Origin of the sequence: Streptomyces sp. NPDC020801 (assembly GCF_044334385.1) — a bacterium.
GTDB lineage: Bacteria > Actinomycetota > Actinomycetes > Streptomycetales > Streptomycetaceae > Streptomyces.
In genome coordinates, this window is record NZ_JBIRST010000039.1 from 1 (window position 1) to 47,546 (window position 47,546).

The 47,546-nt window shown below is 67.7% G+C and carries 46 protein-coding genes and 13 pseudogenes; 34 read left to right on the forward strand and 25 right to left on the reverse strand.

Annotation, left to right across the window (positions count from 1 at the left end; all coding sequences use genetic code 11):
- Window positions 1-423: 423 nt before the first annotated feature.
- From ACH4UM_RS39600 to ACH4UM_RS39615, 4 genes and pseudogenes are all read left to right on the forward strand, one after another.
- A pseudogene (locus ACH4UM_RS39600) lies at window positions 424-966 on the forward strand (acyltransferase family protein); the annotation flags it as partial.
- Window positions 967-1,060: 94 nt separating this feature from the next.
- Window positions 1,061-1,507 (forward strand): acyltransferase family protein, encoded by a 447-nt coding sequence (locus ACH4UM_RS39605; RefSeq protein ID WP_398190866.1) that lies wholly within the window; start codon window positions 1,061-1,063, stop codon window positions 1,505-1,507.
- A gap of 103 nt (window positions 1,508-1,610) precedes the next feature.
- A pseudogene (locus ACH4UM_RS39610) lies at window positions 1,611-1,980 on the forward strand (LysR family transcriptional regulator); the annotation flags it as partial.
- A gap of 479 nt (window positions 1,981-2,459) precedes the next feature.
- Entirely contained in the window at window positions 2,460-2,909 is a 450-nt protein-coding gene (locus ACH4UM_RS39615) for a DoxX family protein (protein ID WP_398190869.1), read from the forward strand.
- Window positions 2,910-3,303: 394 nt separating this feature from the next.
- Here ACH4UM_RS39615 and ACH4UM_RS39620 read toward each other — a convergent pair whose 3' ends face one another.
- The 4 genes from ACH4UM_RS39620 to ACH4UM_RS39635 all read right to left on the reverse strand — a co-directional run bounded on the left by ACH4UM_RS39620 (window position 3,304) and on the right by ACH4UM_RS39635 (window position 5,953).
- Complete coding sequence (locus tag ACH4UM_RS39620; protein ID WP_398190872.1) at window positions 3,304-3,756, reverse strand: septal ring lytic transglycosylase RlpA family protein; 453 nt, start codon at window positions 3,754-3,756, stop codon at window positions 3,304-3,306.
- 13 nt (window positions 3,757-3,769) lie between these two features.
- Window positions 3,770-3,961 (reverse strand): hypothetical protein, encoded by a 192-nt coding sequence (locus tag ACH4UM_RS39625; RefSeq protein WP_398190875.1) that lies wholly within the window; start codon window positions 3,959-3,961, stop codon window positions 3,770-3,772.
- Between the two features lie 417 nt (window positions 3,962-4,378).
- Complete coding sequence (locus ACH4UM_RS39630; RefSeq protein ID WP_398190878.1) at window positions 4,379-5,065, reverse strand: snapalysin family zinc-dependent metalloprotease; 687 nt, start codon at window positions 5,063-5,065, stop codon at window positions 4,379-4,381.
- A 630-nt stretch (window positions 5,066-5,695) separates the two neighbouring features.
- Window positions 5,696-5,953, reverse strand: a complete 258-nt coding sequence (locus ACH4UM_RS39635) for a hypothetical protein (RefSeq protein WP_398190978.1) — start codon at window positions 5,951-5,953, stop codon at window positions 5,696-5,698.
- A gap of 303 nt (window positions 5,954-6,256) precedes the next feature.
- Here ACH4UM_RS39635 and ACH4UM_RS39640 point away from each other — a divergent pair, with 303 nt between their 5' ends.
- From ACH4UM_RS39640 to ACH4UM_RS39650, 3 genes and pseudogenes are all read left to right on the forward strand, one after another.
- Window positions 6,257-7,903, forward strand: a complete 1,647-nt coding sequence (locus tag ACH4UM_RS39640) for a M4 family metallopeptidase (RefSeq protein WP_398190881.1) — start codon at window positions 6,257-6,259, stop codon at window positions 7,901-7,903.
- A 70-nt stretch (window positions 7,904-7,973) separates the two neighbouring features.
- Window positions 7,974-8,377 (forward strand): annotated as a pseudogene (locus tag ACH4UM_RS39645) (DUF1990 family protein).
- Window positions 8,378-8,574: 197 nt separating this feature from the next.
- Window positions 8,575-8,910 (forward strand): annotated as a pseudogene (locus tag ACH4UM_RS39650) (ISL3 family transposase); the annotation flags it as partial.
- 6 nt (window positions 8,911-8,916) lie between these two features.
- Here ACH4UM_RS39650 and ACH4UM_RS39655 read toward each other — a convergent pair.
- Both ACH4UM_RS39655 and ACH4UM_RS39660 read right to left on the reverse strand, forming a co-directional pair.
- Entirely contained in the window at window positions 8,917-9,612 is a 696-nt protein-coding gene (locus ACH4UM_RS39655) for a basic secretory protein-like protein (RefSeq protein WP_398190884.1), read from the reverse strand.
- A gap of 723 nt (window positions 9,613-10,335) precedes the next feature.
- Window positions 10,336-10,647, reverse strand: coding sequence for a hypothetical protein (locus tag ACH4UM_RS39660; RefSeq protein ID WP_398190887.1), 312 nt, complete (start codon window positions 10,645-10,647; stop codon window positions 10,336-10,338).
- Window positions 10,648-11,342: 695 nt separating this feature from the next.
- Here ACH4UM_RS39660 and ACH4UM_RS39665 point away from each other — a divergent pair.
- Together ACH4UM_RS39665 and ACH4UM_RS39670 are read left to right on the forward strand one after the other, a co-directional pair.
- Window positions 11,343-14,012 (forward strand): glycosyl hydrolase, encoded by a 2,670-nt coding sequence (locus ACH4UM_RS39665; protein WP_398190890.1) that lies wholly within the window; start codon window positions 11,343-11,345, stop codon window positions 14,010-14,012.
- Between the two features lie 456 nt (window positions 14,013-14,468).
- A pseudogene (locus tag ACH4UM_RS39670) lies at window positions 14,469-15,322 on the forward strand (IS5 family transposase).
- A 13-nt stretch (window positions 15,323-15,335) separates the two neighbouring features.
- Here ACH4UM_RS39670 and ACH4UM_RS39675 read toward each other — a convergent pair.
- On the reverse strand, window positions 15,336-15,767 hold the full coding sequence (locus ACH4UM_RS39675; protein WP_398190892.1) for a hypothetical protein: 432 nt from the start codon (window positions 15,765-15,767) through the stop codon (window positions 15,336-15,338).
- Window positions 15,768-15,950: 183 nt separating this feature from the next.
- Between ACH4UM_RS39675 and ACH4UM_RS39680 the strand changes: the two genes are divergently transcribed.
- Window positions 15,951-17,408 carry an NF041680 family putative transposase gene (locus ACH4UM_RS39680; protein ID WP_398190970.1) on the forward strand — a complete coding sequence of 486 codons (1,458 nt, stop codon included), beginning with the start codon at window positions 15,951-15,953 and terminating at the stop codon, window positions 17,406-17,408.
- 9 nt (window positions 17,409-17,417) lie between these two features.
- Here the strand turns inward: ACH4UM_RS39680 and ACH4UM_RS39685 are convergent.
- Window positions 17,418-17,846, reverse strand: a pseudogene (locus tag ACH4UM_RS39685) (transposase family protein); the annotation flags it as partial.
- 40 nt (window positions 17,847-17,886) lie between these two features.
- The gene (locus tag ACH4UM_RS39690; RefSeq protein ID WP_398190895.1) at window positions 17,887-19,452 is read right to left on the reverse strand and encodes an alpha/beta hydrolase; all 1,566 of its coding nucleotides are present in this window, start codon (window positions 19,450-19,452) and stop codon (window positions 17,887-17,889) included.
- A gap of 265 nt (window positions 19,453-19,717) precedes the next feature.
- On the opposite strand from ACH4UM_RS39690, the gene ACH4UM_RS39695 reads away from it, so the two are divergent.
- Both ACH4UM_RS39695 and ACH4UM_RS39700 read left to right on the forward strand, forming a co-directional pair.
- Window positions 19,718-20,392 (forward strand): response regulator transcription factor, encoded by a 675-nt coding sequence (locus tag ACH4UM_RS39695; protein ID WP_398190973.1) that lies wholly within the window; start codon window positions 19,718-19,720, stop codon window positions 20,390-20,392.
- Window positions 20,389-21,693 (forward strand): sensor histidine kinase, encoded by a 1,305-nt coding sequence (locus ACH4UM_RS39700; RefSeq protein WP_398190897.1) that lies wholly within the window; start codon window positions 20,389-20,391, stop codon window positions 21,691-21,693. The genes ACH4UM_RS39695 and ACH4UM_RS39700 overlap by 4 nt, the downstream gene beginning before the upstream one ends.
- 48 nt (window positions 21,694-21,741) lie before the next feature.
- Here the strand turns inward: ACH4UM_RS39700 and ACH4UM_RS39705 are convergent, their stop codons facing one another.
- Together ACH4UM_RS39705 and ACH4UM_RS39710 are read right to left on the reverse strand one after the other, a co-directional pair.
- The gene (locus tag ACH4UM_RS39705) at window positions 21,742-21,915 is read right to left on the reverse strand and encodes a hypothetical protein (protein WP_398190981.1); all 174 of its coding nucleotides are present in this window, start codon (window positions 21,913-21,915) and stop codon (window positions 21,742-21,744) included.
- Window positions 21,916-22,037: 122 nt separating this feature from the next.
- Window positions 22,038-22,145, reverse strand: a pseudogene (locus ACH4UM_RS39710) (transposase); the annotation flags it as partial.
- Here ACH4UM_RS39710 and ACH4UM_RS39715 point away from each other — a divergent pair.
- Together ACH4UM_RS39715 and ACH4UM_RS39720 are read left to right on the forward strand one after the other, a co-directional pair.
- Complete coding sequence (locus ACH4UM_RS39715; protein WP_398190983.1) at window positions 22,122-22,265, forward strand: hypothetical protein; 144 nt, start codon at window positions 22,122-22,124, stop codon at window positions 22,263-22,265. The pseudogene ACH4UM_RS39710 and the gene ACH4UM_RS39715 sit on opposite strands and share 24 nt — an antisense overlap.
- Window positions 22,262-22,981, forward strand: a pseudogene (locus ACH4UM_RS39720) (IS5 family transposase); the annotation flags it as partial. The gene ACH4UM_RS39715 and the pseudogene ACH4UM_RS39720, both read left to right, overlap by 4 nt.
- Window positions 22,982-23,009: 28 nt before the next feature.
- On the opposite strand, the gene ACH4UM_RS39725 reads toward ACH4UM_RS39720, so the two are convergent.
- On the reverse strand, window positions 23,010-23,555 hold the full coding sequence (locus ACH4UM_RS39725; protein ID WP_398190900.1) for a hypothetical protein: 546 nt from the start codon (window positions 23,553-23,555) through the stop codon (window positions 23,010-23,012).
- A gap of 426 nt (window positions 23,556-23,981) precedes the next feature.
- Here ACH4UM_RS39725 and ACH4UM_RS39730 point away from each other — a divergent pair, with 426 nt between their 5' ends.
- On the forward strand, window positions 23,982-24,455 hold the full coding sequence (locus ACH4UM_RS39730; protein WP_361125075.1) for a hypothetical protein: 474 nt from the start codon (window positions 23,982-23,984) through the stop codon (window positions 24,453-24,455).
- A 164-nt stretch (window positions 24,456-24,619) separates the two neighbouring features.
- On the opposite strand, the gene ACH4UM_RS39735 is transcribed toward ACH4UM_RS39730, so the two are convergent.
- A protein-coding gene (locus ACH4UM_RS39735; RefSeq protein ID WP_398190903.1) for an IS5 family transposase occupies window positions 24,620-25,458 on the reverse strand; the annotation gives its coding sequence in 2 pieces (ribosomal slippage) (window positions 24,620-25,138 and window positions 25,141-25,458; 837 coding nt in all).
- Window positions 25,459-25,587: 129 nt separating this feature from the next.
- Here ACH4UM_RS39735 and ACH4UM_RS39740 point away from each other — a divergent pair.
- The 7 genes and pseudogenes from ACH4UM_RS39740 to ACH4UM_RS39770 all read left to right on the forward strand — a co-directional run bounded on the left by ACH4UM_RS39740 (window position 25,588) and on the right by ACH4UM_RS39770 (window position 28,236).
- Window positions 25,588-25,779, forward strand: coding sequence for a hypothetical protein (locus ACH4UM_RS39740; protein ID WP_398190906.1), 192 nt, complete (start codon window positions 25,588-25,590; stop codon window positions 25,777-25,779).
- A 21-nt stretch (window positions 25,780-25,800) separates the two neighbouring features.
- Window positions 25,801-26,099: pseudogene (locus tag ACH4UM_RS39745) on the forward strand (IS5/IS1182 family transposase); the annotation flags it as partial.
- A 290-nt stretch (window positions 26,100-26,389) separates the two neighbouring features.
- Complete coding sequence (locus ACH4UM_RS39750) at window positions 26,390-26,986, forward strand: HAD family acid phosphatase (protein WP_398190909.1); 597 nt, start codon at window positions 26,390-26,392, stop codon at window positions 26,984-26,986.
- Between the two features lie 101 nt (window positions 26,987-27,087).
- A complete protein-coding gene (locus ACH4UM_RS39755) occupies window positions 27,088-27,405 on the forward strand; it encodes a transposase (protein ID WP_398190912.1) in 318 nt (105 codons plus the stop codon).
- 39 nt (window positions 27,406-27,444) lie between these two features.
- The gene (locus ACH4UM_RS39760; RefSeq protein WP_398190915.1) at window positions 27,445-27,903 is read left to right on the forward strand and encodes an IS3 family transposase; all 459 of its coding nucleotides are present in this window, start codon (window positions 27,445-27,447) and stop codon (window positions 27,901-27,903) included.
- 37 nt (window positions 27,904-27,940) lie between these two features.
- Window positions 27,941-28,012, forward strand: a pseudogene (locus ACH4UM_RS39765) (hypothetical protein); the annotation flags it as partial.
- 101 nt (window positions 28,013-28,113) lie between these two features.
- Window positions 28,114-28,236: an IS3 family transposase gene (locus ACH4UM_RS39770; RefSeq protein ID WP_398190918.1), complete on the forward strand. Its 123-nt coding sequence runs from the start codon at window positions 28,114-28,116 to the stop codon at window positions 28,234-28,236.
- On the opposite strand, the gene ACH4UM_RS39775 is transcribed toward ACH4UM_RS39770, so the two are convergent.
- From ACH4UM_RS39775 to ACH4UM_RS39785, 3 genes and pseudogenes are all read right to left on the reverse strand, one after another.
- On the reverse strand, window positions 28,220-29,086 hold the full coding sequence (locus tag ACH4UM_RS39775) for an IS5 family transposase (protein WP_398190921.1): 867 nt from the start codon (window positions 29,084-29,086) through the stop codon (window positions 28,220-28,222). The two genes, ACH4UM_RS39770 and ACH4UM_RS39775, sit on opposite strands and share 17 nt — an antisense overlap.
- 302 nt (window positions 29,087-29,388) lie before the next feature.
- Window positions 29,389-29,829, reverse strand: a complete 441-nt coding sequence (locus ACH4UM_RS39780; RefSeq protein WP_398190923.1) for a DUF6086 family protein — start codon at window positions 29,827-29,829, stop codon at window positions 29,389-29,391.
- Window positions 29,830-29,891: 62 nt separating this feature from the next.
- Window positions 29,892-30,257 (reverse strand): annotated as a pseudogene (locus tag ACH4UM_RS39785) (transposase); the annotation flags it as partial.
- Between the two features lie 354 nt (window positions 30,258-30,611).
- Here ACH4UM_RS39785 and ACH4UM_RS39790 point away from each other — a divergent pair.
- The 3 genes from ACH4UM_RS39790 to ACH4UM_RS39800 all read left to right on the forward strand — a co-directional run bounded on the left by ACH4UM_RS39790 (window position 30,612) and on the right by ACH4UM_RS39800 (window position 31,950).
- A complete protein-coding gene (locus ACH4UM_RS39790; RefSeq protein ID WP_234519903.1) occupies window positions 30,612-30,833 on the forward strand; it encodes a hypothetical protein in 222 nt (73 codons plus the stop codon).
- Window positions 30,833-31,207 (forward strand): fic family toxin-antitoxin system, toxin component, encoded by a 375-nt coding sequence (locus ACH4UM_RS39795; RefSeq protein WP_398190926.1) that lies wholly within the window; start codon window positions 30,833-30,835, stop codon window positions 31,205-31,207. The genes ACH4UM_RS39790 and ACH4UM_RS39795 overlap by 1 nt, the downstream gene beginning before the upstream one ends.
- 287 nt (window positions 31,208-31,494) lie before the next feature.
- The gene (locus tag ACH4UM_RS39800) at window positions 31,495-31,950 is read left to right on the forward strand and encodes a prepilin peptidase (RefSeq protein WP_398190929.1); all 456 of its coding nucleotides are present in this window, start codon (window positions 31,495-31,497) and stop codon (window positions 31,948-31,950) included.
- A 26-nt stretch (window positions 31,951-31,976) separates the two neighbouring features.
- Here the strand turns inward: ACH4UM_RS39800 and ACH4UM_RS39805 are convergent.
- A pseudogene (locus ACH4UM_RS39805) lies at window positions 31,977-32,639 on the reverse strand (reverse transcriptase domain-containing protein); the annotation flags it as partial.
- 679 nt (window positions 32,640-33,318) lie between these two features.
- Window positions 33,319-33,576: a hypothetical protein gene (locus ACH4UM_RS39810; protein ID WP_398190932.1), complete on the reverse strand. Its 258-nt coding sequence runs from the start codon at window positions 33,574-33,576 to the stop codon at window positions 33,319-33,321.
- On the opposite strand from ACH4UM_RS39810, the gene ACH4UM_RS39815 reads away from it, so the two are divergent.
- The 4 genes from ACH4UM_RS39815 to ACH4UM_RS39830 all read left to right on the forward strand — a co-directional run bounded on the left by ACH4UM_RS39815 (window position 33,553) and on the right by ACH4UM_RS39830 (window position 37,684).
- Window positions 33,553-33,750, forward strand: a complete 198-nt coding sequence (locus tag ACH4UM_RS39815; protein ID WP_398190934.1) for a hypothetical protein — start codon at window positions 33,553-33,555, stop codon at window positions 33,748-33,750. The genes ACH4UM_RS39810 and ACH4UM_RS39815 overlap by 24 nt on opposite strands.
- Before the next feature lie 776 nt (window positions 33,751-34,526).
- The gene (locus tag ACH4UM_RS39820) at window positions 34,527-34,814 is read left to right on the forward strand and encodes a hypothetical protein (protein ID WP_398190936.1); all 288 of its coding nucleotides are present in this window, start codon (window positions 34,527-34,529) and stop codon (window positions 34,812-34,814) included.
- A gap of 414 nt (window positions 34,815-35,228) precedes the next feature.
- On the forward strand, window positions 35,229-36,710 hold the full coding sequence (locus tag ACH4UM_RS39825) for an APC family permease (RefSeq protein WP_398190939.1): 1,482 nt from the start codon (window positions 35,229-35,231) through the stop codon (window positions 36,708-36,710).
- 11 nt (window positions 36,711-36,721) lie between these two features.
- Complete coding sequence (locus tag ACH4UM_RS39830) at window positions 36,722-37,684, forward strand: hypothetical protein (protein ID WP_398190941.1); 963 nt, start codon at window positions 36,722-36,724, stop codon at window positions 37,682-37,684.
- 279 nt (window positions 37,685-37,963) lie between these two features.
- Here the strand turns inward: ACH4UM_RS39830 and ACH4UM_RS39835 are convergent, their stop codons facing one another.
- The 4 genes from ACH4UM_RS39835 to ACH4UM_RS39850 form a co-directional block, all read right to left on the reverse strand.
- Window positions 37,964-38,578 carry a diaminopimelate decarboxylase family protein gene (locus ACH4UM_RS39835; protein ID WP_398190943.1) on the reverse strand — a complete coding sequence of 205 codons (615 nt, stop codon included), beginning with the start codon at window positions 38,576-38,578 and terminating at the stop codon, window positions 37,964-37,966.
- 80 nt (window positions 38,579-38,658) lie between these two features.
- A complete protein-coding gene (locus tag ACH4UM_RS39840; protein WP_398190945.1) occupies window positions 38,659-39,330 on the reverse strand; it encodes a lactate utilization protein C in 672 nt (223 codons plus the stop codon).
- 352 nt (window positions 39,331-39,682) lie between these two features.
- A complete protein-coding gene (locus ACH4UM_RS39845; protein ID WP_398190975.1) occupies window positions 39,683-39,955 on the reverse strand; it encodes a hypothetical protein in 273 nt (90 codons plus the stop codon).
- A 217-nt stretch (window positions 39,956-40,172) separates the two neighbouring features.
- Entirely contained in the window at window positions 40,173-40,346 is a 174-nt protein-coding gene (locus tag ACH4UM_RS39850) for a hypothetical protein (protein WP_398190948.1), read from the reverse strand.
- A 231-nt stretch (window positions 40,347-40,577) separates the two neighbouring features.
- Between ACH4UM_RS39850 and ACH4UM_RS39855 the strand changes: the two genes are divergently transcribed.
- Both ACH4UM_RS39855 and ACH4UM_RS39860 read left to right on the forward strand, forming a co-directional pair.
- Window positions 40,578-42,476, forward strand: a complete 1,899-nt coding sequence (locus ACH4UM_RS39855) for a lytic murein transglycosylase (RefSeq protein ID WP_398190951.1) — start codon at window positions 40,578-40,580, stop codon at window positions 42,474-42,476.
- Window positions 42,477-43,036: 560 nt separating this feature from the next.
- Window positions 43,037-43,177 (forward strand): hypothetical protein, encoded by a 141-nt coding sequence (locus ACH4UM_RS39860; protein WP_398190953.1) that lies wholly within the window; start codon window positions 43,037-43,039, stop codon window positions 43,175-43,177.
- 280 nt (window positions 43,178-43,457) lie between these two features.
- Here ACH4UM_RS39860 and ACH4UM_RS39865 read toward each other — a convergent pair whose 3' ends face one another.
- On the reverse strand, window positions 43,458-43,811 hold the full coding sequence (locus tag ACH4UM_RS39865; RefSeq protein ID WP_398190956.1) for a hypothetical protein: 354 nt from the start codon (window positions 43,809-43,811) through the stop codon (window positions 43,458-43,460).
- Between the two features lie 324 nt (window positions 43,812-44,135).
- Between ACH4UM_RS39865 and ACH4UM_RS39870 the strand changes: the two genes are divergently transcribed.
- A complete protein-coding gene (locus tag ACH4UM_RS39870) occupies window positions 44,136-44,789 on the forward strand; it encodes a hypothetical protein (protein WP_398190958.1) in 654 nt (217 codons plus the stop codon).
- Window positions 44,790-45,490: 701 nt separating this feature from the next.
- Here the strand turns inward: ACH4UM_RS39870 and ACH4UM_RS39875 are convergent.
- Both ACH4UM_RS39875 and ACH4UM_RS39880 read right to left on the reverse strand, forming a co-directional pair.
- A pseudogene (locus ACH4UM_RS39875) lies at window positions 45,491-45,613 on the reverse strand (IS5/IS1182 family transposase); the annotation flags it as partial.
- A 7-nt stretch (window positions 45,614-45,620) separates the two neighbouring features.
- Window positions 45,621-45,959 (reverse strand): hypothetical protein, encoded by a 339-nt coding sequence (locus ACH4UM_RS39880; RefSeq protein ID WP_398190961.1) that lies wholly within the window; start codon window positions 45,957-45,959, stop codon window positions 45,621-45,623.
- 360 nt (window positions 45,960-46,319) lie between these two features.
- Between ACH4UM_RS39880 and ACH4UM_RS39885 the strand changes: the two genes are divergently transcribed.
- Complete coding sequence (locus tag ACH4UM_RS39885; RefSeq protein ID WP_398190964.1) at window positions 46,320-46,649, forward strand: hypothetical protein; 330 nt, start codon at window positions 46,320-46,322, stop codon at window positions 46,647-46,649.
- A 716-nt stretch (window positions 46,650-47,365) separates the two neighbouring features.
- On the forward strand, window positions 47,366-47,546 hold a 181-nt coding region (locus ACH4UM_RS39890; protein WP_398190967.1), incomplete at its 3' end, for a hypothetical protein.

Genomic DNA, 47,546 nt, shown 5'->3' on the forward strand with positions numbered 1-47,546 from the left:
CCCGCAGGGGGTCAGATGCTCGGAAGGTGCGCCCACGTCCCTCGCCTTGATGGTCAGTCGGCAAGGGCGCACCTACGCCGACGCCAGGCCGCGATTGAGTTGCTCCGCCTTGACAGACGCCATCGGTGTGGTGGTCAGGCCGCTGGGACGGTCTCATACTCGGCGGGGCTGCGGTAGCCGAGGCTGCTGTGCAGTCTGCGTATGGTGAACCAGCTCTCGATCCACTCGAAGATCGCAGTGTACCCACGCACACCATGTGATCGTAGACGACATACCGCTCACTCACAGGTCCTTTGCAACCTATAGGTCATTTCAATCCAAAAGCGCTCCCGACCAGAGCGCTGGGGGGTTACACCAATGACCGGGCATCGCTCGGGAAACAGACTTGTGGCGCTCGACGGGCTGCGGCTGCTCGCCGCACTGATGGTGGTCCTTTACCACTACGTCGCGCTCGCCCGGCCGTGGGGACACTCCACCGCCACGATCTTCCCGACCGCCCACAGGTTCGCCGAGTACGGGTGGCTCGGCGTGGAGGTCTTCTTCCTGATCAGCGGGTTCGTCATCTGCATGAGCGCGTGGGGCCGCACGGTCGGCGAGTTCGCCGTCTCGCGCCTGTCCCGGCTCTTCCCCGCCTACTGGGCCGGCATCCTGCTGAGCGCCACGGTTATCACGATGTGGCCGGAGGTGGCTTCCCTGCACGGTTGGGGCGGGGTGATCACGAACCTGACCATGTTGCAGGGCGGCAACAACACGCCCGACGTCGACCCCGTCTACTGGACGCTCTTCGTTGAGCTCAAGTTCTACCTGATCACTGCCGTGGTCCTGCTGTTCGGTGTCACCTACCGCAACTGCCTCATCCTGTGCGGGGTGTGGACCGCGGCCGCCGCCCTGGCGCCGGTCCTGAACACGCCCCTGCTCACCGCGTTCGCGGTGCCGCAGTACGCGCCGTTCTTCATCGCCGGCATCGCCTTCCACCTCATGCGCCGTTACCGGCCCAACGCGGTCCTGTGGGCGATCGTGATCCTGCAACTGCTGCGCCCAGCGCTACATCGGCTACCGCATGGCCACCAACCTCGGCAGGGTGACCGCCCAGGCCCTGCCCACCTGGCCCGCCCGCTTCCTCATCCTCGCCGCTTTCGCCGCGATCGCCGCGATCGCGCTCGGCGCCCTGGACCGGATCCAGTGGAAATGGCTCACCTACGCCGGAGCGCTCACCTACCCGCTCTACCTCGTCCACATGAACATCGGCATGACCCTCATCCACCACTACCAAGGCCGCATACCCGCCCTGGTCCTGGTAATCTCGGTCACCGTCCTCATGCTGGCCACCGCATGGCTCATCCACCGCACCATCGAACGCCCCCTCGGCAAGTGGCTCCGCAACGTCATGCGCAGCGGCATCGACGACGTCCGCCGTCACGTCACACCCCTGCCGCCGACACGCACGGACCTGACCGACCTCAGCGAACCAGACGTCGATCATGTCGCAGACAGCATTGGCACATGAACCTGATCTCTCGCATGTCCGCGACGTTGAGAAGACAGCAGTGGGGTACTTCGGCGAGTCCCCTCGGCACTCTGCGCCGCTCTGGTCGCCATGCTCATCCAGCGACCCCAAGTTCGTGCACGAGGTCGAGGGCAGTGCGCTCCGCATCCCGTCCGGACTCAGGGTGCGGGTGCTCGTCGAGCGGGAGCCGCAGTTCGTCTCGCTCGCCGCCGATCATCGCGCCCCGGCGCGGCGCGAGGTGCGGCCCATCGACCTCGCCGACGACCGCTGGATGATCGCCCCCACCATCGACGCCGAAATGGGCCTGCCTCAGCCGCGTCCTGCGCGAGGCGGGTCTGATGCCGCACATTCTGCACGGCGACTACCTGACAGTACTCCCTGGCCGCCATCGGAGAGGTGGTGATGTCTGTCAGCCCACCGGGCTCCCTCGCGCCGATCTCGCGATCCGGCCCCTGCAAGGCGACCCGACAGGGCAAGGCTGCTGCTCCGGCCCCCACGCGGCGGGCGAGACACCCGCGAGGACGCCCACACCGAGGCGGACGGCACCCACCCGGCCGCCCGGGCCGAGCTCTGCGGGAGCGCGCGGGCGTAGGCGCTACGCCCGGGGCGGCTGGGTGGTCGCGCCGCCGCGCTCGTGTCGACGACCGCGGCGCATCCGGCCGGGGACGCTGTGGTCGCGGCCGGCGCGGCCGCCTTCTCCCTGCGGCTCGTCGCGGGCGCCGCATACGAGGCCGTGGACCGTCCCAGCCGGATTCGGTCACGCCGCTGGCGCCGGCATGGTGACGGGGGTGATCGCGTGCACGGCTGCGTCAGCGGAACAGCGAACGAATCCGAACCCGTCATAATATTGAACTTGCAAGCATTGATAGGTATACCTAATCTGGCCACTCGGTTTCCGTCCCCCGAGGCCGGTCCGTTCGCGGGCCGGTACCAGACCGAAAGAGCCACGCACATGACCTCACGCCTCAACAGCGCTCAGCCCTACGTCATAGGCCTGTTCCGTCTCGTCGTCGGCCTGCTCTTCAGCTGCCACGGCGCAGCCTCCCTCTTCGGAGTCCTGGGCGGAGTGGAGGACAGCCCCGGCGGCACCATCCCGGTTGGCACCTGGCCCGGCTGGTATGCGGCCGTGATCCAGCTCATCGCCGGCGCCCTGGTGCTGCTCGGCCTCGGCACCCGCGGTGCCGCGTTCCTCGCGTCGGGATCGATGGCGTACGCCTACTTCGACGTGCACCAGCCGGGCGCCCTGTGGCCGATCCAGAACGGCGGCGAGCTGCCGGTGATGTTCTGCTGGTCCTTCCTGCTCCTCGTTTTCACCGGTTCCGGCGCGTTCGGCCTCGACCGTCTGTTCGCCTCCCGCTCGGCGGGCAAGCGGAAGGAGGCCTCGGAACCCCTGGCGGTCTGACCCTCCCCGTCGCACGGCGCCCGCTTCCGGTCGGGGAAGCGGGCGCCCTGCGGGTGCCGGAGCGTCCGCCCACCGGCCCCCGGGGTGGGCGGGCCTGGTGCGGCCGCGGAGGGTCCATGGCCGCACCGGGCGGTCGGTCCCGTCCTCCGTCAAAGGCCGCTGATGACGAGCTTCTCGAGGAACGAGTAGCCCGGAACCTCAAGACCCGTCCCTCACAGTCGAGGCCGGTCACCTTGTGCTCACCGAGCACGGTCGGCCGTGTCGCGGTCGTGGACGGCGGGCCGCTAGGCAGCGGCCCCGGTCGCGGACGCGGACGCGGGCGCGGAGAGCGCGATCGCGGCGCAGCCGGCCGCGAGTGTGGCCACTGCCAGGGCGGTTTTCCGGGTGCTGCCCGTCATGACAGCACCTCTTGGGTGACGACGATGTGACCTGCGTCGGGGTCGAGACTGCCGCCGAGCCGGCTGAAGGCTCCGTCGGTCAGGTCGAGGCACTTGGGTTCCTGGGGGGTCTGCTGGAAGGTGCCCCGGTCGTTGATGCGCACGACCAAGGACTCCCCGTTGGCGACATTGGTCACCTTCACCCTGGTGCCGAACGGCAGTTGCGGGTTGCGGGTCAGGGACGTCGCCGTGGTGTTCGCGTTGTTGTCGAAGACCTCGCCGCTGGCGGTCAGGGCGCCGGCAGGCATGGGGCCGTAGTGCGTCGCCCAGCACGTTGCGGCGGCGAGCGGGGCGGACTCCGCGGGCGCGGCAGAGCTCGTCGGCGCCAGGGTCACGACCGAGCCGAGCGCGGCGGCTCCGAGCGCGGCGGCTCCGACGATCGGGCGGGCGAGTATGCGGGCATGATTCATTGCATTGCCTCTTTCACATGTCGTGGTAGTGATGACGGGAATGGAAGGTGTGCGGGCCGGGCAGGCCGTTGCTCGGCCGACCGCGCGGTAGGCGGTGCGCACCTGGGTGGCGGTTGGCGCCGTTGTAGAGGTCCGTGCCGTCGCCGCGGCTGGTGGAGAGCGTGGACGACGCGCAGGGCTCGACGAACGACAGTCCCGGCCGCATCGCGGTCGACTGGCCTACGAGCGCGGCCTGTTGAGCCTGCGTCGGGTACCTCCGTGTGCCGGACGAGAAGTCGATCAGCGCCTACTCGGTGAGCCAGATCGGCTTGCGGTGGCGGTCGTAGGTGGCCTGGAGGCAACTGCGCAGCTGGTTGGTCGCGTTCGTCGCGTTGAAGTCCGCGTCGTACCAGAGCAGCAGGATGAAGCCGGCCTTGTAGTGGCGGGCGGCGGCGCCCTGGAGGATCCGGGCGAACGTCGCCGGCGGCCACCGCGGGCGCCCCGAGCGGCTGGCCGGTCGACCTGCAGCCGGGGCCGCAGGTCGAGGGCCCGCCGCATGGTTATGTTGGCCTGTCCCGCCCTGCTGTCGGCGTCGGTCAGCCCGGCGGGAAGGCTTCTTCTGGGGAGAAACGTAGCTCGCGGGTCAGTGTGCCCCGATCGTCTGGTTCGTCTTCGTCAGAGCGTTCGCGAGGCCGTTGGCCCACAACTGTTCGACGCGGGAGCGCTCGTCGGCGTTGGGAGAGGTGTTGTGGCAGGACGGGCCGGGGACGATGCCCGACATCAGCTCGCTGCACGGGCCGCTGTAGTGGTCCGGCAGGCCGAGCGCGTGACCGGTCTCGTGGGCGGCGATACGGACCGGGTCGTTCTGCTGCATCTGCGCCTTGTCCAGGAAGATGGTGCCGTGGCCGTGACCGTCGGTGGAGGCGTGGGACCCGAGGTTCGGATCGCTGCCTTCGGTGTAGGTGATGTCCGCGTTGCCCGAGGTTTCCTGGAGCTGGACGTTCGAGACGGAGCTGTTCCAGATGGAGGCTGCGCTCGATATCTGGGAACCGAAGCTCGGCGCCTGGGAGGCGTTGTAGGTGACCGTCACCGACTGCAGGTTCGGGTGGGCGGCCTGCTCCTTGGCGACGGACTTCTCCACGGCCTCGAAGAACGCCTTGTTGTCCGCGGCGCTCTCCGCCGAGCCCGACCGGGCGGTGGCGGAGCCGGACGGTGCCGTGACCGCCGACGCGGTACCCAGCGCGGCGGAGGCCAGACCGAGGCCGAGGGCGACGGAGATCAGCCTCCTGGAGATCTTCGTGGGCCTGTGAGAGGCAGGGGAGGGTTTCATGTGGGGGGACTCCTGTCAGTTTGTCTCGTTCGTAGGGGGTGACGAACGATCGGTTCCGTAGGAGTCTCGGGCAGGCAAGGGGCTGGGCGGATGATGGCAACTGCATATAGCCCGGAGCTATCGGCGGCCGACTCGGGTGGTTCCGCATGTATTTGAACGTCTGGGGGTCTGCTGGAAGGTGCCCCGGTCGTTGATGCCATTACCAGGGACTTGACGTTGGCGACGTGGGTCACCTTCACCCCGGTGCCGAACGGTAGTTGCGGGTTGCGGGTTGCGGGTTGCGGGTTGCGGGTCAGGGCTGGCGCAAAGGAGCACAGTTCCTGCCGTGTCTGAACGCGAAGAGCACCTGACCGAGGCACACCAGGCGACGGTGGCTTCGACGGTGGCCTGAGACCTGCCCGGCGGATGATCAGCCCCGTCGGACCGATGTCTTCGACGCTGCGCCTGGACATGGGCCAAGCGGCAGCAGTTGGCGTTCAACACGCGTCCGCGCATTCGCGGAGGCGGCGTTCGTCTCGGAGGGCCGACTGGGGCAGGGTTTGTCGGTGACAGGGCCCAATGGCGTCAGCAAGGACGGCGCGTCCGAGGACAACTGTGCTCGTCCGACTCCGCGGACAACGTCACGAACACCTACACCGTGAACGCGTCGTCCGAAATGGCCGACGGAACCCGGACGTTGAGGGTCCAGGGCCAGGCGGCGCCGGACGTCGGCACCGTCAATGGCTTGAAGCTGACGTTTCCGTAGGTCGCGACCGAATGCGCGTCACGGCGCACCGACGGCAGGGCGTCGTCCCGGTAGGCAGACCCTTCAGGGCTTTGCCCTTTGCCGTACCCCGTGCCGGACTTGGACGGCCCCTGACCGTGAATCAGAGCCCATTCGGCGTTCACCACTCTCCACCCAGACGTTGATTTTCAGCCAAGCTTGCTTTGCCCTCCTGACATGCACGCAGTCCAAATGTCACTCTTTCACCGCAGGCCTCACCCGTAGCAAATCTTCACACCATCGGTGCGGCCACGCCCACGTCGTGCGTCCGCGTCCACGTCGTGCGTCCGCGTCCACCTCGTGCGTTCACGCCCATGTCGTGCGTTCACTCCCACGTCGTGCGTCCGCGCCCATGTCGTGCGTTCACTCCCACGTCGTGCGTCCGCGCCCACGTCGTGCGTCCACGCCCCCCCACAAAAGGAGTTTGTGTGCCTCCCCTCCACGCGCGCCACAAGCGCACCACTCTGGCCATGGCCACCGTAGTCGCAGCCGGAGCCCTGCTCATACCCGGTCTGACCACCGGTTTTGCCTCCGCCCACGGCACCGCCCAGACCGTCAGGCCGCTTACCGCGGCCCCGATCGCGCTGTCCCCGGCCGCGCGCACCTCCCTCATCAAGCAGGCCCAGGCCGCCGCGCCCGAGACGGCCCGGAAGATAGGCCTTGGTGTCAAGGAACGGCTGGTCGTCAAGGACGTCGTGAAGGACGCCGACGGGACGGTCCACACGCGTTACGAGCGCACGTACGCCGGCCTTCCGGTGCTCGGCGGCGACTTGGTCGTCCACGAATCGAAGGCCGGCAAGACCGAGGGCATGACCAGAGCGACGAAGGCGACCATCAAGCCGGCCTCCCTCAAGCCGCAGATCACCGCGGTGGCGGCAGAGAAGCAGGCCGCGAAGGTTGCCCAGTCGGTGGGCTCGGCCAAGACCGTCGCCGGCAGCCCACCGCGCAAGGTGATCTGGGCCGGCAACGGCACGCCGGTCCTCGCGTACGAGACGGTGATCGGCGGATTGCAGGACGACGGCACCCCGAACGAACTGCACGTCATCACCGACGCCGCCACCGGCAAGGAACTCTTCCGGTACCAGGGCATCGAGACGGGCATCGGCAACACCCAGTACAGCGGCCGGGAGGAGCTGACCACCACGCGGTCGGGTTCGACGTACACGCTGAACGACGGCTCGCGCGGCGGCCACAAGACGTACAACCTCGACCAGGCCACGTCCGGCACCGGCGCGCTGTTCTCGCAGTCGAGCGACACCTGGGGCGACGGAACAACGTCGAACGCCGCCACCGCGGGCGCCGACGCGCACTACGGCGCCGCCGTGACCTGGGACTTCTACAAGGCCACCTTCGGCCGCAGCGGCATCAGGAACGACGGTGTGGCGGCCTCCTCCCGGGTCCACTACGGCAACTCGTTCAAGAACGCGTTCTGGAACGGCAGCTGCTTCTGCATGACGTACGGCGACGGGGCCGGCAACACCCACCCGCTGACCGCGCTGGACGTGGCCGGCCACGAGATGAGCCACGGCGTCACCTTCGCCACCGCGGGCCTCAACTACAAAGGCGAATCCGGCGGACTGAACGAGGCGACCTCCGACATCTTCGGCACCGGCGTGGAGTTCTACGCCCACAACCCCTCCGACCCCGGCGACTACCTCATCGGCGAGAAGATCAACTTCAGAGGCGATGAGCTCCCGCTGCGCTACATGGACAAGCCCAGCAAGGACGGCGTCTCCGCCGACTACTGGTCCTCCGATGTCGGCAATCTCGACGTCCATCGCTCCTCGGGTGTGGCGAACCACTTCTTCTACCTCCTGTCGGAGGGCAGCGGTTCGAAGACCATCAACGGCGTTGCCTACGACTCCCCGACCTACAACGGCTCCACGGTCACCGGCATCGGCCGCGCCAAGGCGCTGCAGATCTGGTACAAGGCGCTGACGACGTACTTCACGTCGGCCACCGACTACAAGGCGGCCCGTACTGGCACACTGTCGGCGGCGGCCGACCTCTACGGCTCAGACAGCACGGAGTACAACGCGGTGGCGGCGGCCTGGTCCGCGGTCAACGTGAGCTAGCGCGCACTTGACGGCACGGGCGGTCCCCGGCGGAAACGCGACGCCGGGGACCGCCCTACGCTGGGGTCTCATGTCTTTGGCGGACTTCACGTACGAGGATGTCGGCGCGACCCGCAAGGCCGGCCACTGCCCGTAGGGCCTCCGCGCGCTGCGCATGCGCACCCGGATCGGCGAGGGCGAGGAGCTGTTCCGCCGGGCTCCGAGGCGCTCCTCACCTGGGAGCTGCACCGGGCGATGGGCGTCGGTGTCTCGCCCACCGACGACAGGGCGGACCTCGGGGCGGACGTCACCCTCTCCCTCGGAGGCCGCATCGAGGGCACGAAGGCGCGCGGCCCGGCGGCCAGGGGCCTGCAGCACGCCTACGCGCGACGGGGCTGGGCGGTACTGCGGCGGCTGGCTTGTCCCGTCGTGCGGTCCGCGTGGCCACTGGCAGCCCGGCCAGGATCCGGCTGGTTTTGGCGAGGCGGACGTTGAAGCTCCGACGGGATGGCGAGGCGGCCGAGGGCCTGGGGGATGCGTCTTGCCGACTTTGGCAGGCGGGCAGACAGCGGTCGACAATCCCGCCGAGCCGGTCGTGATCGCCTCGCCCACTATGTTGCCGTGGCCGAACCGGCTGCGGAGTGTTCCCCGCTCGAAGGAGGAGAGGGGTGGGTGTTTCACCCATGCAGATGGTGGACGGGCGACGGGTGGTGGTCCGTGTGCGGGTGCGGCGTCTGGTGTGTCCCACGTGTGGCTGCCGCCATACCTTCCGCGAGCACGTGCCCGGAGTCCTGGAGCGATACCAGTGACGCACGTCCCGCCTGACCAGTGAAGTCCGGGCGACGGCCCTGGAGTTGGCGGGCCGCGCTTGCTGGCGATACTCGCAGTGAGCCTGTCTCGTCAAATGGCCCTGCCCGCCCTGGTGCGGATTCCGTTGCCCCGGGCGGGTGCCCCGTGTGATCGGCGTCGACGCCTTCGCGCTGCGCCGGCGGCACCGCTGTGCCACCGTGGTGATCGACGCCGAGACCCGCGGATCAGCCGGACAAGTCCTGGCTGGCGCGGCTCTGCATCTCGTCCCAGACCTGCGCGGTGGACGTGCCGGTGGACTGTTGGATCACTGTCTCCGCGTTGCCGCCGCTCTGGCCCGCGGCCTGGAGCTGGCGCAGGAAGTTGGTGTCGTAGTGGGAGCGGATGTACTCGAAGAAGTAGGCCGTCGTTCCGTAGCCCTCAGTCCAACTTGCGTTCGCTGGCGGCTTGGGACGCCCGTGGCCTTCGTAGCGGTAGTAGCGGAACCAGTCGGCGGCTCCTTCGACCGCCCACCCCTGTATCCCGTGGGCCTGCTGGGCGACGTGGACAGATTCGTGCACGACCGCGCCGACGTCGGAGTGGTGCGCGCGGAAGTAGTCGGCGCTGAGCACGATCTCGTCCCCAGCGGTGTAGGCGACTCCGTCGTAGCTGGAGCTGATTGTGACGCTGAAACTGTTGGGAGTGTGGCCGCCCAGTGTGCTCTGGATCTGTGGGTACCAGGTCTTCAGCACCGGCTGGACCTCGTTCTGCAGCCAGTCCGCCAGGTCCGGCGCCTGGGTGGAGTCCAGTTTTATGGAAACAACGGACTCGGCCGTGTTGGCCAGGGGCAGTGACCGCTGAGTGGCCGCGCCGGGGGTGGCCGGGGCGGCGTTGGCTGCTGTGGCGATGGTGGTCGCGAGGGTGATGCCACCCATGGTGGACATCACCGCCAGGCGTATCGGTCGGTGGTCACGCGGCCGCTGGCGTCGGTGGGAACCCATTACACGCTCCTCGTTGTGGGGGAGGCGGGACAACGCAGCCGGTACGCCAGTGTGTTGGGGGGCGCAGCGGCATGTCCCTGGGGGAAGGAAACGATCGTTCAGTGCTCAGCCGGAGAGCGTCGGCGGGCTCAAGGGTTGGTCGCAGCCGGGAAAGCAGCGCTTCCGCACATGGCGGTGTGGAGTGGCTTCGGCGACCCCACACTCCGGCAAGAAGTCCTTCTCCGGCCGGAGTGGTTGGGAACGTAGTGAATATGATCTGCCCGTGTCAACCGCCTTTCCTCCGATGTTGCTGGCGAGCCCGGTTCGGTTATCACCGTGGTCGACGAGACCCCGCGCTGACCAGCTGTTTCCGCCCATGTCAGCCTTCGGCGAAGCAATGGGGGCAACCCCGGAACAGATAAGGCAGCCTGATGAGATCCTTAAAGGAGTAAAAAGTCCTTGGCCAGAGGATTCCTGGTCGCACGAGTCTGGCTATGGTCACTTCAATCAGCCTGCACGCAAGCCATCCCGGCCGGTTGAGACACCGGACAATCTTTCGCGGACACCTCGGAGTTGGACTCACGCATGCGCCATGAACCTCACGAAAACAGACCGTCCTGCCCGACGCCGTATTCCGGCACGCCCTCCAGTCGCGTTCCACCTCAAGAAGTGAGTTGTATGCCAGGGCTATGCCCTCGGCTGACAGCTTCGGGCCGGAGGGGCGCAGGAGGTACTTGCCGTCCAGGTTCGCCTCGGCGGCGATCTTCTTCTTGTCGATCCGCAGTCGTCCGCCGGGTTGGTGCGCAGGTAGCGTTTCAGGCCGGGCTTGGTGGACAACTGCCCGGACAGGTGGGCTGGTTCGGAGTCGATGTTGACCTCCTTGACCTGCAGGTTGTCGCGGACGGTTGCGTAGCGTCCGGGCCGGGACAGGGCCTGCATGACCTCGGGGGAGCCGCAGCGGAATTTCTCGCCGATGATGTAGCCGCCGCCTGCTTGCATGGGCGCGCGGCGATTGGCCGCGGAGGTGAAGCCCCGGTCGGCGACGCACAACCACCCGCGAGAGCGACCACTCGCGCAAGTCTTCCTTCACCTTGCGGATCGGGTTGGTGTCGGTGCTGCTGCCCGGCCACGACCAGACGCGGACCGGGACGCTGTCGCAGGTGACCGCCATGCCGACGACAACCTGTGGTAGGTCGTCGCGGGAGTCCTTGGACTTCCCGAACGTGCGGAACCCGGTTTCCCCGACGGCGAGTTCCGGATCGGCGTCCTCGGGCAGGCGCTCGCCTCGGGCGTCGCGCGGGACCGGTTGGTCGGCGTCCTCGGTCTCGAAGCAGGTGCTGATCAAGCGCTACGTCGCTCGCGAGATCTACGGTCAGATCCAACGGACGCCAGCCCTTGGTACCTCGTCTGCTGCCGCTTGACGCAGCATACGGGCATCCTCGACACCCACATGTGCGTGGACATGCGAGCGTTCAACGACGGCCAGGACCGGCTGACCGTCTTCCAGTTACCCACCTACAGACGTGCTCCCGGCCCTGCGACACCCATGACAGACGTCATCAATAGTGGTGTCAAAACAGTTCGGGTCCAGGCGGCCCACAAACGTAAACTCCCCACCAATTTTCCTATGAGCCCTTTGCGTGACTGTTGTGGGCACGCCAAGATTCCCCATTGCGTCGCAGGGAGGAGAGGGCATGTGGCCCTTAATGCATCAGCGACGGCTTATAACCTGCACCGTCGTGGCCGCCACGTTCGGACTGGTATGCACCCAGTCGTTCCCGGCACAGGCCGACACCAGACCCCGGCCGTGGCAGGCGCAGCACCAGGCCGCGATAGGCCGCCAGCATATCGAGGCGGTGAACGCGGGCCGCGGAGTGTCCGCGGTGGCCGCGCAGGGCGATGACGACGGGGCCGACGAGGCGGAGAACTCCGCCGAGTCCACAGCCCAGTTCACCGAGGCGCGTACCGCGCCCGGTGTAGTCGCGCCCGGCGCCTACGGGGCCGCCTGGCAGCAGCTGCAGTCGATGCGGCACACGCCGGGCAGCTGGGAGCACGTCACGAAGAAGCCGTACGACTCCGACGACCCCCGCTACCGCGATCAGAACTCCAACTCCAGTGGCGGCTCGGGAAAGGTGGCCGGCCGGATCACCGGCATAGCCGCCGACGACCAGGGCTATGTGTACGCGGGCGGTGCCAACGGCGGTGTCTTCCGGTCCACGACCGGCGGCGACTGGAAGCCGATCGCCGACAGGCTGCCGTCGCTGTCCACGGGCACCCTCGACCTGGACGGCCGGAACCGGCTCTGGTACGCCACCGGCGAGTCGAACACCGGGGCGACGTCCTTCGTGGGTACGGGCGTGTACGTCCTGAAGGACCCGCGCCACGGGCAGTTCCAGCCCGGTGACCGTGTGGGCGGAGCCGAGCTGGAGTCCACCGTCATCCACGCGTTGCGCTTCGCGGGCCCCAAGGTGTGGGCGGCAACGAGTACCGGCGTGTGGTCGCACTCCACGACCGCTCTGTCCGGACCGTGGAAGCACGAGTTCGCCCCCAACCCGGACTATCTGCCGAGCGGTTCCAAGGCGGACGACCCGAGCGCGCCGTACAAGAACATCGCCAACGACATCGCCGTCGACCCCAAGGACCCGGACAAGGTCCTGCTCGCGGTCGGCTGGCGCGGCGGCGACACCTACAACGGGCTGTACGCCAAGCAGGACGACGGCAGCTGGAAGCCGGTCGGCGGGCTCGGCGACCTGCCCACCGGCAGTGCCGACGTCGGCAACATGACCTTCGCGGCCGCGGCCGAGGGCTCGCGCCTGTACGCCGTCGACCAGTCCCCGGCGCAGACGACCGCCAACCCGGACAGCGGGCTGAAGGGCGTGTACGTGTCGAAGAACGGCTCGCCGTTCGGGCCGTGGACGCTGATCGCGGACTACACCAAGCTGAAGGCGTCAGGATCCGCCCTGCAGACCGCGGGCCACATGCCCGGCATCCAGTCCTGGTACAACCAGTTCCTCCAGGTCGACCCGGCCAACGCCGACCACGTCTACCTGGGCCTGGAAGAGGTCTTCGAGACGAAGAACGGCGGCCGGAGCTGGACGACCCCGGGCCCGTACTGGAACTTCCCTTTCCCCTGCTGGAGCATCGACCCGGCCAAGCAGACCGGTGACTGCTCACCCACCACGCACTCCGACCAGCACGCGGTCGCGATCGGCAGTTACAAGGGCAGGATCTGGGCGTACGTCGGCAACGACGGCGGTATCTACCGCCGCCCGCTGAACGGCGCGGTCGACTCCGGCGGTCACGCCAAGGACTGGCAGTCCCTCAACGACGGCACCCTGGACACCCTGCAGTACTACTCCGTGGGGGTCGGCAGGGACCTCACCAACGGCGGCGTCTCGGTCACCGGCGGCCTGCAGGACAACGGCCAGTCGATCCTGCGCGGCCGTGACAAGGTCATGGGCTCCAACTTCGGCGGAGACGGCGGCGACACCATCGCCGACCCGGCCAACGGCTGCAATATCGCGGCCGAGTACGTCTACCTGGACATGTGGGTCACCCAGGACTGCGGTGTCAACGACGGTTCCTGGTCGACGGACCCGTCCAAGGCCACCGAGTACGAGGTCGCCCCGCCCGACAAGGACCAGGCTGGTGCGGGTGCCCGCTTCATCGCGCCGATCACCGCCGACGCCAAGGACACCAACACCTGGATCGCGGGCGGCCGGCACGTGTGGGTGAACACCAAGGGCTTCGCGATCCGCTCCGGCAAGGAGTGGAAGGACGCCTACGACCTCGGCGACGGCCATGTGGCCACCGCCGTGGCGTCCTCCGGGGGCACGGTGTACGTCGGCTGGTGCGGCCCCTGCAACAACCAGGGCTTCACCCGTGGCATCGCGGCCGGCAACGCCGACGGCACCGGATGGCACCAGCTGAACCTCCCGGTCGACGGCACCGTCCCGAACCGCTACGTCTCGGGCTTCGAGATCGCCCCGGCCAACGCCCAGCACGTCTACGTGGCCATCAACGGCTTCTCCCGCCGCTTCACCGAGGGCCCGGGGGCCGGCGTCGGCCACGTCTTCGAGTCCAGGGACGGCGGTGCGACCTGGACGGACATCTCGGCCAACCTCCCGGACGTCCCCGCCGACACGGTCAAGCTCCTGCCGAACGGCGGCCTCGCCCTCGGCACCGACCTCGCCACCTTCTACCGCCCCGCCGGGACCACGAAGTGGCTGGTCCTGGGACACAACATCCCCACCACGGCCGTGATGCAACTGCGCCTCGGCCCCGACGGCAAGCTCTACGCCGCCACACACGGACGCGGCATCTGGTCCTGCGACACACCGCGCCTCAAGGGCCGTAGCAACTGATCACGACGTATCCCGTCACACGGCAACGGCCGGTGCGTACCCCCGCCCCGGGGACGCACCGGCTGCGGTGCCACAAGGACACGGTGCTGATCATGGACGCCACCTGGTGCCCACTCGCGATGCAGTCGAAAAACTATCGGCACTCCACCACCGCCATGTCGTCATCCGGGCGGTGACGGTGGCGCTGTCGTCCCCGGGCGCCAGGCGCAATGCGTCCAGCGGAGCGGTCCAAGAGCTGCGGCCCGGCTCGAGTGCGCAGATGATCGAGTACGGCCAGCCGGGAACCGGGATGTGCTGGTCCTTGGTCGGAGCACATGTTCAGACGAAGGCCGCTTCCGTGTACGGCGGATACCAGACCGAGTGATCAAGCTCGACGCACCATTCGACACCGGACGTTAAAGATCAAGCTAGGCCGTGTATCGAAAGTGGATCTTGAGCGGTGAATGATCACAGTTCATGGGACGGGGTGATCTCACGGACGAGCAGTGGGCGTTGTTGGAGCCGTTGCTGCCGAAGGGGATGAAGGCGGGGCGGCCGCCCGTCTGGTCCCGGCGGCAGTTGATCGACGGCATACGGTTCGAGTCCGGACCGGTGTTCCGTGGCGGGACGTACCCGTCGAGTACGGACCGTGGGGCCGGGTCTACGACCTCGTCCGCCGGTGGCAGCGGAACGGAATCTGGCACCGGATCCTCACCCGGCTCCAGTCCCTGGCCGACGCGAAGGGTGCGATCACGTGGGACCTGAGCGTCGACTCAACGGTCTGCCGCGCCCACCAGCATGCGGCCGGAGCCCGAAGGCAGGGCGACCTGCAGAAGGAACCGCCGGGCGGTGTCTTCGCCGAGCCCGAGACGCTCGCGCGGCGGGTTCACCACCAAGCTGCACCTGGCCGTCGAGCAGGGCCAGAAGCCTATGTCGATCGTGGTCACGGCCGGGCAGCGCGGGGACTCGCCGCAGCCGTACTGGAGAAAGTCCGCGTGCCCCGCATCGGGCCGGGTCGGCCACGTGTCCGTCCCCATCGGGTCCGCGCCGACAAGGCGTACGCCTCCCGCAGAAACCGCTCTTACCTGCGCCGTCGCGGAATCCGCTGCACCATCCCTGACAAGGCCGACCAGGCACGCAACCGCCAGAAGCTCGGCTCGCGCGGCGGCCGACCACCACATTTCGACCCGGCCGACTACCGCAAGCGTCACGCGGTCGATTGCGGGATCAACCGCCTCAAGAGGCACCCCGCCGTCGCCACGCGATACGACAAGCTGGCGGTCCGCTACGAGGCGACCGTCGTGATCGCTGCGATCAACGAGTGGCTGTGATCGGCACCCGTCGCTAGAGCTCGTAGTCCTGGGCCAGTTCCTCCCAGCGAATGCTGCGCAGCACAGGGTCTGCGTCCTTGTCTGACGGGACATCCAAGCTGGTCTGGAACCAGATGACGGTGAGTGCGGAACGGTGCAGCACCGGGTCGAGTTCAGAGGCGACCGCTGTTGAGCGGAAGGCGCCGATGCAGGTCACGAAAGGCAGCACCTCAACGGGGCCGAAGGCGCCGGCAGTCTGGTCCGGGTACTCGCGGGAGGGGGGAACCAGAAGGACCGGCGTGGAGGGAAACGCACGTTCAGCCTGCCGCTGGAGGTTCCTGACCTTCATGTCATTGATGGGCTTGCAGGGGTAGCCCTCCAGCATCCCTCCATAGGTCGAAGACATTCGCAGCTCGGTGAGCTCGATCGAACGTCCGGACGAGAGGGCTGTGTGGCTCAGCGACATGCCGACACCCTATGTGCAAGATTCACTTCCGATGCACGGCCTAGCTTGATCTTTAACGGCCGGCGTCGAATGGTGTCTCGAACTTGATCACTCGGTTCGGTAACCGCTGTACGCCAAAGCGGCCTTCGTCTGAACATGTGCTCCGACCAAGGAACACACATGTCCAGCACGAAGGCCGTGAAGATGAGTCTGCTGCATCACGACGCCCGGCAAGAGCCGTTGGTAGAACTGTCATGCTTCCGGGGCGAGTTCTACTCCAGTCTCACTGCTCGTTCGGATGCGTTGTTCGAGCTGGCCGACGCCATTCTGTGCGGCGACGGACCGGTGAGGTCGCTGGCCGAACTGTCGCTGGTCGGCGAACACCGACGCGGTCATGGCGGGCTCTATGCCGCCCTCGCCCGTGGCAGGGTCGATACCGTCCGGCTGCGGCGGGCCCTGGCCGCGGTGCCACTGCCGCGGGCTGTCGACGGCCGGCTGGTCCTGGCCATCGACATCACCTGCTGGCTACGCCCCGATGCTCACACCTCACCGCAGCGGATCCTGTGTCACACCTACGGCCGGGGCAAAGACCAGCACATCCCTATCCCTGGCCGGCCGTACTCGATCATCTGCGCGCTCGAGCCGGGTCGCAGTTCCTGGACCGCACCTTTGGACGCGCTTCGCCTGGCCCCCGGGGACGACAACGCCACCGTCACCGCCCGGCAGCCGCGCGACCTGCTCCACCGGCTGATCACCGCCGGGCAGTGGCAGGAGGGCGACCCCGACGTCCTCGTCATCGCGGACGCCGGATACGACGCGCCCCGTCTTGCGTTCCTGCTCAAAGACCTGCCGGTCCAGGTACTCGCCCGGATGCGCTCAGACCGGGTCCTGCGCCGGGCTGTTCCACCCCGCCAGCCACACACGATGGGCCGCCCACCCCGGCACGGCGGCGAGTTCGTCTTCGGGCAGCCCGATACCTGGGGCGTCCCGGACACCGAAACTGTCACCGACACACGTCTTTACGGCACCGCCATGGCCCGCTCCTGGGACCGGCTGCACCCCAGGCTCACCCACCGCTCCTCCTGGGCCACCGCCGACAGCACTCTCCCGGTCGTCGAGGGGACGGTGATCCGCCTGGACATCGGCCACCTGCCCAGCGGCGCAACACCGAAGCCGGTCTGGCTGTGGTGGTCAGGTACCGACGCCACTGCGGCAGACGTCGACCGTCTCTGGCAGGCCTACCTGCGGCGCTTCGATATCGAGCACACCTTCCGCCTCTTCAAGCAGACCCTCGGCTGGACCTGCCCAAAGATCCGCACACCCGAGGCCGCCGACCGCTGGACCTGGCTGATCCTCGCCGCCTACACCCAACTGCGTCTCGCCCGCCCCCTCGCAGCCGACCGGCGCCGTCCCTGGGAGCAACCCAGTTCCCCGGACAGGCTCACTCCCGCGCGTGTCCGCCGCGACTTCCGGCACATCCGCCCACAGACCGCTTGCCCGGCCAGAGCACCGAAACCCACCCGCCCCGGCCCCGGACGACCAGCGGGCCGAAAAACCACCCGTCCTGCACCCCGCCACGACGTGCACACACCCAAGAAGACACAGCCAGCACAGGGACAAAAGAAGAGGTCAACCACCCCGAAGCCCCGCCGCACAGGTTAAAGATCAAGCTAGACGGGTCTCCGCATCTACGATGACCTGTACGTTCGCCGAGAACCGGTAGTTGCGGGAGGAGGCACCCACCCCCCGGTCACGCACCGGGATCAACGTGCCATCCACGATCCACAACCGCTCGACGGCCTCCTGCCGGGCCCGGATCGGCTCGAGCGCGAGCAGCGGACCGAGCCGTTGGATCACCCGGCACACGGCCGCCGGGGAGACGCCGAACAGCGGGGCGAGCTGCCGCATGGTGAGGTTCGTCCGGTAGTACACGGCCACCAGCAACACCCGCTCAGCCAGCGGCAGCCGCCACGGACGACCCCACCCACACCCCTCCCCACCGCGCTCCCGAACCGCCTTCAACAGCCGGCTGAACTGATCAGTCCGCAGGCCGGTGAACGTCTCCACCCACACCCGCTCAGCCCTCAACACCCCACCCATGCACGGAAGATGACCTGATCACAGCCTTCTGCAACCCCCTTTAGTAGTAGCAAGTCGTCCCCGGTCGTGGGAGCTTGAGATCGACGAGGTAGCCGTCCACCGCGTCGGTGACGCACCTGTTGCTGCGTCCGTAGGCGGTGTGGCCCAGGCCTTTGTAGGTGAGCAGCATGCCGCCCGGGAGCTGAGAGGCGAGGCTCTGCGCGTTTTCGTACGGGGTCGCAGGGTCACCGGTGGTGCCCACCACCAGGACGGGCGGTAGACCGTCGGCCTTTACCCGGTGTGGCTTGAGCGGGCCGGATGGCCAGTTCCGGCAGGTGAGCTCGGTGAGTACGTTGGAGGTGCCGTACACGCCTGACTCCTGGTGGGCACGGTCGAGGGCGTCCCAGTACGCCTGGGGGTCCTTGGGGTGTGGTGTGTCTATGCAGTCGACGGCTGTCAGGATGTCGTTGCTGTTGTCGCGCGGGGAGGCGGCGGCTGTGCTGTGGTCGGTCGCAGCCTCGGAGGCGCCCGGATCATCGTCGTTCCCGATCGCGGCCAGTTTGGTGCCGTCGCCCTCGTGGGCCGCGCTCAGAGCCTCGGAGAGGTCCTGCCACTGGGATTCCGGCGTATACATCGATGCGGTGATGGTGGCCTGCAGTGTGGCCTGATCGACCCGGTCGGTGCCGTCCTTGACGGGCAGGGGGATGCGGGCTGTTTTCGCAAACAGGTCGGCTATGAGCGTGCGGATCCCGTCCGGTGTGTCCGCGGGGCAGGCATCCTTCACCACCTGGGCGCACTTGTCGGCGTACTCGTCGACCGCCTTGCGGAAGGCCCTTCCGCTGCTCAGGGCCTGCTGGGCCCAGTCCTGCGAAGGGTCGAGGGCGCCGTCGAGGACCAGTGCGCGCACTCGCTGGGGGAACTGCTCGGCGTAGATGGTCCCCAGATAGGTGCCGTAGGACCAGCCGAGGTAGGTGAGCTGGTCTTCGCCGAGCGCGGAGCGCAGCACGTCCATGTCGCGGGCGGCGTCGAGGGTGCCTATGTGGGGCAGGATCTCGCCGCTGCGCGCCTGGCACCGCGCTGCGGTACGGGCGGCGTCCGCGAGCGCGAGCTGCCGTTCGGCGTGGGTGCGTGGATACAGCGGTTGCGGCGTGTCGGTGCTGTCCTCGTTCTGCCCGGCCCGATCTGCTGTGTCGTCCCGGGCGGTGCAGTCCAGGGCGGGTTTGCTGCCAGCGACGCCGCGCGGGTCGAATCCGACGATGTCGAAGCGTGCCTTGGCCTGTTGGCCGAAGGAGGTCACGCCTTCCGCCTTCAACACGGCCACGCCGGAGTCGCCCGGGCCTCCCGGATCGAAGACCAGCGAGCCGATCCGTCGGTCCGGGTCGGTGGCAGCGGACTTGATCACGGGAAGGGTGAAGGTCTTCCCGTTGTGGGGGTGTGCGTAGTCCATGGGGACGGTCAGCGTGGCGCACTGTAGCTCGCCGCAGCGGGTCCAAGCGAGTTTCTGCTGGTAAAAGGTGCGCAGTGCCGGCTGGTGGGCAGGCTCGGTGGCGGCCTGGGATGCCCGCACGCCTGACCAGTCCGGGGAGCAGCCGACGAGCTGCACGGCGCCCAGCGCGGTCAGGGCCAAGGCGAGGGCAACGCGCCGCCGGGGTATACGGCGCGATGCCCTCGCACCTGGGGTACCGGAGGTGCGGCCGACGGACCGCAAGGCCGACGCGATCGTGAGGCGGTCCGCAGGCTCAGCCTGGACCTCCTGCCTGCCCGAGTTCCTGCTGCTCCAGGGAAACTGCTGCACTTTTCGTTCCGCCTCTCGTCGGCCACCTGGTACGTTGCAAGACCATCGCGGAGGCACCATGAGGATTTGATGAGGGAAGCGGTTACTCTTGGCCGCTGTGCGCGTACTGGTGATCGAAGACAACGACGACCTGCGGTTCACCGTGGCCGTGGCCCTGCGCGGTGACGGTCTGGCCGTCGACGAGGTGGCGGACCTGCCCGCCGCCGACGAGGCGCTGTTCATCACCGAGTACGACTGCGCCGTCTTCGACCGGATGCTCCCCTCCGGCGACGCCCTCGACTACGTACAGAACCTGCGCCGGACCGGACGCACCGTGCCGGTGCTGTTCCTCACCGCCCGCGACCGCGTCGCCGACCGGGTCGACGGATTCGCCGCCGGGGGCGACGACTACCTGGTCAAACCGTTCGCCGCGCCCGAACTGGTCGCCCGGGTACGCAACCTGTGCCGACGGGCCGGGAACGCCAGACCGCCCATACACCGCGTCGCGGACCTGGAGATCGACACCGCCCGTCGACAGGTGCGCCGGGACGGCGTGCTGCTCTGGCTGACCGGCAAGGAGTTCGCGCTGCTGGAGGTGCTGGCGACCCGCGCAGACCAGGCGGTGCCCCGCGCCGAACTGATCGAGAAATGCTGGGACGAGATGGCCGAACCGGGCTCCAACGTTGTCGACGTCCTCGTCTCACAACTGCGCCGCAAGCTCGGCGACCCACCGCTGATCCACACCGTCCGTGGTGTCGGCTACCGACTGGCCTGTGCCGAGATCCGGCGATGAAAGCCGTTCTGGGCCGGGCCCGGCCCGCTTCCCGCCAGGCCGCAACCACGCCCGCGGCGCGGCGGGCTGGCAGACTGCGGTGGCGGCTGACCGCTCTGTTCGCCCTCACCAGTGCGGTTGGCCTGATCGGTCTGGCGGCCTTCGCCATCCACAGCGACGACGTCTCCACCCATCACCAGACCGACAGCAACCTGGAGCTGCAGGCCACCGAGGCCATGACCGGGCTCGACTATGACCAAGGCCGCCTCGACGTCAGCAGCTTGCTCGACTTCATGGAGACCGACTGCCCGCCGCTGACCGTCTTCTCCGTGAACGCGGGCAACCTCAAGGTCGTCCACGTGCCGCACCGGCCCTGCATCAAGGCCCGGATGACCGATGTCCGCGCGATAGCCTCCACCGCGGTACGGCGAGGCGATACCGCCGTGACGAACGCACACGCCAAGAACGGCCACACGCTCCGGCTCCTCGCCACGATCTTCACCGGGCCCGACGGCGACACCACAGGCGGTGTCATCGTCATGGCCGCCGACACCGCCGCCGATCAGGAGTCCCACCGAAAGCTGACGCTCCTGCTCGTCACCGGCTGCGTGGTGCTGCTCTCACTGTCCGCCGTCGCCGGCCACCTGATCTCCGGCCGTGCCATCCTCCCCACTCTGAACGCACTGCAGCAACAGGAAGCCTTCCTCGCCGACGCCGCCCACGACCTGCGCACCCCCGTCGCGTCGCTGCGCCTCCTCGCCGAAACCGCCTTGTGCGACGACACCTCACGCACCACCGCATTGGAACGCACCGTGCGCCTGGCCGCCCGCATGGGCGACCTCATCGACGGCCTGCTCACCCGCTCCCGCCTCATCGCCGGCGTCGCCACTCTCGCCCGCGAACCACTGCGCCTCGACCAACTCGTCGAAGCAGTGGTCGACGAGACCCCCACCGACGGGCACCAGATCACCGTCGACACCCGCCCTGTTGTCGTCAACGCCGACCCGGACCTGCTGCGCCGAGCCGTCACCAACCTGTTCACCAACGCGCTCACGCACGGGCACGCGGCGGGCCGGCCCGCCGAGATCGAACTCAGCGTGACCCCCGACGGCGTACTCACCATCGACGACGCGGGCCCCGGTATACCGCCCGACCTGGCCGACTCGCTCTTCGACCGCTTCCGCAGCGGCTCCGGCTCCACCGGCCTTGGCCTGTCCATCGCCTCCTGGGCCGCCCAAGCCCACGGCGGCACGCTCACCGCGACCGGCAGCCCCCTCGGCGGCGCCCGCTTCACCCTCCGACTGCCCACGTACAACAGGTAGCCTCCGCTTGGGCCTGACACGAAAATGGCTCGTGGGTGAGCCAGCTGGTCAGGCCGTGATGGGTTCGAAGCGGATGGTCAGGCCGAGGCTGTTGGCTTCCTTGAGCATGCGGCGCATGGCGCGTTCGGGGTCTCGTCGGGTGAAGTGGTCGGCGCCGAGTTCCCGGTAGTGGGTCTTGTCGTGCAGGACGTGCCAGATAGCGATGGCGAGTTTGTGCACCACGGCGACCAGGGCTCGTTTGCCGCCGCGTCGGGCGGCCAGGCGGCGGAAGAAGACGCCGAGTAGGAGTTCTTGTTCCTGATCGCGACCATGGCGGCGATTCCGAGCAGCCGTTTGAGGTTGCTGTTGCCGGGGCGGGTGCGGCCGGACCGGCTCACCCCGGCCGACTCGTTCTGGCCGGGGCAGACTCCGATCCAGGAGGCCAGGTGGTGGGCGGAAGCGAACTGGGTCATGTCGCCGCCTGTCTCGGCGATGATGATCTCAGCCCCGAGGCGGCCGATCCCGGGGACAGTGTCGGTTCGGAAATGCAGCCGATCACCCGGAACGTGTTCGCCGGTATCCGTCGGACATGACGGGTGTGGAATGGGCGGCTGTCCGGCCGCTGCTGCCGATGCCGGGCTGCATGCGTGGCCGGGGCGGGCGGCCGGAGGTGTACTGCCACCGGGCGATACTGGACGCAATCGGCTACCTCGTGGACAACGGCATCAAGTGGCAGGCGATGCCGGCGGACTTCCCTCCGTGGGACCGCGTGTACGCCTTCTTCTGCCGGTGGCGCGATCACGGCCTGGCCAGGGAGTTCCACGACAGGCTGCGTGGACACGTCCGCCGGACACTGGGCCGGGATGCGGAGCCGAGTGCGGGTGTGATCGACTCGCAGTCCGTCAAGGCGGACGCCGTCGTCGGTGCCGACAGCCGCGGCTTCGACGGCGGCAAGCTGATCAACGGGCGCAAGCGGCACGTCGTGGTCGACACGCTCGGCCTGCTGCTCGCGGTGATGGTCACCGCCGCGGACATTGGCGACCGCACCGCCGCCCAGGTCCTACTGGCACAGGTCACCGACACACACCACCGGCTGAACCTCGTCTGGGCCGACGGCGGCTACACCAGCAGCCTCGTCGAGCACTGCCTGGCCGCGCTCGCTCTGGTCCTTGCGATCGTCAAACGCAGCGACGACATGCGCGGTTTCGTGGTGCTGCCCAAGCGGTGGATCGTCGAGCGGTTCTTCGCCCAGCTGATGCGAAGCCGCCGCCTGGTCCGCGACTTCGAGCGCCGCACCGCCAGCGCCGAAGCGATGATCTACTGGTCGATGGTCCCGCTCATGACTCGCCGCCCGGCCCGGCCGCACTCGCGGCGAGCGCGAACCGGCCCGGCTGCCGCTCGGCCAGCCAGCCGCGAGCCACCAGCCGCTTCGCCTTCGGCCGCAGCGCCTCCACTTTCGCCGGCACCGCATCCAGGCCGAACAAGGCAGCCATCTCCTGGCACGTCAGAGGTCCTTGATGGAGCCGACGCCGGTCCTCGAGTGCCCGCAGGATGCGCTGGTATTCCTCCGACAGCACCGACGATGCCAACCCCTCGCGCCACACCGGCACCTGTGACTTCGGCTTCGCGGCCCTCGGCGCCGCCGATGCCTCCTCGCGCTGTCCTTCTGCCGATGCCGTCCGCTCGGCCTGGCCCTGCTGATCGGCCTCGTCCTCGGGGGCCAGTACCTCACCGACCCGCGAGCGGGCGATCACCCACTCCTTCCAGTCCCGCTCGGCCACGGCCAGCTCGGCCTGGACGCGGTCGGCCTCCTCCCGCAGCTCGTCCACACGACGACGGGCACCGAGCTCGCGCTGTTCCAGCAACCCCACGACCGACGGCATTCACGACCTCCCCAGAAGCGACAAGCACGACAGGCCACCCCTCCCACAGAATAACGCGCCCTATGCCTGACCAGCGAGAACGCCGCCCTCAGGTACGGAACGACAACAGCCTCTAAGAGCTCGTAACACGATCTTGGTCGTGTCGTCGAGGCATCGCGTTCGTCGGATCCATGCTTGGCCGCTCTGGCGAGCTGCCAAGCTGCGGACTGGCCCTGGAGGCCGGCGCTCTCTGGCGGCCTGATTGTCTCTTGGCGATGCAGCTCGGGCTTCCGATACGTTCTGTGGCATAAGTGGCAGCTTCGACGTAGCGCCTCCTCTCGGACCTTCAGGAGTCGTCAGCGGGTTTTCCCCATTCTTCAGGCGTAGGCGGTGGTGTTCGGGGATCCTGTTGAGGTACCTCTGAAAACCACTGTAAGGAGACCCCCAGTGCGCCGCCCGACCCGGAAAGCTTTCGCCGCCCTCGTCGCCGCAGCCGGCCTCGCCCTCCCCCTCCTCACCCCCACACCCGCCTCGGCTGCCACCGCCACCAGCCGCTTCGCGAACTACCGCTACGGTGACTGCCTGCGCGAGACCTCCGAAACCGGCCTCAAGGGCGACCGCTGCACCACCGGACGCGGCAGCCTCCTGTGGCAGTGGAACGGCCGCCTCAACACCAGCACCACTCTTAAGAACAACTTCTGGGGCCGCTGCCTCGACAGCAATGACCGGGGCGACGTCTACCCCCTGCGCTGTAACGGCGGCTCATACCAGAAGTGGCGCACCGTCCAGCCCGCCGCCCGCAGCGCCATCATGCTCCAGAGCGTCGGCACGGGCCGCTGCCTCTACCAGCAGGACAACGGCTACTACCGCACTGCCCGCTGCGACCGAGGCGCCCAGAACCAGCGCTTCACCATCGGCTGAACGGATCTCCCGACCGCTTCAAGATGGTTCTCTGCCCCGGGCAAGCTGCTGCGCGAAGATGGCCTGGGCGTCCACAGTTGGCTTCACGTCCGGGGCCAGACCCGCGCCGATTTGGATGCGATCTGCGCCGCCGTTCCTGGGCGGTGGTCCCTGGATATACCGAGTCACTCAGCTCCGAGCCGCTGCCCTTCTGATCTGCTGCGGACCTTCTTGAGGCGTCTCCAGCAGATGAGGCCGCAGGCGAGGGAGACGAGAGCGTCGTGCAGGTCGAGGCGCCGTTCCCAGCGGACAGCCAGGCGCTTGAAGTGGTGCAGGAGCGAGAAGGTCTGCTCGACGACGTAGCGGAGCTTGCCCAGGCCCTTGATGTTGGGGGCGCCCTTGCGGGAGATCACCGGCAGGATCCGGCGCTTGCGCAGCTCGCGCCGGTTGGGGTTGCTGTCGTAGCCCTTGTCGCCCAGAAGCGCGTCGGGGCGCCTACGCGGCCGGCCGGGCTTTCCGGCCACGGGCGGGATGCCGTCGACCAGCGCCAGGGTCTGAGTGACGTCGTTGACGTTGGCCGCGGTGGTGATGACCTTGAACGGGGTGCCCTTCCCGTCGCAGATCAGATGGTGTTTACTGCCCGCCTTCCCGCGGTCGACCGGTGACGGGCCGGTCGCCTTGCCCCCTTTTCCGCGCGGATGTGGGAGGCATCCACGCAGGCCCGGGTCCAGTCCAGGGCGTCGGCCGCGTGCAACTCGGCGAGCAGGATGCCGTGCAGCGTCTCGAAGACGCCGGCTTCATGCCACCGACCTAGCCGGCGCCAGCACGTCTGTCCGGAGCCGAACCCCAGCTCCAGCGGCAGCAGTTGCCAACTGACGTCGTTGTAGAGCACGTACAGGATGCCCTGCAGGCACCGCCGGTCATCCACCGGCCTCGGGCCGGGAGCCTTCCGCGGCCACGGCGGCAGCAACGGCTCGATCAGCTCCCACAGTTCATCCTCTACGATCCACGGCCGATTCCCCACACCTCACGAACGGCGGAATCGTCGTACCGGTCACGCCCGACCAGCACCCATGCACAAGATCGTGTTACGAGTTCTAAGGAGAATTTCGCGAAGACGATGCGGCGCCCGTCCGACGAAGAGAAGACGGACGTGATCCGCAGCCTTTCCGCTGCTCCGCTCCCCAGCCCGTGGCTTCTGCCCACCACGACCGGCAAGGGCGGCTTCTACAAGCTGACCGACTTCGGCATCAACGGCGCATTCCACCTGGACTCCGTGGGGCTCCGTTGCTCGCGTTTCACTTCCTCGACCGCGACTCGACAACGACCGGAGATCGTTGACTAACCGGCCTTGGGGAAAGACCCCTACTCGTCCCGCGCCAACCGCCCCTACCTAAGGAAACGCAACATCAAGGCAGTCGTTTCGGAGAAGAAGGACCAAGCAGCCAACCGGAAGAAGAAAGGTAGCCGGGGCGGCCGGCCCGCAAACCACCACGCCGGTCTCTCTACAAGGAGCGGAACACCGTCGAGTGCCTGATCAACAAGCTGAAGGCCTGGCGGGACGTCGCGACTCGTTGCGACAAGACGCCCGATAGCTATCTTGCTGGCCTCCGCCTCCGCGCCTCGATGATGTGGATCAACGACCCCTTGAAGACAACCGGTTAATTACAACATCACACAGGCCCTGGTCGGGCTCCTGCCGTGCCCCGGGACGACCTGCGGCTGCAGAGGCCGGGTGGCGGGGGCGCTTCCGTCATGTCCCGGAATGAATCGCGAACAGGATTATTCGCAAAGGGAATAGACGGCTTCCTGCACACCATCCGTGGTGAACATTTGGAGCCGGTTCCGCGTATTGCGTGGCAGTCGCTCCTTCAGGAACAGCCTTGGGAGCACACGGCGGTACTCGATCCCGGAGGTTTCGGATGAAACACGTAAAGAAGAGGAACCCACGCCTCGTGGGAACGTTCGCCGCCGTCGGCGGCCTGATCATCGCAGGCACGGTGGTGTCTGGGGCCTTCGCCAGTCAGTCAACCGGGGCACAGCCCGGTAACCAGCCGGAGGTCGTGGACGCCGCCCTGCCCAGCAAGGCCCAGTGGCTGAGGGACGTCTCCGCCGCCATCGCGCCCGCCCAGGACTTCCTTGCGCAGCGCCTGCGCGACAGTGGTGAGGATGTCGCGATCGTGCTGGACATCGACAACACCTCGCTGGCAACCGACTTCGACGATGAGAAGCCGATCGAGGCCACCCTCAGCCTTGCGCGGTTCGCACACGACAACGGAGCCTTTGTCATGTTCGTCACCAACCGGAAGGAGTCCGGGCGCGAGGAGACCGCTTCACAGTTGGAGGATGCTGGGTTCCCGGTCGACGGCCTGTGCATGCGGCAGCCGGATGACCACTCGTCCAAGGCAACCATGAAGACCAACTGCCGTAGCTCCATCGAGCGCGAGGGCCACACGATTGTCGCGAACATCGGAAACCGGACCACCGACCTGGAGGGCGGGCACGCCGAGCGCACCTTCAAGCTTCCGGACTACGACGGCCAACTGCAGTAGCAGAGTCGGCGGTCGAGAGCGGTCTACGCCCGCGCAGGGCTGGGGGCGCCTGACCTTCCCCTCGTAGCGTGGAGGTATGACTGAAGGCGAAGTCGAGGGTCATGGCCGGGAAGCGACGGTCGTACGATGCGACGTTCCGTGAGGGCGCGGTACGGATCGCGCTGGAGACCGGGAAGCCGGCTGCGGAGGTCGCGCGGGACCTGGGCGTGCATGAGGGCACGCTGCAGACCCGGGTCCACTGGGCCAAGGTCTGCTCAGATGCCGAGGCCGCGGGCGGTCTGAACGAGTCCGTACGCGACGAACTGCGCAGGCTGCGCGAGGAGAACAAGCAACTACGCAAGGAGAACAGCGAGATCGGGATGGAGCGCGAAGTCCTCAAGTGTTCCGTGGTCCTCTGGGTGAAGGAGGCGACGAAGTGACGCTTGCGGGCTTCATCGCCGGCTGGCAGACCGAGCACTGTGTCCCGCACAACGTTGCCTGCCGGGCTCCTGGGGTGTCGGAGTCCTGGTTCTACAAGCGGCGATGCCGCCCGTCGGAGCCGACGAAACGCGCGGTCAGGCACGCTGGCCGAGCGGATCACTCACTTCTTCAACGCCTCAGGGCGGACCTACGGCTCACCGCGGATCACGCTGGATCTGTGGGCCGAGGGCCGGCAGGTCTCGGTGAGCACCGTCGCGCAGATCATGGCCGAGCTCGGGCTCCAGGGCCGCAAGCCCCCGCACGGCCGCAAGAGCCTGACCCGGCCCGGCAAGCGGAAGGCGGCCCGTGACCTGGTGCGCCGCCGCTTCGACGCGATCGCTCCGGACGTCTTGTGGTGGGGCGACATGACCGAGGTCGAAACGGGCGAGGGCAAGCTCCACCTCGCCTCCGTTCACGATGCGTTCTCGCGCCGGGCGCTTGGGCTACGCGATGGGTGAGAGGCACGATGCGTCCCTGGTCGGTGCCGCGTTGCAGATGGCCGCCGCGACACGCGGCGGCACCGCGGACGGCGTGATCTTCCACTCGGACCGCGGGTCGGAATATACGAGTGAGGCCTACAACAGCCTGTGCGCCCACCTGGGCGTGGTGCAGTCCATGGGACGCGGGGCTCGGCACTGGACAATGCGGCCGCGGAGTCGTTCCACAGCGTGCTCAAGGTCGAGTACCTCCACCGGCACCGCTTCACCACCCGCGCCGAGGCCCGCCTGAAGATCGCTACATGGATCGTGGACTTCTACAACACGCGCCGCCGGCTCAGCCCACGCTCCTAACGCGGCCCCCGCAACTACCTGGCCTTTCTCGGACTCGCCGCAGCCATGTGTGGCGGGCCATCAGGTCGGTCATGGCAAGGTGGATCATGGCTTCGGAACGGTGTGGATGGGTTTCGTAGTCGCGGGCCAGGCGGCGGTGCAGCATCAGCCAGCCGTAGGTCCGCTCCACTGCCCACCGTTTCGGGATCGGGGTGAATCCCCTGGTCCCGGCGGCGCGTTGGACGATTTCCAGGTCAATGCCGAGGGCGGCGGCGTGCTCGACGAAGTGTTTGCGGTAGCCGCCGTCGACCCAGACCTTGCGTAGGCCGGGATGGTTGGCGGCGGCCTGGTCCAGGAGGGTTTGCCCGGCGGTGGCGTCCTGGACGCCGGCCGCGGTGACCAGCACCGCCGGCAGAAGGCCAAGGGTGTCGGTAATGATGCTGCGTTTGCGGCCCACGATCTTCTTGCCCGCGTCGATACCCTGGCTCCTGGCGGGGACACTGGTAGAAGTCTTGACGCTCTGCGCGTCGATCACGCAGGCCGAGGGCTCGGGGCTCTTCCCTTCCTGCTGGCGCACCAGCTCCCTCAGCAGACCGTTGAGCTGGGCGAAGACACCGTCCCTTTGCCACCTGGCGAAGTAGCCATAGACGCTCTGATGCGGCGGGAAGTCGTGCGGGAGATAGGCCCACTGGCAGCCGGTGCGATCCACGTAGAGGATCGCGTTCATGATCTCGCGCAGGTGATGCCTCGGTGGCCGGCCGAAGTCCAGAGCCCGGCCGCGACGCTCGAAGCGCCACGCTGACAGTACCGGCTCAATCAACTCCCAGCGGGCATCGGACAGATCACTCGGATACGCACGACGTTCCGTCATGACCTGGGCGTACCGCCGCCCGGGGGCGTGCGCCCAGGCGTGCACCCCGCCGCGTCGAAGCACGGAACAGACCCGGGTGTCCTGGGCTGAGACAGGCGCAAGCAGACCTCCGCCCCATCCGTCACACCGCCAGCCGCACCAAGCAGAACCGCCACCACAGCCTCACCAGCAGCACATCGACAGCCAGAACAAACTAACCCAGAAAACCGCACTCAAGATGAAAACGACCTCTTAGACACCGTTTCTTTTGGTGGACTGCATCGGTGGGCCAGCGATCCGTTTGTCGTGCCCGGTTGCTCTGGTCAGCGAGGCATACGCTGCCCGAGCTCCCGTGCCTTCTCGCTCAGTCCCGCGCCCCAGGCCCGCCCATCGGCAGGAGCGGACATCCCTGTGACGGCGGAAATCTGCACATCTTCGAGTGCGTCATCCGGGTCAGACCCGAACTGTGCCCAGTCCACCCTGATCCCGGCGCGCTCTGCGAGAACCAGCACGGTGGCGATGAACCCCTCGGAGAGCGCAAGCACTATGGCATGGCTCGTTCTTCGGTGCTGCGCCAGTAGGGCATTGACGAAGATCTCGAAGGCAGCCAGGTCGATCTGGCACTCGTCGTTCTCCATCGGCCCGATGCCCGACGAGAGCTCCAGCTCCGCCTCGAAGACAGCCACTTGGCGTTGGAACAGACGGGAAGCTCCATTGGATGGGTTCCACAGGGTCTCGTCGCCCATATCGAAGTACTGGCTCATCACGACACCTTTCGGGTGGTCATGGCAGGTGAGCGTATCCAGCCGGATCGCCGTCGCCGCCGTTACGTCCTGGCCAGAGGCCGGTGACAGATGAGGGGGGCGGCTATGCCGACGAAGGCGAGGAAGTGCTCAGGCTTGCGTTCGTAGCGACGGTGAAGCCGACGGCAGCCGACCAGCCAGGACAGCGTCCGCTCGACGACCCAACGGTGCCTGCCCAGCCGCTGCGATGAATCGATACCCTTGCGGGCGATGCGGTGGCGGATGCCCCGTTCGCGTAGCCATCGGCGCAGGTGGTCGTAGTCGTATCCCTTGTCACCATGCAGCTTGGCAGGGCGGCGCCTACGGGGCCCGCGTCGGGAGCGGATCGGCGGAATGCCGCTTACGAGCGGCTTGAGCGCCTGGCTGTCATGAAGGTTGGCAGCGGAGATGCCGACGCCGACCCCGGCTGTGAGGAGCCGACGACAGCCGCGGATCACATCCAGGCCGAACACCCTGAGGGCAAGCGCGATTTGGATCAACCACGCTGCAGCGTCGTGTCGTGCTGCACGTGTTCTCCCCTGTACTTGAGCATTCCGTGTGTCGGCCCCCTGGGCAACCAGAGGCGACAGCCACCTCCACCCATGAAGCGTTCCTGGCGACCGAAACGTGCAGCTGAGCAGCAAGAAATATTACGTTCAGTAGTGATCCGATTGCGCCTGGTTCAATCATTGACCATGGCAGTCCCGGGATCTCGCTTCCGATATCCACTCCCACGCGGCGCCCGGCGCGGCTACCGTGGGGACATGGCGAAGGAGATCCGCATCAAGGTCGACGACGAGACGTACGAGGAGCTGCAGCGGCGCGCCGCCGACGGCCACGAGGACCCAGATCAGTACGCGAGCCGGCGGCTGACCGACGACCTTGCGCGCACCCGGTTCCTCGAGGGTGCGAGGGCCTTCGTCGAGGAGCACGGGCAGGCCTTCGCCGATCGCTTCGGGACCGGCCCCAGCAGCCACGCCGCCTGATGGCGCCCGTTGTGCTCATCGACGAGCGATGGCTGCTTGATATCGCGCAGAACCTCGTGCCCGGCGACCCCGACGTCACCGACTACGGGGCGCTGGCCGCCGCCGTCGCCCGCCACCGACACGAGGTCATGGGCACCCTGGTCTACCCGGCCTCGCACCACCGAGCCGCCGCCCTCCTGCACGCCCTCGCACGGATTCCTGCCCTCGAGCACTCGAACGAGCTGTTCGCCGCGCAGGTCGCCTACGCCTATCTCCACGCCAGCGGCATCCAGGTCAAGGTCGGCAGCCAAGAGGCGATCGCGTTGGTCATCGACGCCGTCGAGGGACGCCGCGACGTGCGCCAAGTCGCCGATGCGCTGAAGAACTGGGGCTGATCAGCCAAGACGGCCCAGAGGAGCGGCCCTCAGGCAGCTGAGCCCAAGCTCCCGCAGTCGGAGACCATCCTGATCATCACGGCCGCTGTGCTGTGGGGCTGCGGCACGGGCGTGCTCATACCGCGTCCGGCGTACCAGTTCTCCGTGCCGCCCGGGCAACCGTGGCGGTCGGCGTGCCTGGCCAGCCATCCCCTCATCGGCATTGGAGGCGGCTGGCTGGGGCGTGCTCGCTACGCCGCCGGGGACACCTACGGGCGAGCACACTCTCCGTCGCCTCCGCCACGGGCGTGGCCTGCGCCCTGCTGGCGGCCGCCACCGGGGCCCGCCCCGAGCTGGTGGTCTGGCTGCTGCTCGCCGCGGCCGCCGTACTGCTCGCCACCGTCGACCTCGCGGCACACCGACTGCCCGACGCACTCACCCTGCCGCTCGCCGCGGCCGCGCTCCTCCTGCTCGGCGTCGCCACGGTGCTGCCCAAGGCCAGCGGCAGCTGGACGTCCACGCTGCTCGGCTCTCTCATCCTGGGCACCTGCTACTTCGCGCTCTTCCTGATCAGCAAGGGCTTCGGATTCGGCGACGTCAAGCTCGCCCTCGTCCTGGGCACTGCCCTGGGCTGGTACGGCTGGGCGACCGTCATCGACCTTATGCTCGCGGGCCGGTCCGACCGTACGAGCAGGATCCTGTTCGGCCCGTTCCTGCTCGCCGGGACGCTGGCCGGTGTGCTCCTGGGCTCCCACGCCCGTTGAATAACGGGCTCGCAACGCAGATCGGTGGCCTTGAGAAACGCTTTGACCAGCCGCAGCACGCGCTTGTCCTTGACTCGCGCTCGCACCCGGTCCATCAGGGCCGTGTGGTCGATCGAGTCAAAGCACGCCGCGATGTCCGCGTCCAGGACCCAGCGGTAGCCGTGGGGGCCAGAGAAGTGGATCTCGGCGATCGCGTCGTGTGCCCGCCGCAAGGGCCGGAAGCCGTAGGAGACCGGCTTGAAGTCGGCCTCGAAGATCGGCTCCAGCACCAGCTTGAGGGCTGCCTGGACCACGCGGTCGGTGATGGTCGGAATGCCTAGGCTTCTGACCTTGCCCGAGCCGCCCGGTTTGGGGACCTTGCGCTCGCGTACCGGCAGCGGGCGGAACTCACCCGTTTTCAGTACGTGGCGAAGGTCCTCCAGGAACCCGTAGGAGCCAATCTCGTGCTCGACGTTGACGACGTTGACGCCATCGACCCCGGGCGTTTTGGCCCCTTTGTTTCCCGCGACCCGTTCGAACGCCACCAGTAGCGTCGCCGGGTCGCACACGAGGTTGAACAGATCGTCGAACCTGCGGCCTTCGTCGGCCGCCGCCCAACGGTGAAGTTTGGCCTGCATCCCCGATACCCGCTGGTGACACCCCATCGGGGCCTCCGGTGCACCGCTGTTCAGCGGCGCGTCTTTCGGCATTGCAGCCTCCTTCCCTTCTCGATTCCGCTGCCGCCCTTCCCCATGTGCCGGGCTCTCCCCGGCTCGGAATACTACGGCGGCTCCGCCCCCTCCCGGCCCGATCGGCCGACGGTGGGCCCAGCCTGCGACCGCGCTGGAGGCGTTATCCCAGGTCAGGACCGGAACGGTTCCCGTGTTCACGTGTCGTTCGATCGACGGAGTAGGAGCCCGGCTATACCCCCGCGGCATCGCCACGACTACCCCGCAGCACTTCGTCGTGGCCTCCCCGGACGGCACATAGCAATCGCCCGGAAAGTTCCCCACCCCCAAAGCAAGACAGGGACGCACCGCATCCAGCCCAGATCCGCCAGGTTCGAGCTGGAGACGAGTAAGGAGGCGTCAACGCCGGTTCCTCGCGTACCCCTTTCCGTCTCGCTTGCCGGACCCGCACCATCTGGCAGTGCTGATACGTCCCGGCTTTGTCAGGGCCGCTTGCCACCCTTCCCGGCACCTCCCGGGTCGGGCTGCCCTCAGCTTCAACCACCCTGCTGCGACAGGGCGGCGGTGGCGTCCTTTCACCGCCACTCGAACAACTCGCGTTTCACGGCGCACCTTTGGTTCTCGTCACACAGTTCCAACGGCCGCCGGGGGCATTCCGGTTACGCCCGAGTCGCCCCGCTCCGGGCGGTAGCATCCCCGGTCACAGGCGGGTGGTGAACCGGCAGTCAGGCAGTTTCCGCAGCCAGCCGCGGTCGGCCGGTCTGACCAGTTTTCCGCGCAGTGGTTCCAGCTTGGCCCGCACGCTGACGTCCACTCCCAGCATCCCGCCGACCCGCCGGGCCATGACCGCCCCGGCGGCCTGTCGCACGGCGGCAAGGATGCGCTGGTAGTCGGACGGGGGCGTGGCCTCCTCCACACTCACCTCGCCGCCGGGATGCGCGAGTACGCGGACGAACACGACTGGCTCACCATCGTGCAACTGCACTTCTGTGCCTCGGATTTGAGTCCGGTGGAGGGCATCTGGTCGCTGTTACGGCGTGGCTCGCCGGACAACACCGCCTTCACCGACGACGACCATCTCGAACGCACCTCCGCCGGGGCCTGCGCCATATCCCACTCCATCCCGACCTGATCGATGGCTGTCTTGCCGGCACCGGACTCACCCTCACCCGCCACCGGACAACAATCCGGAGAGATCAGTAGCGGTGGTTTCTTGACGGCGGGTCTGTGCGGGAACAGACCGAGAGGGGAGGCGTCAACTACGTCCTGGACAGCCCGAGATGACGAAACGGCTGCCGTGTCCGCCTGCGCCCGGTCCGCTGGGAGCGTATGCCATCCGGTTCGGTGATCTCTTCGAGACGCTGGCCCAGCGACGTGGGTTTCGTGAGTACCTGGCCGGACTGCTGCTGCCCCGCGATCGCAACAAGCCACTGACCTGCATGGTCGAGCAGGTACGGCCACCGGCCCCTGCTGGGTGGAGAGTCTCGCCTGGACTCGCTGGCCGTCCTGGTCCGCGTACAGCGACTCGCGGTCGCTCGGGGCCGCCGTCCAGGGCCTCGACGCCGACCGTCCGCGTCACCTGACGCGCTCGGTGGTCCCCGCGGATGCCTGAGTCCATGGCCCACCTGATAGCGCCCGATGTCGGGGGCACCAGTATCAAGGCGGCCCTGCTGGACACCGCCGACCGGCCTTGCCGTGGCGGTCAGCCATGACGTCTTGGAATGGCCGAGACACGGCGTGCCGGATAAGCAGATCATTTGGTCGACAGCGCCGCGACATCGGGCGGGCACTCGCTGCGACTGCCTCAGGACCTTTGCGGCCGGCCGCGATCGGAGCGCAGGGCGCATACGGCCCGAACGTGCCCTGCGCAGCGGGATCTTCGAACCGGTACCCGTGGGAGGGACGGCTATGAAACTGGCAAGGCACGGCACGGCGGGAGACGAAAGGCCCCTGATATCCGGAGCCGACGGAACGTGGCACGAGATGGGCCCGGTGCTCGCCGACCTGACGCCTGACACACTCACCGCCCGGTCCTGGGACAGCGTCAACCTCTACGCGTTGCGGGTGGTCGAGACACCCGGGCGTTTCGTGCCCCGCCTGAGCGGAAACGGGAAGATCATCTGCGTAGCGCTCAACCACCCAGAGCACGCGAGGAAGACGGGCCCAGACAACATGGCCCTCATACCCTGCCGCTGAGTGAAGACCGACTACAAGCCGAACTCGCCGTCGCCATCGGCCGCGAGGCGCGCAACTGCCCGACGAGGTCGCCGCCGCAAGCAGGGCTGGCCACGCGATCAACAAGGACAATAGTGAACACGTTTACTCCCGCGCCGAGGACGAACTGTACCGCGCGGTTACCCACCAGTTCGCCTTGAAAGCTCGATGAGCGCCGCTGTCATCCCTGTCACCGAGCGCGACTGTCTGTGGATCACAACGACCGCGCCAGGTTGACGACGAGCATTCCGCCTCCTACCCGGAGCCCCGGCCTTGAGCCCAAGGCAGGTTCGTCCGACCTGCGAATGACGGCAACTCCCCACCCCCCGAACGACGGCAACGCTGTAAGCGCATGCGCGCCCATGCATCGTCCAAAGCGGAAAGCAGCACACCCTTATGAGCAACAGCAGGGGCAGAGGGCTCCAGGCTAACGTCCTCGGTACTTTCGACACGGTTGTGATGGCGGTCGCGGGCAGCGCCCCCGCGTACACGCTGGCGGCGACCACCACTGTCCTGGTCGGCACGGTGGGCCTCGCCAGCCCCGCGGCACTGCTGTATTGCGCGATACCCATGCTGGGCATCGCGCTCGCGTTCAGCTACCTCAGCCGCATCGATGTGAACGCCGGCGCCAGCTATTCCTGGGTCGGCCGCACACTCCACCCCTTCCTGGGCTTCGTCAGCGGCTGGTCCCTGGTGATCTCCGCGACAATCTTCATGGTCGCCGGTTCACTGCCCGCCGGTTCTATGACGCTGTCTCTCTTCGACAAAGGGCTCGCCAACGACACCGCCTTGGCCACCGCGGTTGGCGCCGCCTGGTTCCTGATCATGCTCTTCGTGGTGCTCGGTGGCGCCCGGCTCACGGTCCGCGCGCAGCTTGTGATGTCAGGGGTGGAACTGGCCATCCTGGCGGTCTTCGCCGTCGGTGCACTACTGCACAGCCCCCACGCGCGGCCCTTCGACTGGTCATGGCTCGGCTTCAGCCACTTCGACGGGGTGAGGGGCTTCGCCTCCGGCGCGCTCATCGCCGCGTTCTACTACTGGGGCTGGGACGTCACCAGCAACCTCAGTGAGGAGACCCGCAACAGCCGCCGTACGACCGGCCTGTCCGGCCTGGTCGGACTGGGGATCATCTTCCTGCTGTTCGAGGTGTTCACCATCGCGGTGAACCTCATCCTGAGCTCCCACCAGATCCAGGACAGCGGCACCAACGTGCTGGCCGTACTCGGCGAGGAAATCTGGCCGGGCTGGGGCGGCGAACTGCTCATCATCTCCGTGATGCTGTCCACCATCGCCACACTGGAGACCACACTCATCCAGGTCACGCGCACGCTGTTCGCGATGGGCCGCGACCGCACGATGTCGAGCGCGATGGGCCGGGTGCACCACAGATGGAACACCCCATGGGTCGCCATCGCCGTGGTCGGCGCCGTGGCACTGGTTTTGTTCGTGGCCTCCAACTCCCTCGGCTCGGTCGGCGACATCCTCGCCAAGGCCATTTCCGCGATCGGCCTGCAGATTGCCGTGTACTACGGACTGACCGGCCTCGCGGTCGTCGTTGCCTACCGCAAGATGTTGCTGAAGTCCCCGGCCAACTTCCTCTTCGGCGGGCTGTGGCCGCTGCTCGGCGCCCTGTTCATGTTCTGGATCTTCATCGAGTCGCTCGGCCAGCTGGACGGTGCCACCGTCGCGATCGGTGTCGGCGGGCTCGCCGCCGGACTCGTCCCGATGCTCTGGTACTGGAAGCAGGGCAGCGACTACTACCAGCCCGCGAAACTGGACGCCGCCCGAGCCATCGAGACCGATTACGTACCCGACAGCCACGTAACCGCGTTCGATGAGCTGTCCGGCACTTACGAGGGTCTCTCGACCGACTTCTGAGAGGGCCTCCGATGGTGCGAGAACGCTTCACCCCCGACTTCGATCCCGACTGTGGGGACGCGGCCCTCACCTCCGTCCGGTCGGACCTGGTCATCGGCCGCTGGCAGGGGCTGCGGGACCTGCTGCGGGCCACGGGCGCCGAGTGGCCTTCCCGAGGCCACCGGATACGGCTGCTCGCGGAGGCCTGTGCGAGCAGTTCCATCGTCGAGTCCTGGCTGGCCGCCGAGCCCCGCAGCGCCGACGCCGTGGTGTTGCGGGCCGCCACCGAGACGGCCAGGGCCTTCAACCTGGCCATCGCGGTCGGCCGGGGCGTCCCGATCGACTCGAAACGTATCGAGGCCTCAGTCGTAGCCTGCCTCCGAGCCGCGAACGCGTATCCCGAGGACCCCACACCCTGGATCTCCCTCATCTCAGTCGCACGGCTGCATCCCGGCGGAGTGCGCCGCCAGGAACTCGAACGCTGGTGGGACATGCTGTACGAGCGTGATCCCTACAATGTGGAGGGCCATCTCCAGGTACTCCACTACTACTCCGCGCGCTGGCACGGCTCGAACGGCCTGATGTACGACTTTGCCCGCGACGTCGCGAGTGTTGCCCCGCCCGGTTCCGCACTTCCCGTCCTGATGCAGTATTCCCGCGTGGAGGAGTACCGTGCCATCCTCCACGAGACGCGGGGAGAGACGAACGCTGTTCTGCGAACCATCCAGCACTGGAACAACGATGGCGCGGTCAACGACGTATGGCGCACCTTGCAGTGCTGGTTCGGCACACGGCGAGAAGCGTATGTTGCGCCCTGGGAAGCAAGGGATCTGAACTACCTCACCCATGCCGCGTGGTGCGCGGGGCTGACGGATGTCGCGGCTTCCCTCTTCCGACTGCTCGGCCGCCGTGCCACCAGCACGCCATGGTGTTACACCGGCGATCCCGACAAGCAGTTCCTACGCGGGCGCCGAAATGCATGCCGACAGGGATAGGACATGCCCGGTGACCGCACATGCGTCTGCGCGGCGCCGCCAAAGGACCGCAGGAACGTGGCGTTGCCGGGTCTCATCGGATCCGGGGTGGGGCAGGCGAGGTCCGGCAAGCGCCGGACCTCGGCCACCGTGAGGAAGCGAGGGTGGAGCCTGCTGGATGAGTCTGATCCTTTGGAGTGGACACCCCTGACAATGGATCTTGTGGTCCAAGGAGGGATGTCCAGGTGGGACGCAGATCTCCGTATCCGGAGGAGTTCAGGAATGAGGAAATCCACCCCGTCACGGTTGGAGGACGTCAACAGACATAGAGGCGGAGCAGGTCCTCTTCCGTTTGCCGGGGCGGACGTCCCTGGGCAGAACGATGCCGTCGGCAAGGACGTCGCCGGTCTCGCAGTGCTTGCCCACGACGATGAAGTCTCCTGGGGCGGCGTCGCTCGCGCGCAAGGCCAGGACCGTCGTGTACTTGGCACCATAGGTGGCCGGCCTTGGATTGTCGCTCATGCCGCCGTCGGCACTCACATAACGGCCCTTCACCGTGCCCACCTCGTAGACGGCGACAGCCGTGGCGCCGACAATCGACCGGCCCGGTTCCAATGCGATGCGCACGTCGTCCGGCGCCGCCGTGTGCAGGACCTCGGCGAGGTCGGCGTGAGCGGGGGCATCTTTCTCGCCGGGCGGATAGGGGACGCCGAGGCTGCCGCCCAGGTCGGGTAGCTCGATCGTGACGCCGTGCTCGCACTCCACCGCGCGCAGGAACGCCACCATCCGCTCGGCTGCGGTGCCGAACGAGACCAGGCCGAAGATCTGCGAGCCGATGTGCGAGTGCAGCCCGGCCAGGTCCAGTGCCGGCTCCGCCCGCACCCTGCGGGCCCGCCTCCACGACGACCCGGCCAACGGGAGCCTTCACGACCGGACTTCACCAGGACTAATGAAGATCGCCAACAGCATCCTTGCGGTGGTGAGGGACGGGTTCGCTAGCCGGACGCCGCCGACGTGCGGGCAGACCGGGACTTTGCCTGCTTCCCGGCATCGACGATGACGACATCGAGCGTCCGCGGCCCATGCACGCCCTCGACCCGGTCCAGTTCGATGTCGCTGGTGGCCGATGGGCCGGAAACAAACGTCAGCGGCGCGGTCGGGTCGAGACGGTCCAACGCCTCAGGCACGTCCCTTGCGATCTGGCCGGCGCGGACGACGCACAGTTGGTAATCCGGCAGCAGGGTCAGCGCACGTCTGCCCTGGCCAGGGCCCGCGTCGAGGACGAGGGTGCCTGTGACGGCGATCGCCACGGCCACGGTGGACAGCACGGCGTCGGCATTGTCCAGTGCCTCGACCGACAGCCGCGGGCTGTCCCGTAGCACGGTCCACGGGGCCTCCGGCGCAAGCCACTCGACCGGGAAGCCCGTGAGGACGACCGGGCGGCGGACATCGCGGCGCGCGAGGGCGCCGGCGATTTCCGTGGCCGGGTCGGCGGTGCGGCCGACCGTGGCGCGGTACTCGGCGACCCGTTCCGCGAACACCCCGACAGGGTCCGCGTCAGCGTGGCTGCGGGGGTAGTCACGGGGCACCGTCTTCGCCGGCTCGTCGCCCGGCACGTCGGCGAGTGCTGCTCGGATGGCCGCGAGGACGGTGTCACGAGCGGTCATGGCCGGTCCCTCCTCGGAATACGGATGTGCCGTTACGCGTGCGCCGCCACCATGCCCGGAACGATTCCCGGGCAGGCGCCGGTGTGTCGCGTGTGTCCGACCACCGGGAGAGCGGACCGGGGAGCCGCCGGATCATGCCCCCCGCGCCAGCAGTCTGCCGCCGACGGCTCCCATGCGCTGGGCGAGCACAAGTCTGCGGGGGAGGGCAGAGCGGCGGCCGCAGCCTTCATCACCAGCGCTTCCGGCGTGGGGACGAGCCCGCGCCTGGCATCTACGACCCGCGACCGCAGGTGGACCAGCACCTCCGGGATGTTGATCTTCACGGGGCACGCGTCGTATCCGGTGTTGCTGACTACCGGAGAGCCGGAGAGTGTGGCCTGCAGGGTGATGAGTTGCGGGTGACCTGGGGCAGGTCGAAGATCAGCATCTCGTTGACGCCCTGCTCCGAGGCAGGGGGCGAGCAGTGCAGCTGCTGTGGGCCGATCTGCCAGGAGCGGCCCAGATTGCGGCCGTTGACCCAGACCACGCCCTTGGTCCACTTCGACAGGTCGAGGTAGGTGTCGCCGACGGCGTCCAGGTCGACCAGAGCGTGGAAGAACTGCCCGAAGGGCACCAGGTGGGCCATTCCCAACGCGCATCCACCGCTCCTTGACGGGAGCTGCTCCACCCGCGCAAACTCATGCCACTCGTGAGGGACCGCCACCAGCGTGACTTCGGAGTTCGACGGCTCTCCACCGGGCTGCGAGCGCAGCGACAGCGCGCCACAGTGAAGCGTGGGGGAAGCCGGACACGCCTTTCCGTTGGCGGTCACGTCGGTGCGGAATGCCAGGTAGCTGATCCCCTCAGGTCACCGCTGCGCTGACCTCTGCAAGCATCGACCGGTATCCCAGGGTCTTTCGCTCCTGCAAGCGGCCGAAAACCAGTCCGCCCGACAACGTAAGGACCGCGCAATGGACGACCTCGGACCCGGTGTGATCGGCCTCGGCCTGAGCGGCGGTCTCGCCGGTCTTGCGCACCGGCCCGGGACCCATGCAACGGGGCGGTTCAGGGACACGAAGCAGGCTGCCGAATGGCCTATTGTCACGGCGGCAGGAGAGTTCTGACCCCGCCCTGGGCACATCACGGGCCGCCGGGGATGAGCCATGACATCCCCGGGGCCCGGTATGGGGTCGCCCCGTCCAACGACCTCCCTTCCGTACTCATAGTTGGCACTCATCGGATGCCTATGCTCGTTGAAAGAGGAATTCATGACGGCGCGTTTGGGTGGGCGGCTGTGCAAGGGGGCGGCGACCATCGCCGTGGCCGCGGCAGCGGTCGTGGCTCTCTCCGCGTCCCAGGCTCCGGGAGCGACCGGCGAAGACCATGGCAGAGGGGCAGTGGCCAGCCCCGCCCCCTCCGTATCCGATGCGGCCACCGACTCCGGCGGCGACGCCACCGGCAGCTCCCCCTACTACACGGACCTGCCGCCGCTGAACAGCCCCGAGCCCAGCCCCTCGTCGAGCATCGGCACCCCGGTTGCCCGGGGCGGGTCCGAGGCCGGCATCCCGGCGACGGTCCTCGACGCCTACAAGAGGGCTGAGGCCGAACTGCGCGCTTCCAAACCTGACTGCAACCTGCCCTGGCAGCTGCTCGCCGCGATCGGCAAAGTCGAGTCGGGGCAGGCCCGCGGCGGCCGGGTCGACGCGAATGGCACCACGCTCGGCCCGATCCTCGGCCCGCAGCTCGACGGTAACGGCTTTGCGCTCATTCCGGACACCGACCACGGCGCGTACGACGGCAACAGTCGGTACGACCAGGCCGTGGGACCCATGCAGTTCATCCCGTCGACATGGGCCTGGGCCGGCCGCGACGGCAACGACGACGGCAGGGCTGACCCGAACAACATCTACGACGCCGCGCTCGCCGCAGGGCACTACCTGTGCCGCAACAGCTGGGACATGTCGTCCACGGCCGGCCTGCACAGCGCGATCCTCAGCTATAACAACTCGCAGGACTACCTGAACCTGGTCCTGAACTGGCTGGAGTACTACCGCAAGGGCACCCACACCGTGCCCGATGGCACAGGCCCGGTGCCGGATCACCGCAGCGACGACAGCACCCCGCACGGCAAGTCCCCGAAGCCCTCGGACCCGCCGTCCGACACGCCGCATCCGAAGCCGCACGAGCCCGGCGACGGCAGAGAGAGCCCGCAGCCGCCCGTCCCGCCGACGACCCCGGAGACGGCCACCGACATGGTGGACCACCTGGCGGACGCGGGCACGGCCAAGTTCACCGCGACGGCCGGCCACGCATTCGGCGAGCGCATCGGCACGCGCGCCGAGACCAAGGCCGGCAAACCCGTCGCAAACGTCGAGGTCAGGTTCACCATCACGGGGGAGACAGACGCCACCTTCAGCGGCGGTGAGAGGGAGGCCACCGTCGCTACGGACGCCAGGGGCATCGCTCTCGCCCCGGCACTCCAGGCCGGTGAGAAGACCGGAGCCTTTGAGGTCACCACGGCCGTCGTGGGCCGCTCGGTCAAGGGCGTCGATTACACGGCCAGCGTCACCGCGCGCGCCGCCGACACCTTCACCCGTACCAGCGACACCGCGCTGACCTGCACCCCTGGCGGAGAGTTCGCCGACCAGGTCGAGGTGAAGGCCACGTACAAGGGCGCCGTCGCGGACAAGGTCGCGGCCACCGCCACGCTCGTCAAGTCGGCCGACGACGCGACCGAGAACGACAAGGGCCCCTACTTCAAGGACGCCGACGGCAAGGCCGTGCGTACCCTGACGGACCTGCAGACGGACGCAGACGGCCTGCTCAAGCTGCCGAAGCTGTACGCGGACGACACCATCGGGACCTTCCTGCTGCGCATCACCGCCACGGGCGATGCAACGCTCACCGTAGAGCTGAAGGTCGAGGCCTCCGCCGACTCCCTTGATACTCCGCGAGCCCCGCGCCGAGCCCGTCCGCCTCTTCCTGAGGCCGCACACGGCGACAGGGCATCCTCCCCGCTCCAGCGAAGCGGCAGGTGCCCATGGGCTGGGCTGACCGGTGAAGCGATGCACTCGCACAGCTTGGAGTGCGCCGGAGGCGTTGACCCAATTGCGTTCGAAGGCGCGCTCTTCGAACCAGTTGCAGATCAATGGCACGCGGTTGGGTAACTTGCGCGGTTCCTTGTCCAGATGACTCGGCCCCGTCTTGTGTCACAGGGCACGTCCGCAACTTCGGCGAGATGATGGCCCACCTCCGCGGTCCCACCGCTTCCTGCCTGCATCGAGGCCGTCGACGGCAGTCAGCTGCCGGGCCTCACCAACTTCGCCCTCCACTTACTCCGGGAACTCGACGCCGTGAGGCCGGACTCACCCTGCACTGGAGTTCTGGTGGCACCGAATGCGCCGTGAACCGCCAGCCCCTGCTTATGTCACCAACCTGCTGAACTTCCGGCTCCAAGCCATCTGACCGCCTCGCCGCTGAGAAGGTCCGGGATTATCCTCCGCGACCGCTCCCCAAGATCTGTGCCAGAACCTCAAACCCGCCGACATACCCAGAGTGGAGTACACCGGCGGCACCAAGCCCCTGGTGGTGCAGGCCGGTCCTACCCACCGCCTACGTCGCCGAAGCCCGCAGGAAGGCACACCAAGACTCCGACGCCTGCTCCTCCCGGGTTCTCATCTACAAGGCCGACACCTCCGTCGCGAACGGTGAGGGGCCGATCCGGGTCGTGCCCAACCCCAAGGCCGCGGCGCCGCCGACAGGCTGCGGCACACTGGGCATGGCCACCTGGCAGCCGGGCCTGACGTTCTACGGCTCCAAGACCAACGTCCAGTTCACCGTCCGGTCCGCCGACGCCTCAACACGGTGAACGCCATCAAGTGGTGACCCGGACGGGTGGGGTTCGGGCTGAGCGAGATCAGCACCCCCGGGTCACCGCGAGGGCGTACCAGCAGGGCTGAAACGTTGGCTGGACGGTTGCCTGCAGCAGGGACCGAAGACTGCGCGGAGATCCGGGCCACCGCACGGCGCCGCCGGTAGCTACCCCGAATCGTCGGCCAGCGTCGCGGGACCATGGGCACCTGTTGCGCGCGGCTCCACAACCTTGCGCTCGCCCGATAACCGCACATTACCGCTGCGAGCCGGCAAGGTCACACCTGGCTCCGGCGCTGATCGAATGTCTGGTACGCACGGGGTCGATGAAGTTCGCATTCCCATGGCTTGATGTCCGGCTCGCCTGGGGGCAGCTCCCCTGTGCAGTACCTGTAGAGCCACGTCGCAGCCCGGCGCTCAGCGCGCTTCTCGTTGACCGGTTCTCCCTGCTCGTTCAGTTCGAGGACGTTGGCGAAGATGGCGACGCAGATCTCCGCCTGAGAAGGCGACTCACGAAGCTCTTCCCAGTAGTCAACCCCTTCAAGCATTGGGTGGCCCACTGAACCACGGGCGAGCCGTCCAGCGAAGCGCCGGAAGGCGCCCGAAGTACCGCGACTGAGGTGTGAAGGCATGCCGGGAATCTAGCCGCAGCTGGCCAGGGCCACATCGCCGACCTCGCGTCGGCCGCTCCGGACACGACGGTTCCGACAAATCCAGGGCTTAGGGGACTTCCCAATGCTGATGTCAAGCCGATGCCGCTGCAGACCGGGCGTCTGGGGTCGATTGAACAAGCCAGGAACAACAGACTCCCCTCTCCGCCTACTATCTCTACGCCGGGCTGCTCAGCCAGTTGGAGTCGCTGCCGCCAGACACCAGCCCGACGACACCAGCGTGGTGCTTGATGCCTGCTGCAAGGTCCGGCATAGGCGGCCAGGAGTCCGAGAAAGGAAAACGCCATGGTGCAGAGCACGACGGCTACCTCTGAACTGACATCGCAGTACGCCGCCCAGGTGGCTAACGACCTCGAACGAAACATCAAGGAGCAGGGACGCATCAGCGCGGAGGTCGCTGCGCTGCAGGAGCAGCTGGCGGCTCTGCAGCATGACCACTCCGTGCTGGTCAACATGCAACAGGCACTCGGGATTTCACCTGCACCGGTTCAGTCACCAGCTACGTCGGACAGGGCAGCAGTGCCTGCACCCCGCAAGAAGACCTCTGGTGAGCCCGGCGCCGGCAAGCGCACGCGCGCAAAGAAGGCCGCCGGCATGCAGGGCCCCACGGCGACCGAGGAGGCGGCCGCGCAGAAGTCTGCGGGCCAGGCCGTAGCCGCGAAGGCGACCCAGCCGACACTGGTCGAGCTCGTACGGAGACATCTCACCGAACAGAACGAACCGCGCTCGGCGGCGGAAGTCGCCACCGCGCTCGATGCGGCCCACCCCGAGCGTGGCATCAAGACCACCGTCGTGCGCACCACGCTCGAAGGACTCGTGGCCAAGAACCAGGCCCAGCGGACCAAGCAGGGCAGGTCCGTTTTCTATACGGCCCCCAGCCCTGCCCAGGACACGTGCACACCAGCTCAGGACGGGCCGAAGACCGACCAAGCCGCGTAGTGCGTATGGGCAGCAGCTGCACAAAGAGTCGTCCCCGCGCACGCGGGGATGGCTCGGCGCTCAAGCTTGCGGCGACCGGGCCGACGGCGTCCTCCCCCCAACAGCGGGGGTAGCTCCTTGACGCGGTCATCCGCATCACCGGCCGCTCAGCGCACGAGATCCGCGAACGCTACGCCGATCGCGCTGTTCCGTGCCCAGGGCCGCGCGTTCGGAGACACGCGCCTCCAGTACCACGTGGAAGGCGCGCAGCGCGTGGACACGGTTGTGCCGTTCGACGTCGGCGAACGCGCCTCTTATCCGGGGCGGGACGTCCTCACCTGCAGCGGCCTCGGCCTCGGCCGTGCACGCCCCGCAACCAGCCCGGCGCACCTCGCGCGGCGAAGGTGGTGGCGGCGGGTGAGAGCGGCGGGGTAGGTGGCGCCGTCCAGGCGGGCGAGCTTGCCCGCGCCGACGGCGGCCGGCAGCGCGATGACGAGCACGAGTGCGGTGGTGAGGAGAACGACGGCGACGGTTACGGCAAACTCCTCTTATGCGATGGGGTGTTGACATGGTCGACAGCGCGACTGGGGCGCTGTCACGTTGACTGAGGGGGTGGGCTGATCTTCTGGTTGAAGGCGCTGGGAGGGGGTGTCCGTGCGGAGCGCGTCGCCGTCGTGCAAGGGGCACCTGACCGCACACGACTACCGAGCCGAGATGACCGTCCGCTTCGCCATCTGCCCCCCCTTGCGTTGTAACGCGGTGATCAGCTTGCCGAACTGCCGTGGGCTCAGTCCGCTGAACGGGGTTATCCAGGAGGGTTCCGACGCCGTGATCACACCAGTCACTGCGTGATCATTCCACCGCTTCAGGTTCTCCCTGCTCGAACGCGAGGCGGCAGCGTTCAACCTGCTCGGCCACCTGCTCCATGAACCAGCGCATGATCTCGTAGGGGATGACGTGCTCGTCGTGGCTGTGGATGTGGACGGTCGGCTCCAGGTCCGGGTCCTCGTTGGGTATTACCGCCACCAGGAAGGCAGCTCCAGGCAGGTGTGTCTCGGCGTTGGGAATCTCAGCCCACGCGGCCGGCGCCGGGACAGCCTCGCTCAGCTCCACACACCAGGCATCGTCCGGCAAGGCGTAGTGGAACTGGACGGCGTAGTGACGGCCTGCATGAACACGCAGCTCGGGCATGTCCGCAGGCTGCCACAGCTGCCGTGCCGGAGTCTCGCGAGTATCCCGCCCAGCACCGGCTCGCGACCTAGCCAGCCTTTGCGGGACAGCCCTTAAACGTCGTCCTGCGCGACGGCGGGCACCGGCTCGACCCCAGGTGGAACCACTACGTCCAGCGGCCGGGCAAGTCACCCGAGGCGGGCACCCGGGAGTCGATAACCGGGGAGACATCGGCGGTGCGTCCCGCCATCTACCACTTCATCAGCTGGCGGAAGCCGTGGAAGACGCGCTATCTCACCGAGGACCTGCACGAGTTGTACGACTCCTATCTGCACACCCCCCGGGCGTTCGAGGAACCGACCGGTGAGGAGAAACCCTGGATTGAAGGCCTTCGACGAGTCCCCGGGCCCGGTGCCCGTGGAACAGCTACTCGCCCGCAACGGCGGGGCGTTGGGGCGTCCGGCTGTTCCGCTCCACCCGCTTCCCGGGTCGATCCTCAACGTCGTCCACGCCGTCCGCTGCGGAGAGCGCGAGCTCATCGTGAAATACGGGGCTGCCGAGGGCATCGAGCGGGAGGCCACGGTGCTGTCGACGCTCCGTCAGACCACTGTGCCGGTCCCGCACGCCGTTCTGGTGCCGGCGGATCCGGCGTTCCCACACGATCTCCTGCTGCTGGACGTACTGCCCGGCCGTGCCGCCGAAGCCGGATAGCGAGGTTCTGACGGAGGCGGGGAAGAGCCTGCGACAGCTGCACGACACGCGGTTGCCGGGATTCGGCCTGATCGGGGCCGGCGACCGGCGACTGAAGGGTGCTGCGGCTCATGGGCCGGTTTCCTGGACGCCGTCGCAGCCGAAGCCCGGCGGATCGTCCCCGAGGACGTCATGCCCGCGGCCATGCACGACGAGGTCGCCACGCGGATGCGGCAGCACCGGGTCCGCGCCCACCTCGCCGGCAATGCTCTACGCAGCGACTTTCTCGCACTTCCTAATCGGCGGCCGAGTCGTCGTGGGGCGCTGGGCGGCGAAGCGAGGTAAGCCACATAAGGCACCAGCCTGGTAGCCACACCCAGCAGCCCTGGGTGACCCAACCTTACGAATGGCTCGATCAACCCGGCTCAGAAGGTAGAGCAGCCTGGGCCGTCGCCGAAACATAACCAAACCAAAACCACGAAACACGAGCACCTCTGCATTGATTTTTGCTCAATCGATTGACTACGTGTATCACTCGATGATACGCGTACCCCTCGACGGCGAGATGGTCAAAGTCGCACCACCCGCCGTTCCATCCGTCCATGGTCAGCGCCACTCCCGCGTTGACTAGTCAATCGATTGATTTGGAGACGTCGATGGCGGCACAACGCCGTGGCAGTCCACTGGGGGGAATCGCGAGAGGTCGCCGCAGGCGACGGTCCAAGGCTGTTCGGCTGATGCTGGCGGCCACCGTCTGTGCGTCGTCGCTCGTCACCATCGGTGCGAGCGGAGCTTCAGCCACCCCGCAGCAAACCGCGTGGAGCAACGGCGCATTCCACGTCGACGTTCCGAACGTGGTCCGCTCGTCCGACATCGCCCTGACCCATCCGAACGCGAATGCCAATCAGGCGCTCCCGC

Coding starts and splice junctions, on each gene's coding strand:
- ACH4UM_RS39605 (WP_398190866.1), top strand. CDS start 1,061: ATGGCCACCAACCTCGGCAGGGTGACCGCCCAGGCCCTGCCCACCTGG.
- ACH4UM_RS39615 (WP_398190869.1), top strand. CDS start 2,460: ATGACCTCACGCCTCAACAGCGCTCAGCCCTACGTCATAGGCCTGTTC.
- ACH4UM_RS39620 (WP_398190872.1), bottom strand. CDS start 3,756: ATGAATCATGCCCGCATACTCGCCCGCCCGATCGTCGGAGCCGCCGCG.
- ACH4UM_RS39625 (WP_398190875.1), bottom strand. CDS start 3,961: ATGCGGCCGGGACTGTCGTTCGTCGAGCCCTGCGCGTCGTCCACGCTC.
- ACH4UM_RS39630 (WP_398190878.1), bottom strand. CDS start 5,065: ATGAAACCCTCCCCTGCCTCTCACAGGCCCACGAAGATCTCCAGGAGG.
- ACH4UM_RS39655 (WP_398190884.1), bottom strand. CDS start 9,612: ATGTCCACCATGGGTGGCATCACCCTCGCGACCACCATCGCCACAGCA.
- ACH4UM_RS39660 (WP_398190887.1), bottom strand. CDS start 10,647: ATGCAAGCAGGCGGCGGCTACATCATCGGCGAGAAATTCCGCTGCGGC.
- ACH4UM_RS39665 (WP_398190890.1), top strand. CDS start 11,343: ATGTGGCCCTTAATGCATCAGCGACGGCTTATAACCTGCACCGTCGTG.
- ACH4UM_RS39675 (WP_398190892.1), bottom strand. CDS start 15,767: ATGTCGCTGAGCCACACAGCCCTCTCGTCCGGACGTTCGATCGAGCTC.
- ACH4UM_RS39680 (WP_398190970.1), top strand. CDS start 15,951: ATGAGTCTGCTGCATCACGACGCCCGGCAAGAGCCGTTGGTAGAACTG.
- ACH4UM_RS39700 (WP_398190897.1), top strand. CDS start 20,389: ATGAAAGCCGTTCTGGGCCGGGCCCGGCCCGCTTCCCGCCAGGCCGCA.
- ACH4UM_RS39725 (WP_398190900.1), bottom strand. CDS start 23,555: ATGCCGTCGGTCGTGGGGTTGCTGGAACAGCGCGAGCTCGGTGCCCGT.
- ACH4UM_RS39755 (WP_398190912.1), top strand. CDS start 27,088: ATGGCCGGGAAGCGACGGTCGTACGATGCGACGTTCCGTGAGGGCGCG.
- ACH4UM_RS39775 (WP_398190921.1), bottom strand. CDS start 29,086: ATGACGGAACGTCGTGCGTATCCGAGTGATCTGTCCGATGCCCGCTGG.
- ACH4UM_RS39780 (WP_398190923.1), bottom strand. CDS start 29,829: ATGAGCCAGTACTTCGATATGGGCGACGAGACCCTGTGGAACCCATCC.
- ACH4UM_RS39790 (WP_234519903.1), top strand. CDS start 30,612: ATGGCGAAGGAGATCCGCATCAAGGTCGACGACGAGACGTACGAGGAG.
- ACH4UM_RS39795 (WP_398190926.1), top strand. CDS start 30,833: ATGGCGCCCGTTGTGCTCATCGACGAGCGATGGCTGCTTGATATCGCG.
- ACH4UM_RS39815 (WP_398190934.1), top strand. CDS start 33,553: ATGCGCGAGTACGCGGACGAACACGACTGGCTCACCATCGTGCAACTG.
- ACH4UM_RS39820 (WP_398190936.1), top strand. CDS start 34,527: ATGAAACTGGCAAGGCACGGCACGGCGGGAGACGAAAGGCCCCTGATA.
- ACH4UM_RS39825 (WP_398190939.1), top strand. CDS start 35,229: ATGAGCAACAGCAGGGGCAGAGGGCTCCAGGCTAACGTCCTCGGTACT.
- ACH4UM_RS39830 (WP_398190941.1), top strand. CDS start 36,722: ATGGTGCGAGAACGCTTCACCCCCGACTTCGATCCCGACTGTGGGGAC.
- ACH4UM_RS39840 (WP_398190945.1), bottom strand. CDS start 39,330: ATGACCGCTCGTGACACCGTCCTCGCGGCCATCCGAGCAGCACTCGCC.
- ACH4UM_RS39845 (WP_398190975.1), bottom strand. CDS start 39,955: ATGGCCCACCTGGTGCCCTTCGGGCAGTTCTTCCACGCTCTGGTCGAC.
- ACH4UM_RS39855 (WP_398190951.1), top strand. CDS start 40,578: ATGACGGCGCGTTTGGGTGGGCGGCTGTGCAAGGGGGCGGCGACCATC.
- ACH4UM_RS39865 (WP_398190956.1), bottom strand. CDS start 43,811: ATGCCTTCACACCTCAGTCGCGGTACTTCGGGCGCCTTCCGGCGCTTC.
- ACH4UM_RS39870 (WP_398190958.1), top strand. CDS start 44,136: ATGGTGCAGAGCACGACGGCTACCTCTGAACTGACATCGCAGTACGCC.
- ACH4UM_RS39880 (WP_398190961.1), bottom strand. CDS start 45,959: ATGCCCGAGCTGCGTGTTCATGCAGGCCGTCACTACGCCGTCCAGTTC.